Annotated in this window: 49 protein-coding genes, 1 tRNA gene, 2 pseudogenes and 1 riboswitch (1 of these 53 cut by a window edge); of the genes and pseudogenes, 20 read left to right on the forward strand and 32 right to left on the reverse strand. The window is 71.0% G+C overall.

Annotated elements, in window-relative coordinates:
* Positions 1-1,587: the 5' portion of a PAS domain-containing protein gene (locus tag FV226_RS04245; protein ID WP_147761938.1), read on the reverse strand. Its footprint begins 1,194 nt before the window's first position; 1,587 of the gene's 2,781 nt are visible here — the first part of the coding sequence; its start codon is at positions 1,585-1,587; the stop codon falls past the left edge of the window.
* Positions 1,588-1,735: 148 nt separating this feature from the next.
* Positions 1,736-3,169 carry an FAD-linked oxidase C-terminal domain-containing protein gene (locus FV226_RS04250; RefSeq protein ID WP_147761939.1) on the reverse strand — a complete coding sequence of 478 codons (1,434 nt, stop codon included), beginning with the start codon at positions 3,167-3,169 and terminating at the stop codon, positions 1,736-1,738.
* Between the two features lie 306 nt (positions 3,170-3,475).
* Between FV226_RS04250 and FV226_RS04255 the strand changes: the two genes are divergently transcribed.
* A complete protein-coding gene (locus FV226_RS04255; RefSeq protein WP_147751661.1) occupies positions 3,476-3,838 on the forward strand; it encodes a cytochrome c family protein in 363 nt (120 codons plus the stop codon).
* Positions 3,839-3,961: 123 nt separating this feature from the next.
* On the opposite strand, the gene FV226_RS04260 is transcribed toward FV226_RS04255, so the two are convergent.
* From FV226_RS04260 to FV226_RS04305, 10 genes are all read right to left on the reverse strand, one after another.
* On the reverse strand, positions 3,962-4,405 hold the full coding sequence (locus tag FV226_RS04260; RefSeq protein ID WP_238273086.1) for a MarR family transcriptional regulator: 444 nt from the start codon (positions 4,403-4,405) through the stop codon (positions 3,962-3,964).
* 219 nt (positions 4,406-4,624) lie between these two features.
* Positions 4,625-5,767, reverse strand: coding sequence for a dimethylmenaquinone methyltransferase (locus tag FV226_RS04265; protein WP_147761941.1), 1,143 nt, complete (start codon positions 5,765-5,767; stop codon positions 4,625-4,627).
* A gap of 76 nt (positions 5,768-5,843) precedes the next feature.
* A complete protein-coding gene (locus tag FV226_RS04270; protein ID WP_187278702.1) occupies positions 5,844-6,989 on the reverse strand; it encodes an ABC transporter permease in 1,146 nt (381 codons plus the stop codon).
* The gene (locus tag FV226_RS04275) at positions 6,989-8,002 is read right to left on the reverse strand and encodes an ABC transporter permease (protein WP_147751658.1); all 1,014 of its coding nucleotides are present in this window, start codon (positions 8,000-8,002) and stop codon (positions 6,989-6,991) included. The genes FV226_RS04270 and FV226_RS04275 overlap by 1 nt, the downstream gene beginning before the upstream one ends.
* Positions 7,999-9,891, reverse strand: coding sequence for an ABC transporter substrate-binding protein (locus FV226_RS04280; protein WP_147761977.1), 1,893 nt, complete (start codon positions 9,889-9,891; stop codon positions 7,999-8,001). Before FV226_RS04280 ends, FV226_RS04275 begins: the two co-directional genes overlap by 4 nt.
* A gap of 26 nt (positions 9,892-9,917) precedes the next feature.
* Positions 9,918-10,826 (reverse strand): hypothetical protein, encoded by a 909-nt coding sequence (locus tag FV226_RS04285; protein ID WP_147761942.1) that lies wholly within the window; start codon positions 10,824-10,826, stop codon positions 9,918-9,920.
* Positions 10,823-12,664: an ABC transporter ATP-binding protein gene (locus FV226_RS04290; RefSeq protein ID WP_147761943.1), complete on the reverse strand. Its 1,842-nt coding sequence runs from the start codon at positions 12,662-12,664 to the stop codon at positions 10,823-10,825. Before FV226_RS04290 ends, FV226_RS04285 begins: the two co-directional genes overlap by 4 nt.
* Positions 12,661-14,610, reverse strand: coding sequence for a glycosyltransferase (locus FV226_RS04295; protein WP_147761944.1), 1,950 nt, complete (start codon positions 14,608-14,610; stop codon positions 12,661-12,663). The genes FV226_RS04290 and FV226_RS04295 overlap by 4 nt, the downstream gene beginning before the upstream one ends.
* Positions 14,598-15,908 carry a glycosyltransferase family 4 protein gene (locus FV226_RS04300; RefSeq protein WP_147761945.1) on the reverse strand — a complete coding sequence of 437 codons (1,311 nt, stop codon included), beginning with the start codon at positions 15,906-15,908 and terminating at the stop codon, positions 14,598-14,600. The genes FV226_RS04295 and FV226_RS04300 overlap by 13 nt, the downstream gene beginning before the upstream one ends.
* Positions 15,905-17,107: a glycosyltransferase gene (locus tag FV226_RS04305; protein WP_147761946.1), complete on the reverse strand. Its 1,203-nt coding sequence runs from the start codon at positions 17,105-17,107 to the stop codon at positions 15,905-15,907. The genes FV226_RS04300 and FV226_RS04305 overlap by 4 nt, the downstream gene beginning before the upstream one ends.
* A 263-nt stretch (positions 17,108-17,370) precedes the next feature.
* Between FV226_RS04305 and FV226_RS04310 the strand changes: the two genes are divergently transcribed.
* On the forward strand, positions 17,371-20,184 hold the full coding sequence (locus FV226_RS04310) for an ABC transporter ATP-binding protein (RefSeq protein WP_210246496.1): 2,814 nt from the start codon (positions 17,371-17,373) through the stop codon (positions 20,182-20,184).
* Between the two features lie 151 nt (positions 20,185-20,335).
* Positions 20,336-20,911 carry a DNA-binding protein gene (locus FV226_RS04315; protein ID WP_147761947.1) on the forward strand — a complete coding sequence of 192 codons (576 nt, stop codon included), beginning with the start codon at positions 20,336-20,338 and terminating at the stop codon, positions 20,909-20,911.
* Between the two features lie 66 nt (positions 20,912-20,977).
* Here FV226_RS04315 and FV226_RS04320 read toward each other — a convergent pair whose 3' ends face one another.
* Positions 20,978-21,235: a hypothetical protein gene (locus FV226_RS04320; RefSeq protein WP_147761948.1), complete on the reverse strand. Its 258-nt coding sequence runs from the start codon at positions 21,233-21,235 to the stop codon at positions 20,978-20,980.
* A gap of 224 nt (positions 21,236-21,459) precedes the next feature.
* On the opposite strand from FV226_RS04320, the gene FV226_RS04325 reads away from it, so the two are divergent.
* Entirely contained in the window at positions 21,460-22,845 is a 1,386-nt protein-coding gene (locus tag FV226_RS04325; protein ID WP_147761949.1) for an FAD-binding oxidoreductase, read from the forward strand.
* A 20-nt stretch (positions 22,846-22,865) separates the two neighbouring features.
* Here the strand turns inward: FV226_RS04325 and FV226_RS04330 are convergent, their stop codons facing one another.
* From FV226_RS04330 to FV226_RS04355, 6 genes are all read right to left on the reverse strand, one after another.
* Complete coding sequence (locus FV226_RS04330) at positions 22,866-23,795, reverse strand: 3-keto-5-aminohexanoate cleavage protein (protein WP_147761950.1); 930 nt, start codon at positions 23,793-23,795, stop codon at positions 22,866-22,868.
* Between the two features lie 92 nt (positions 23,796-23,887).
* Positions 23,888-25,360: a PepSY domain-containing protein gene (locus FV226_RS04335; RefSeq protein WP_147761951.1), complete on the reverse strand. Its 1,473-nt coding sequence runs from the start codon at positions 25,358-25,360 to the stop codon at positions 23,888-23,890.
* Position 25,361: 1 nt separating this feature from the next.
* Entirely contained in the window at positions 25,362-27,575 is a 2,214-nt protein-coding gene (locus tag FV226_RS04340) for a TonB-dependent siderophore receptor (RefSeq protein ID WP_147761952.1), read from the reverse strand.
* Between the two features lie 294 nt (positions 27,576-27,869).
* Positions 27,870-28,079, reverse strand: a riboswitch (cobalamin riboswitch).
* A gap of 89 nt (positions 28,080-28,168) precedes the next feature.
* Positions 28,169-29,383, reverse strand: a complete 1,215-nt coding sequence (locus tag FV226_RS04345; RefSeq protein ID WP_246691490.1) for a phosphatase domain-containing protein — start codon at positions 29,381-29,383, stop codon at positions 28,169-28,171.
* A 113-nt stretch (positions 29,384-29,496) separates the two neighbouring features.
* Positions 29,497-30,483 carry a site-specific tyrosine recombinase XerD gene (locus FV226_RS04350; protein WP_281406019.1) on the reverse strand — a complete coding sequence of 329 codons (987 nt, stop codon included), beginning with the start codon at positions 30,481-30,483 and terminating at the stop codon, positions 29,497-29,499.
* Entirely contained in the window at positions 30,480-30,632 is a 153-nt protein-coding gene (locus FV226_RS04355; protein WP_147752334.1) for a histidine kinase, read from the reverse strand. Before FV226_RS04355 ends, FV226_RS04350 begins: the two co-directional genes overlap by 4 nt.
* Before the next feature lie 320 nt (positions 30,633-30,952).
* Here FV226_RS04355 and FV226_RS04360 point away from each other — a divergent pair, with 320 nt between their 5' ends.
* The 5 genes from FV226_RS04360 (at position 30,953) to FV226_RS04380 (ending at position 36,955) form a co-directional block, all read left to right on the forward strand.
* Positions 30,953-31,558: a shikimate kinase gene (locus FV226_RS04360; RefSeq protein ID WP_147752335.1), complete on the forward strand. Its 606-nt coding sequence runs from the start codon at positions 30,953-30,955 to the stop codon at positions 31,556-31,558.
* A gap of 7 nt (positions 31,559-31,565) precedes the next feature.
* Positions 31,566-32,684, forward strand: coding sequence for a 3-dehydroquinate synthase (aroB, locus tag FV226_RS04365; RefSeq protein ID WP_147761954.1), 1,119 nt, complete (start codon positions 31,566-31,568; stop codon positions 32,682-32,684).
* A 178-nt stretch (positions 32,685-32,862) separates the two neighbouring features.
* Positions 32,863-34,122 (forward strand): glycosyltransferase family 87 protein, encoded by a 1,260-nt coding sequence (locus tag FV226_RS04370; RefSeq protein ID WP_147761955.1) that lies wholly within the window; start codon positions 32,863-32,865, stop codon positions 34,120-34,122.
* Positions 34,123-34,235: 113 nt separating this feature from the next.
* Positions 34,236-35,534 (forward strand): HlyC/CorC family transporter, encoded by a 1,299-nt coding sequence (locus FV226_RS04375; RefSeq protein WP_147761956.1) that lies wholly within the window; start codon positions 34,236-34,238, stop codon positions 35,532-35,534.
* 227 nt (positions 35,535-35,761) lie between these two features.
* Complete coding sequence (locus FV226_RS04380) at positions 35,762-36,955, forward strand: GGDEF domain-containing protein (protein ID WP_147761957.1); 1,194 nt, start codon at positions 35,762-35,764, stop codon at positions 36,953-36,955.
* Here FV226_RS04380 and FV226_RS04385 read toward each other — a convergent pair.
* On the reverse strand, positions 36,940-37,932 hold the full coding sequence (locus FV226_RS04385) for a nitronate monooxygenase family protein (protein WP_147761958.1): 993 nt from the start codon (positions 37,930-37,932) through the stop codon (positions 36,940-36,942). The genes FV226_RS04380 and FV226_RS04385 overlap by 16 nt on opposite strands.
* A gap of 198 nt (positions 37,933-38,130) precedes the next feature.
* Here FV226_RS04385 and FV226_RS04390 point away from each other — a divergent pair, with 198 nt between their 5' ends.
* Positions 38,131-38,760 (forward strand): pyridoxamine 5'-phosphate oxidase family protein, encoded by a 630-nt coding sequence (locus tag FV226_RS04390; protein WP_281406020.1) that lies wholly within the window; start codon positions 38,131-38,133, stop codon positions 38,758-38,760.
* A gap of 42 nt (positions 38,761-38,802) precedes the next feature.
* Here FV226_RS04390 and bfr read toward each other — a convergent pair whose 3' ends face one another.
* From bfr to ruvA, 3 genes are all read right to left on the reverse strand, one after another.
* Positions 38,803-39,300 (reverse strand): bacterioferritin, encoded by a 498-nt coding sequence (bfr, locus tag FV226_RS04395; protein ID WP_147761960.1) that lies wholly within the window; start codon positions 39,298-39,300, stop codon positions 38,803-38,805.
* A gap of 49 nt (positions 39,301-39,349) precedes the next feature.
* On the reverse strand, positions 39,350-39,628 hold the full coding sequence (locus FV226_RS04400; protein ID WP_147752343.1) for a (2Fe-2S)-binding protein: 279 nt from the start codon (positions 39,626-39,628) through the stop codon (positions 39,350-39,352).
* Between the two features lie 242 nt (positions 39,629-39,870).
* The gene (gene ruvA, locus FV226_RS04405) at positions 39,871-40,488 is read right to left on the reverse strand and encodes a Holliday junction branch migration protein RuvA (protein WP_147752344.1); all 618 of its coding nucleotides are present in this window, start codon (positions 40,486-40,488) and stop codon (positions 39,871-39,873) included.
* Positions 40,489-40,654: 166 nt separating this feature from the next.
* Between ruvA and FV226_RS04410 the strand changes: the two genes are divergently transcribed.
* Positions 40,655-41,266: a YceI family protein gene (locus FV226_RS04410; RefSeq protein WP_147761961.1), complete on the forward strand. Its 612-nt coding sequence runs from the start codon at positions 40,655-40,657 to the stop codon at positions 41,264-41,266.
* Positions 41,267-41,271: 5 nt separating this feature from the next.
* On the opposite strand, the gene ruvC is transcribed toward FV226_RS04410, so the two are convergent.
* On the reverse strand, positions 41,272-41,835 hold the full coding sequence (ruvC, locus tag FV226_RS04415) for a crossover junction endodeoxyribonuclease RuvC (protein ID WP_147761962.1): 564 nt from the start codon (positions 41,833-41,835) through the stop codon (positions 41,272-41,274).
* Between the two features lie 181 nt (positions 41,836-42,016).
* Here ruvC and FV226_RS04420 point away from each other — a divergent pair, with 181 nt between their 5' ends.
* The gene (locus FV226_RS04420) at positions 42,017-42,307 is read left to right on the forward strand and encodes a hypothetical protein (RefSeq protein ID WP_147761963.1); all 291 of its coding nucleotides are present in this window, start codon (positions 42,017-42,019) and stop codon (positions 42,305-42,307) included.
* 10 nt (positions 42,308-42,317) lie between these two features.
* Here FV226_RS04420 and FV226_RS04425 read toward each other — a convergent pair whose 3' ends face one another.
* On the reverse strand, positions 42,318-43,064 hold the full coding sequence (locus FV226_RS04425; RefSeq protein WP_147752348.1) for a YebC/PmpR family DNA-binding transcriptional regulator: 747 nt from the start codon (positions 43,062-43,064) through the stop codon (positions 42,318-42,320).
* A gap of 177 nt (positions 43,065-43,241) precedes the next feature.
* On the opposite strand from FV226_RS04425, the gene FV226_RS28465 reads away from it, so the two are divergent.
* Complete coding sequence (locus FV226_RS28465) at positions 43,242-43,475, forward strand: hypothetical protein (RefSeq protein ID WP_246691491.1); 234 nt, start codon at positions 43,242-43,244, stop codon at positions 43,473-43,475.
* 4 nt (positions 43,476-43,479) lie between these two features.
* Here FV226_RS28465 and FV226_RS04435 read toward each other — a convergent pair whose 3' ends face one another.
* The 4 genes from FV226_RS04435 to FV226_RS04450 all read right to left on the reverse strand — a co-directional run bounded on the left by FV226_RS04435 (position 43,480) and on the right by FV226_RS04450 (position 46,973).
* Entirely contained in the window at positions 43,480-44,223 is a 744-nt protein-coding gene (locus FV226_RS04435; RefSeq protein WP_147761964.1) for an HAD-IA family hydrolase, read from the reverse strand.
* A 10-nt stretch (positions 44,224-44,233) separates the two neighbouring features.
* Positions 44,234-44,920, reverse strand: a complete 687-nt coding sequence (rpe, locus tag FV226_RS04440; protein ID WP_147761965.1) for a ribulose-phosphate 3-epimerase — start codon at positions 44,918-44,920, stop codon at positions 44,234-44,236.
* Positions 44,921-45,028: 108 nt separating this feature from the next.
* Positions 45,029-45,889, reverse strand: coding sequence for a phosphoribulokinase (locus FV226_RS04445; RefSeq protein ID WP_147752351.1), 861 nt, complete (start codon positions 45,887-45,889; stop codon positions 45,029-45,031).
* Positions 45,890-45,914: 25 nt separating this feature from the next.
* Positions 45,915-46,973 (reverse strand): class 1 fructose-bisphosphatase, encoded by a 1,059-nt coding sequence (locus tag FV226_RS04450; protein WP_147761966.1) that lies wholly within the window; start codon positions 46,971-46,973, stop codon positions 45,915-45,917.
* A gap of 188 nt (positions 46,974-47,161) precedes the next feature.
* On the opposite strand from FV226_RS04450, the gene FV226_RS04455 reads away from it, so the two are divergent.
* A complete protein-coding gene (locus FV226_RS04455) occupies positions 47,162-48,124 on the forward strand; it encodes a LysR family transcriptional regulator (protein ID WP_147761967.1) in 963 nt (320 codons plus the stop codon).
* Entirely contained in the window at positions 48,121-49,353 is a 1,233-nt protein-coding gene (locus FV226_RS04460; RefSeq protein WP_147761968.1) for an FAD-dependent oxidoreductase, read from the forward strand. Before FV226_RS04455 ends, FV226_RS04460 begins: the two co-directional genes overlap by 4 nt.
* Positions 49,354-49,455: 102 nt before the next feature.
* Here FV226_RS04460 and FV226_RS04465 read toward each other — a convergent pair whose 3' ends face one another.
* Positions 49,456-49,638 (reverse strand): hypothetical protein, encoded by a 183-nt coding sequence (locus FV226_RS04465; protein WP_147761969.1) that lies wholly within the window; start codon positions 49,636-49,638, stop codon positions 49,456-49,458.
* A gap of 190 nt (positions 49,639-49,828) precedes the next feature.
* Between FV226_RS04465 and FV226_RS04470 the strand changes: the two genes are divergently transcribed.
* Entirely contained in the window at positions 49,829-51,040 is a 1,212-nt protein-coding gene (locus tag FV226_RS04470; RefSeq protein ID WP_147761970.1) for an efflux RND transporter periplasmic adaptor subunit, read from the forward strand.
* A gap of 9 nt (positions 51,041-51,049) precedes the next feature.
* Positions 51,050-54,193: an efflux RND transporter permease subunit gene (locus FV226_RS04475; RefSeq protein WP_147761971.1), complete on the forward strand. Its 3,144-nt coding sequence runs from the start codon at positions 51,050-51,052 to the stop codon at positions 54,191-54,193.
* Positions 54,194-54,236: 43 nt separating this feature from the next.
* Here the strand turns inward: FV226_RS04475 and FV226_RS04480 are convergent, their stop codons facing one another.
* Positions 54,237-55,052 (reverse strand): ABC transporter substrate-binding protein, encoded by an 816-nt coding sequence (locus FV226_RS04480; protein WP_147761972.1) that lies wholly within the window; start codon positions 55,050-55,052, stop codon positions 54,237-54,239.
* Between the two features lie 228 nt (positions 55,053-55,280).
* On the opposite strand from FV226_RS04480, the gene FV226_RS04485 reads away from it, so the two are divergent.
* From FV226_RS04485 to FV226_RS29055, 3 genes and pseudogenes are all read left to right on the forward strand, one after another.
* Positions 55,281-56,027, forward strand: coding sequence for a TetR/AcrR family transcriptional regulator (locus FV226_RS04485; RefSeq protein ID WP_246691492.1), 747 nt, complete (start codon positions 55,281-55,283; stop codon positions 56,025-56,027).
* Between the two features lie 160 nt (positions 56,028-56,187).
* Positions 56,188-56,272: transfer RNA gene (locus FV226_RS04490), tRNA-Leu, on the forward strand.
* Between the two features lie 98 nt (positions 56,273-56,370).
* Positions 56,371-56,547: pseudogene (locus FV226_RS29055) on the forward strand (DUF6538 domain-containing protein); the annotation flags it as partial.
* Positions 56,548-56,869: 322 nt separating this feature from the next.
* Here the strand turns inward: FV226_RS29055 and FV226_RS04500 are convergent.
* Positions 56,870-56,980 (reverse strand): annotated as a pseudogene (locus FV226_RS04500) (IS630 family transposase); the annotation flags it as partial.

The raw sequence follows: 56,980 nt of genomic DNA on the forward strand, positions 1-56,980 counted from the left end.
GAACAGGTCGCCCTCCGGCACCGCGTTCCACGACACGGTCAGGCGTTCGCCGTCCTTGCGGATCACGTGGTCGACGAAGCCGTCGACGGTCTCGCCGCGGGCGAGCCGCGCGAGGATCTCGGCGGTCTCGGCGTGGTCGTCCGTGTCGATGATCGCGGCGAACGGCTCGGCGAGGAGTTCGTCCTGGCTCCAGCCGAGCGCCCGCGTCCAGGCCGGGTTGACCGCCTTGAGGTAGCCGTCGAGCCCGGCGGTGCCCATCAGGTCGGTCGTGGTCTCCCACAGCCGGTTGCGCTCGCGGGTGCGCGATTCGACCTCTCGCGTCAGCGCCGCCTCGATCCGCGTCCGGTCGGTGACGTCCTGCACGAAGGCGTAGAAGCCGTCGACGGCGCCGTCGCGATCCCGGCGCGGGATGTAGCGGATGTCGGCGACGCGCTCGCGCCCGTCCGCGTGCGGCCACGGCATCTCGAAGCGGATCTCTTCGCCAGCGAGCGCGGCGGCGAAGGCGGGCTGGCGTCGCGCGAAGCCGTCCTCGTCGATCAGGTCGCGGACGGTGCGGCCGATCACGTCCGAGAGCGGGCGCGAGAACCAGGTCTCGTAGGCGGCGTTCGCGAAGCGGTAGGTGAGGGTCGGGTCGATGAAGGCGATCAGGCTCGGAAGCGCGTCCGCCACCAGGCGCAGCTCCTGCGCGGCCGCGCGAAGCGCCTCCTCGGCGGTGCGGCGCTCGGTGATGTCGAAGGTCACCCCCGGGAACCGTCCGGGCCGGCCTTCGGCATCGAGCACGCACTGGCCTTGCGCCGCGACCCAGCGGACGCCGTCCTCGTGGATCAGGCGGTACTCGGCCGAGAACTCGCCGCCCGTCCGCATCGCCGTGGCAATCCGCTCCTGCATGCCGGGCAGGTCGTCGGGATGGATGCCGCCGAAGAACGCGGCGATCGGCGCCCCGGCGGCAGCCCGGTCCGGGTCGACGCCGTAGAGCCGCGCGAACCGGGCATCCGCCGTGACGCGGTCGGCCGCGACGTCCCAATCCCAGGTGCCGATGCCGTCGCCGGCCGAGAGCGCGAGCTCGAGTCGGTTCCGGCTCTCCTCCCGTGCCCGCTCGGCGAGGACCTGCGCCGTGGTCTCCCGGGTGATGCAGATCATCCCTGCGATCGCGCCGGAATCGTCGTGGACCGGCGAGTACGAGAACGTCCACCAGGTCTGCTCGGGCCGGCCCTGGCGGTACATCGTCAGGGGCAGGTCGTGCACCGACACGCTCTCGCCCGAAAGCGCCCGGTCGCAGAGTGGGCCGATGTCCTGCCACAGGTCCGCCCACAACTCCGGGAACCGGGTCCCGAGCGTCCGCGCCACGCGGTCGCCCAGCACCTCGCGGTAGGGGTCGTTGTAGAAGCTGAGGAGGTCCGGCCCCCAGGCCAGGAACATCGCCACCGGGCAGGCCAGCATCGTCGCGAGCGTGGTGCGCAGGGCCACCGGCCAGCCCGCGAGCGGGCCGAGCGACGAACCGCGCCAATCCTTGGCCAGGATCTCGCGGCCGGTCTCGCCGCCCTCGGCGAGGAAGCGGAACTTCGGGTCCTCGTGGGCGGACGTCATCGTGCCGGACCAGGCACGGTCCGGGTGCGCTCCGGAGTCCGGCCGAGGCGGCGCTCCGGGCGGGCGAGAACGTGCGAAGCGTCGGTCCGAGACATCGCAGCAGGGATGTCGGCAAGTCCCGTGGGTGTCAACGCGGCGTGGGCCGTCCTCAGGCTGCGACCCGGCCTTCGAGCGGGAAGACCTTCGCCGGGTTCATCATCCAGTGCGGGTCGAAGACGTTGCGCACCCGCATCTGCTGCTCCAGGTCGGCCTGGGTGTACTGGAAGCGCATCAGCTCGCGCTTCTCGATGCCGACTCCGTGCTCGCCGGTGAGGCATCCGCCGACCTCGACGCAGAGCTTGAGGATCTCGTCGCCCGCGGCCTCGGCCTTCTGCAATTCACCATGCTTGTTGATGTCGAACAGGATGAGCGGATGCAAGTTGCCGTCGCCGGCATGGAACACGTTGGCGACGCGCAGGCCCTGCGCCCTGCAGATCGCGCCGATCCGCTCCAGCACCACCGAGAGCTGGCCCGTCGGTATCGTGCCGTCCATGCAGATGTAATCGGAGATGCGCCCCGTAGCCCCAAAAGCCGACTTGCGGCCCTTCCAAATCGCGGCGGATTCGGCCTCGGACTTCGAGACCCGGATGCTGGTCGGGCGGAAATCCTGCGCGATCGCGACGATGCGGGCGAGCATCGCCTCGCACTCGGCGTCCGAGCCCTCGACCTCGATGATCAGCATCGCCTCGGCGTCGCGCGGGTAGCCGGCCTGCGCGAAGTCCTCGGTGATCAGGATCGCCTCGCGGTCCATGTACTCGATGGCCACCGGAATGATGCCGGCGGCGATGATCGCCGCAGTGCAGGCGCCGGCATCCTCGACCGAGGAAAAGCCGACGAGCGCGGGCCGCGCGCCCTCGGCCGCGCGCAGGATCCGCACGGTCGCCTCTGTGACGATGCCGAGCTGTCCTTCCGAGCCGCAGATCAAACCAAGCAGGTCGTAGCCGCCGGATTCGAGGTGGTTGCCGCCGATCTCGACCACCGTACCGTCGTTCATCACCAGCGTCACGCCGATCAGGTTGTTGGTGGTCACGCCGTACTTAAGGCAGTGCGCCCCGCCCGAGTTCATCGCGATGTTGCCGGCGATGGTGCAGGCGAGCTGGCTCGACGGGTCGGGCGCGTAGAAGAAGCCTTCGTGGCTGACCGCGCCCGAGATCGCGAGGTTGGTGATCCCGCTCTGGACGCGGGCGACGCGGTTCTGGAAATCGAGGTCGAGCACCTGGGTCATCTTGCCGACGCCGAGGATGATCGCATCCTCCTGAGCGATCGCGCCGCCGGCCAGCGACGTGCCGGCACCCCGCGGCACGACGCGGACGCCGTGCTCGTGGCAATAGGCCATCACCGCCGAGACCTCGGCCGTGGTCGAGGGCAGCACCACCGCCAGCGGCATCTTGCGGTAGGCGGTGAGCCCGTCGGTCTCGAAGGCGCGGCGCTCGTCCTCCGTGGTGACCAGGGCCTCGGGGCCGACCAGCGGCCGAAGGCCCGCCACGATCGCGTCGCGGCGCGCGACGACGCCGGCATCGGGCTCGGGGAAGCGGATGGACATGGCGTGGGCCTCCGAAATTCTCGAAGTCCCCTAAGCGACGCCGGCGATCCTTCAGCCCACGGTCAGGCGCGGGCGGTAAAGGTGTCGGACGGCGACGCGGGGACCTGTTGGTGGGCAGTCTAGCCCAACATGGGCGAGCCCGCACCGCCGTCGATCGGCCGGCTGGAACGAGGTGGAGGATGCTGCAACGTTTGGTCGCAGCGCCCGAACGGCACGAGCCGCGTTTGCACCTTCGACCTGTTCCAATCGACAAAGCTCTGCCATAAGCCTGACGGCCATAACCGTCACAACGGAGGAAATACCCCGATGCGTCATGTCATCCTCGGCGCCGCCTTTGCCCTGCTCCTGCCGGTCGCCGCCCAGGCGGAAGGCGACGCGGCCGCAGGCGAGAAGGCGTTCGCCCCCTGCAAGTCCTGCCACAACTTCGAGAAGAACGGCGTCGGCCCGAACCTCAAGGGCATCGTCGGCGAGAAAGCCGGCGAGGGCCGCGACGGCTACGCGTTCTCTGCGGCGCTGAAGAACTCGGGCATCACCTGGGACGAGGCCAACCTTAAGGAGTGGCTCGCCGACCCGAAGAAGAAGGTCCCCGGCACCAAGATGGTCTTCCCGGGCATCAAGGACGAAAAGAAGGTCGACGACATCATCGCCTACCTGAAGTCCAAGACCTGATCTGAGGACCTGATCGCCCGGCGATAAGCCTGAGGCAATCGACCACCCGGCCGGACAGGCTGAGGGCCGCCCCGCTCAAGCGGTGGCGGCCCTTTTCGTTTGCCCGGTATCAGACGACTTTGGTCAGGCGTCGGTGCCGTCGTGAAGGCCGGTGCGGAGGGTGACGAGGTGGTCGAGCAGGGCGCGACGCCCCTCGACGTCGAGGCCGGTCATGCCGCCGGCCTGGTCGGGGATGCAAGCCAGCGGCTCGCGCAAGGCCCGCCCGGCGTCGGTCAGGAAGATGCTCACCTGGCGCTCGTCCGCCCGGTCCCGGGCGCGGCGGACGCGGCCCGACGCCTCGAGGCGCTTGAGCAGCGGCGTGAGGGTGCCGGAATCGAGGAAGAGGCGCGTGCCGATCTCCTTCACCGACAAGCCTTCTTCCTCCCAGAGCACGAGCAGCACGAGGTATTGCGGATAGGTGAGGTCGTGCTCGCCCAGCAGCGCACGGTAGGCGCGGCCGAAGGCATGCGCGGCGGCGTAGACGGCGAAGCAGAGTTGGTTGTCGAGGCGCTGCGAATCCGCAGGCACGTCCGGGACGACCGCGGACTTCCTCGGCGCCCGCCGCTGCGGTCCTTGCCGAACGGACATGAGCTTCTCGACTCCGGTTGACGACGCTGGCACGATCCCAGCAAAAATTCGGTGTGTCCTACGGGCAGACTTCGAGCAATATCTCAGCCAGGCAATATCCTAGCCATCGCGAAGCGATTGCACAATCGATCCGATCTACCTGCGACTTTTGGAGACGAACTACCCTTTCCAATCCTTCAACGCCGCGAAGGGGCTTGCCGAACGGTCAGGCGGCGGCGGGTTGAGGATCGGCTCGACTTGGGCGATCGCGTCGGCAAGGGAGAAGGCGGAGCCGGCGGGAAGCTTGCCGCCGGCGGCATCCTTGTGGCCGCCGCCGCGGAACTTGCGCGCCCCGTCGAGCGCGGTTTCGTCGTTGGAGCGGAATGACAGCGAGCCGGTGCGCTGAACGTTGCACACGCGCTTGGCGCCGCCGCGGTCCATGATCAGGTCCGAGACGCGCTGGAACGTGCCGGAATCGAGGCCGAACGAGATCAGGGTCCCATCCGAGAGCGGCCGGAATAGCACGTCCGAGCGCGCCAGGACGCGGGCGATCCGCATCCGCGTGGTCAGGGTGCGATCGTCCTCCGTTTCGCCTTCGAGGAGCTTGTCGAGCACCTGCCGGCGCAAGGCGGCGACGCGGGTCTCGATCTCGGCAGGGGGGAGGCCTTCGTCGATCAGCCCGGACACCGCGCGCAGCAAGGCCACGACGAAGCGGTCGTGCCAGGGATGTCCGACCGGCACGAGGTTGGCGACGTTGTCCCAGAACACCTCGTCGAGCATCAGCCCGCCGGCGAAGGTTGGGCGCTCTTTCTTCCACAGGTCGAGGGCGTCCACCGCTTCGACCAGGGCGGTCAGGTCCTCGCCCTCGCGCGCGGCGTAGAGGGCGCGGTTGGCATGCGCCATCTTGGTGGCGCAGCAGGTCTCGTCGATCAGCACGACCACGCCCGGGTCTTCGAAGTCGAAGCGCTTCGGCGAGGCCGTCTCGTCCACCGGCTCGACGCCGTGCTGGCGAAGCTGGTCGATCGAGGAAGCATGGTGGTCGAGGACGATCAGGCGGTGGCGAGCATCCTCGGCCCGCTTGCGGTTCATCGTGGCGAAGCTCTTCAGGAACTTCACCGCCACCGGTTCGAGCCCGAGATCGGTCATGATCAGCGTCTCGGAGGCGTCCGTCTTCGAGAGCCGCTTCAACTCCTCTTCGACCACCGGGCCGACGTCGGAATAGCGCGGAACGTGGACGACCCGCGCCACGTCGACATGGTTGCCGACGATCGCCACGGCGCCGTAGCCGTCGAGGTCGTGATGGGTGATCTGGGTGACGGTCACGGAACTGTCCTCGCGGGCGATCTCGCCGCCTTATGCGGCAGGGCGCGCCGCGGGGCGAGCCCCGCCCTCGCACGTCTCAATGATACGGGTCGGCGGCGTCGCGAAGCCCGTCGCCCAGGAAGTTGAACGCCAGCACCGTAACCAGCACGGGCATCACCGGCAGCAGCAGCCAGGGGTAGAGCTGGACTGCCGCGAGGTTCTGGGCGTCGTTGAGGAGTACGCCCCAGCTCGTCACCGGCGGCCGCAGGCCCAGGCCGAGGAACGAGAGCGCGGTCTCGCCCAGGATCATCGTCGGGATCGACAGCGTCGCCGAGGCGATGAGGTGGCTCATGAAGTTCGGGATCAGGTGGCGGCCGATGACGCGGGCGGGTGAGGCACCCATCAGCTCGGCGGCCTGCACGAAGTCCTCCTCGCGCAAAGCCAGCAATTTTCCGCGCACCGCGCGCGCAAGGCCCGGCCAGTCGAGCAGCCCGAGGATGATGGTGATGCCGAAGAACACCCAGAGCGGGCTCCAGTTCGGCGGCAGTGCCGCCGACAGCGCGAGCCAGAGCGGCAGCTCGGGCAGCGACCGCACCACCTCGATCAGCCGCTGCACCGCCGCGTCGACGAGGCCGCCGAAATACCCGGCGACGCCGCCGAACAGCAGCCCGAGGGCGAACGAGATCGCGACGCCGACGAGGCCGATCACCAGCGAAATCCGCGCGCCGTAGATCATGCGCGAGAGCAGGTCGCGGCCGAGGCGGTCGGTACCCAACAGGTAGAGCGTCCCGCCCTCGGACGGGCAGACCAGATGCCAGTCGCCCCGGCCGAGCGCTGGGACGGCGTATGCGTCGCCGTGGCAAAGGAATCGCAGCGGCTGCGGCGCGGCGGTGTCGGTGACGTAGCCGCGCCGGAATGTCTCCATGTCGAGCTCGGCGCGGTAGGCATAGACGAAGGGCCCGACGAACCGGCCCTCGTGGAACAGGTGCAGGCCCTGCGGCGGCGCGAACAGGTAGTCGCCGTTGCGCTTGGCCTGCTCGTAGGGGGCCAGGAACTCGACGAATGGTACGGCTGCGTAGAACGCAAGCAACACGATCGCCGAGGCGACGGCGATGCGGTGGCCCAGGAACTTGCGGAAGATCAGCCGCCAAGCCGAGGCGTAGGCCGTGCCGGAATCGCGGCCGCCACCGGCCTCTGGGTCGAACGGCGCCGGATCGACGAAGTGAGGCGCCATGGGCACCATCAGCGCGCCCCCATGCGGATGCGCGGATCGAGCCAGACGAGGACGAGGTCCGAGATCAGCATGCCGACAAGCGTCAGCAGCGCCACGAACATCAGGATGAAGCCGGCCATGAACTGGTCCTGGCTCTTCAGCGCGTCGAGCAGCAGCGGGCCGACCGTCGGCAGGCTTAGCACGAGCGAGACCAGCACCGAGCCGGAGACGAGGTGCGGCAGCAGGTTGCCGACGTCGGCCACGAATGGGTTCAGCGACATCCGGAACGGGTATTTCAGCAGCGCCCGCAACGGCGGCATCCCCTTGGCCCGCGCCGTCACCGTGTAGGGCTTGGCCAGCTCGTCGAGCAGGTTCGCCCGCATCCGCCGGATCATCGCCGCCGTGCCGCCGAGCCCGATCACCAGCGTCGGCACGGCGAGGTGGGCTACTAGCGACTTGATCTTGGGCCAGTCCCAGTGCTTGCCCGTGAACGAGGCGTCGTAGAGGCCGCCGATCGACAGGCCGAACCAGATGTTGGCGTAGAACAGCAGGATCAGTGCCAGCAGGAACCCAGGCACCGCCAATCCCACATAGCCGAGCACGGTGACGATCGCGTCGCCCGCCGTATGGCGATGGGTTGCGGAGTAGATCGCGATCGGAATCGCCACCAGGTGGACGAAGACCAGAGCCGCGAGGTTGACCACCAGCGTCAGCCAAAGTGCGTCGCCGACCACCTCGGAGACGGGGCGATCGTACTCGAACGACCAGCCCCAATCGCCCTGGAGAAGCCCTGAAAAGCCCGCCGGCCCCGGCATCAGGCCGACCCAGATCAGGTATTGTTCGGTGACCGGGCGATCGAGGCCGTATTGCCGGATCAGCAACTCGGCCTTGGCGACCGAGGCCGCCTCACCCATGGAGCGCAGCTCCATGATCCGATTTGTCAGGAAGTCGCCCGGCGGCAGCTTGATGATCGCGAAGACCAGGGCGGAGATCACCAGCAGCGTCACCGCCATGGTGAGGACGCGGCGAAGGACGGCGATCATCGCATCAACGCCTGGCGTTCGTCCGGGCGATCCCAGAACACCTCGTCGAGGCGCTGGACGCCGATCATCGCCGTCGGCTCGAACGAGTACAGCGCTTTGACTGGCAGGTTGGCGAGGTGCTCTGCCGCGACCACCGGCTGCAGCGCGCCGCCGACCGTGCCGATCACCCAGGTGTTCTCGGCGTGGTTCATCAGCATCTCGCGCCAGATCTCGGCCTGCTTGCCGACGTCGTCGGTGTCGCGCCACTGCCGGTCGAGGTCGATCAGGCGGTGGACGGCCTCGACGTCGCACGGCTCGCCGCTCGCCCCATGCGTCTCGGCGTGGAGGCTCCAGCGCGGCCAGGAATAGTGGTCGCTCTGCGCCGGGCTCAGCTCGGTCGGCGGCATGATCGCCGTCGGCACAGCGAGGTCGAGGCCCTGCGCCGCCACCATCACCGTCATCCCGGCGATCGACCGCCGGCGCAGGTTCGTCCGCTCCTGCGGCTTGACCACCAGCTTGATCCCGACCTCGCGCCAGAATTCGCCGATCAGCAGCAGCCCGTCGAGGACCATCGAGGCCTCGCCGTCGCTCTCGACCACAAGCTCGAGCAGCCGCCCGTCCGGCAGGAGGCGGATGCCGGAGGCGTCGCGCTTGTCGAGGCCGGCCGCATTGAGGAGCTTTTCCGCCGCCGCAGGGTCGTAGCCGGCATTCAGGGTGCGAAGCTCCGGGGAATACAGCTTGCTCGCCGGGATCGCCGTGTCGTTGCCCTCGGTGCCGAGGCCGAACAGCAGCGTGTTGTTGAGCGTTCGCCGGTCGATGGCGAGCGACAGGGCGTGCCGCCAGCGGACGTCGCGGTTGAGCGCGCGCCAGCCGGGATCAAGGGTCGTCAGGTTCGGATAGAGCGCGATCTCCGAGCCGCGCGCTATCGGCCACAGGTTGGTGCGGTAGCCGTGCGCCCGCTCGCCCTCCTTGAGGCTCGGGATGTCGGGCATCGTCAAGCCGCGAAACATCAAGTCGGCCTCGCCCGCATTGGTCTTGGCGACGAGCAGCCCGGTCGAAGCCACGTCCATGACGATGCGGTCGAGGTAGGGCAGCTGCGTGCCCGCGGTGTCGACGCGATGGTAATGCGGGTTGCGCTCGAACACGAAGCGCGTCGCCGGCGCGCGAGTCCGCGGGCGCCAGCCCTGCAGCGTCGGCGCATCGGGATTGTTGAGCTCGTAGTTGTCGTCCATCCGGTTGTGCAGCGCCGCCCAGCCGCGAAGCTTCTGAGACTTGGCCGCCGCCTCGGCCTTGTCGCGGCCGACGTATCGCGGGTGGACCATCTTGAGGTAATGCGCCGGACGGTAGATCAGAGGGTCGCGTGGTGCGGCCAGCGCCGGCAGGAAACGTGGGTTCGGCCGCTCCCAGACGTAGCGCACGGACATCGGATCGACGATCTCGACCACGGGCGGACGGCCGTCGACCAGCAGGAAGTCGGGCGGCCCGCCCGGACTCAGGTCACGATCGTTCGCGACGTCCTCCCAGTAGTAGCGGAAGTCCTCGGTGGTGAAGGGTTCGCCGTCGGACCAGCGGTGGCCCTTGCGCAGGGTGAAGGTGAACCGTCCGCCCTCGACCGCGACAGCGGCGAGCACGTCGGGCTGCAGTACGAGGTCGGCATCGTACCCGACGAGGCGGGTGTAGCCGTAGACCGAGAGGTAGCGAACGTCCCGCGCCTTCGCGATCAGCGTGCGGATCGTCCCGCCGCGCGTGCCGAGCTTCCGCCCGGCGGTGAGGGGATCGACGACCAGCGGGGTTTCGGGTGGCCTTGGCGCTGGGGTATCCGCGCGGGCGAAACGTGGGACGAGGAAGGCCACCGGGGCGACCGCGACGCCGACCAGAAACGCGCGGCGGGATAGGCCGCCATCCGACATGTGCACGTCGTGCCTGTCCCGATCGTTCACGCCGCCCTCCCGCTCGCGGTTGGCACCGGGGGATGCACCGACACGTAGGTGAGCCGCGCCGGCGAGTAGCCGGTCGCGCGGTGCAGGTCGTCGAAAGCGTGGGCGTGGGCGATGCCGGCGGCGGCTTCGCGGGCGAGCGGGTCGTCGATCGCCTGTTCGAAGCTGCGGCCGTTGCGCTGCCAGCGGATCGGTTCGGCTGCAGCGTGCCGAGACGCATCGCGAAGGGTCTCGATCATCGCGATGGTCGGGTGCGCCGGGCCGCCGTGGGCGTGGATGCGATGGCCGGCGGCGTCGTCGTCGAACAGCAGGCGATTGAGCCCTAAGCACCGAGCCTCGACCACGCGGCGCGCCTGCGAGACGTGGTCGTCGAAGAACGCGACCGTCTTCGCCGGATCGAGCCGCGACCAGTCTGCCGTCGACCAGTCGGCGGTGCTGTAATGCGCCCGCGGGTCGCGATAGTGCAGGTTCGACAGGTCCGGATCGTGGCAATGGACCGTCGCATCCGGGCAGGCCTGCCGGATCACCCAGGTCGTCAGCCCGCGGAATACGCCGGATTCGATCACCGTGGCCGGCGCTAGCGCCCGCATCGCGACATAGAGCTGGAGCGCGCCGTTGAAGCCGCTGCCGCCGCGCCGCTGGCGTACCGGCGCCGTCGGGATCAACGCCCAGAACTGTCGCGTCGCCGCGTGCACGTCGAGCGCGGTCGCGATCCCCGACGAGGCGAGGTCGCGCTCCAGACTTTCGGCTGCGAAGCGGAGGAGTAGCTCGACCTCGCGCGGCGAGGTCGGCCGGTGCGACCAGTCGGGGGCGGCGGGCACGAGGTCGTAGCCGAGCCGGTCGAAGAATGGCGCGAGCACCCGGCGGCGAAGGCGTTCCAGGGTGCGCGACGGGTGGGGCGCGCTCATGCGGCGCGCCGCGCGTCGGCCGCGCCTTGCCGGACGAAGTAGCCCGGCTCGATCTCGACCATGTGCCCGGCCTCGTCCGGCGCCAGCCGGTACGGTTCCGGCCAGCGGACCGGGTCGGAATGGTCGCCGGTGATCGCAGAGAAATCGAGCGGGTGGTCGAGGCTCGGGTCGGGCACCGCGGCGAGCAGGGCACGGGTGTAGGGGTGAATCGGGTTGCGGAACAGGGCGGCCTTCGGGGCCTGCCCCACGATCCGCCCACGGCACATCACCGCAATGGTATCCGCCATGTAGTCGATCACTGCGAGGTTGTGGGAGACGATGAGGTAGGACAGGCCGAGCGCGGCCTGCAAGTCTTTCAGCAGGTTCAGGATCTGCGCCTGCACCGAGACGTCCAGCGCCGAGACCGGCTCGTCGAGTACCAGCACCTTCGGATCGAGGGCGAGTGCGCGGGCGATGCCGATGCGCTGGCGCTGGCCGCCCGAGAAAGCGTGCGGATAGCGCCCGAGCGCGCCGGCCTCAAGGCCGACCATGGCCATCAGCGCCTCGGCCCGCGCCCGGCGCTCGCGGGTGCCGATTCTGTGGATCTCCATCGGCTCGGTCAGGATCTGGCGCACGGTCATGCGCGGATCGAGGGAGGCGTAGGGGTCCTGGAACACGAACTGCACGGCGCGGCGGTAGGCGAACAGGTCGGCGCCGGCCAGGGCGTGGATGTCACGCGGGCCGCTGCCGTCGTTAAACAGCACCCGGCCGGAATCGGGGGTGAGCGCACGCATCACCATCTTCGACACGGTGGTCTTGCCCGAGCCGGATTCGCCGACGAGGCCGAGCGTCGTGCCGGGGGCGAGGTCGAGCGACACGTCGGAGACCGCCCGCACCACCCGCGGCGGGCCGCCGAACCGCCCGGAGCGTAGAGTGAAGGTCTTGGAGACGCCGGCGACGCGCAGGATCGGGCCGTCGATCGCGACGGGCTTGCGCGCCGGCGGGATGACCGCCTTCGCCGGGCGGATCGGGGTCAGGCGCTCGCCCGGCGCCATGTCGAAGCGCGGTACGGCGTGGAGCAGCGCTTTGAGGTAGGCGTGGCCGGGCTTTCGCATCACCGTGTCGCGCGGGCCGGCCTCGACGAGGCGGCCGCGATACAGCACCGCCACGTCGTGGGCCACGTTGGCGACGACCCCGAGGTCGTGGGTGATCAGCAGGATCGCCATGCCGGTCTCGTCCTGTAGCCGGGTCAGCAGCGCGAGGATCTGGGCCTGGGTCGTCACGTCGAGCGCCGTCGTCGGCTCGTCGGCCACCAACAGGGCGGGCTTGAGGATCAGCGCCATCGCGATCATCGCGCGCTGGCGCAGGCCCCCCGAGAGCTCGAACGGGTAGGTGTGGAGCGCGCGCTCCGGGTCGGGGAAGCCGACGCGGGCGAAGGCATCCTTCGCCCGCGCGTCGGCTTCGGCGCGGCTGGCGTTCGCGTGGATGCGCAGCGCCTCACCGACCTGGTCGCCGATGGTATGGAGCGGCGACAGGCAGGTCATCGGCTCCTGGAAGATCATCGCGATGCCGGCTCCGCGGATCGCGCGTATCTCCGGTCCGTCTGGGGGAAGCGCGGCGATGTCGGTCGCGCCGCGGCCGGTGTCGAACAGGATGCGGCCGCCGCTGATCGTGGCCGCCCGCGGCAGGATGCGCAGGATCGCCTGCGCGGTCACCGACTTGCCCGAGCCGGATTCCCCGACCAGCGCCAGCGTCCGCCCGCGCGTCACGTCGAGAGAAAGGCCGTGCAGAGCGCGGAACGGCGCACCTTGGCCGCCGAAGTCGACCTGCAGGTTCTGGATGGACAGGAGCGGGCTCAAGCGATCCTCGCGGGCGCGTCGGCGGCCTGAGTCCAGCACGCCGACGCCACCTCGTCCACCGCCGACGGCTGGAACAGTTGCCGCGGGTCGCGGATCGCTACCGCCTCGTGCCGGGCCAGAAGTGCCATCAGCGCATCGAGGAAGTCCCAGATCGCTGCGTCGTGGGCCAGATGATGGGTGAGCAGACCGATCGGGCCGCTAGCTTCCTCCGTGATCGCCCTACACAAGGTATCGACCAGCCGCTCTGGATCGACGAGCGAGCGCGTGCCGCGCCAGTCGATCGGATCGAGCATTACGTCGGCGCGCACGAGGCCGGGTACCGCCGACGCTGGTACGGACGACAGGCCGCGATAACCGAGCGCTGGCAGAGCGGCGGCGAGGTCGGGCGCGAGGCGATTCCACGGTGGCACGAAAACCGGCAGCAGCCGATCCGCTGGAAGCCGGTCACGGGCGAGGCGCAGCCCCTCCGCGGCGTCGGCGATGACGACCGGCAGCGAGCGGTCGGCGCCGAATTCGGACGGCTTGCCGCCGGGCGCCGCATGGTTCGCATGCGCGAGGCCGTGCACCGCGAGGCTGACGCGCTCCGTATCGGCCAGCCGCGCGCCGAGGGACGGCGCGACGCCCGCCGGGATCGCCGCGACGAGGAGCGGTGCCGCTACCGATTCAGCGAGTGCAAGCAGCCGGTCGAGTGCCGGGGTCGCGGCGACGGCGTCGTCGTCGCGCCACCAGATCGAAACCGCGCGGCCGTTCTCACCTCCGTCGTCGAGGATGGCGCGTAGGTAGTCGAAGGGACTTTTCTTCGCCCTTGTGACCCGACCGCGCGCAACGAAGAGCGCTTCCACGATGGCAACGGTACGCTTCGCTCCGCCGAGATCGATGCCTTGCGCGGTGGGGGATGGCGCCCCGCCGACCGCTTCCACTGCGTCGATGAGGGCGGCCGCGGAGAGCGCACTCTCGGGCACGACTCGGGCAATGGCGCGGGTAGCGAGGTGCGCGGCACGCAGGCTCTGCTCGGTCTCGGCACCGGCCGCGAACGGCACCAGCACGGAGGGCGTCCGGGTGGCGAGGAGGTCCACAGCGGTGTTGTAGCCACAGGCGCTCACTGACACAGCCGCCCGCGCCAGCAGCGGCCGGTAATTTGGTACCGCCCGCGTCAGCACCCCGTCTGCGAGCTCCGCCCCCACGGCGTCGAACGCGGCCTGCGCGATGCCGTTGCCGGCGAGGATGCGCCAGCCGAGGTCCGGGCGTTGCCGTGCAGCGTCGGCCGCTGCGCGGCAGAGGTCGAGCCCGGCTGCGCTCGATCCGGCCGAGACCAGGATGCCCGAGCGGGTCCTGCCTGCCTCGACCGGCTCCGCAGCCTCGTCGACGTAGCCGGTGTAGCGCAGTTTCGGCCTCAGCCCAGCGTCTACCGGCCAGGAGGCGTCTAGGGGGAGAAGAGCGGGATCGCCGTGCACCAGCACCGCGTCGTACAGGGCGGCGATCTGAGCATGGGCCGTTCGGACCTTCTCGGGCTTGGCCGGCGCCACGAGCACGTCGCGGATCGAGGCGAGGATAAGCGGGCGCGGGCGCCGCGCCGCGGCGGCCTCGACGAGGTCGAGGTATTCGGCGGCGAGCGCCCGGCGACCGAAGGGGAATAGCTCGGTGACGACCACGTCGGGCGCAGCCTCGTCCAGCGCTTGCCGGAGCCGTGCCCGGCGCGCCGCAAGCAGGTCGACACCCGCTTCCTGCCCGTCCGGGCCGAGGAGTTTTGTAAAGGCGGTGCCGTTGACGTGCAGCGGCGGCAGTTGGACGTGGCGAAGGCCGTCGAGCCGCACTATCGGCGCCGGGTCGCCGCCCGACGCCAGCGTCACCGCATGGCCGGCGGCGGCGAAGGCGCGCCCGATTGCGGCGGCTCGCGTCAGGTGCCCGGCGCCGAGGAGGTGCGTGACGGCGATCAGCACCCGCATGCGCAGGCCCCCGTCGCCGGCGAACTCTCAGGCGCCGCGCGCCGCGGCAGTTCGATCCCGGCCGAGGCGGCGAGCCGCCCGGCGATCAGATCGATGCCCGCGTCGAGGGAGAAATCCTGCAGCAGGCGCGTATGGGCGGCGTCCGCGAGGCGCCGCCGCTGGGCCGGATCGCCGGCCAATGCGAGAATCGCCGCCGCCAGCGCCGCCGGATCGCCGGGCGGGACCAGGCATCCTTCGACCCCGTCGGTGATGAACTCCGGCGTCCCGGCGAAGGCCGTGGCGAGGATTGGCAGCCCCTGCGATGCGGCCTCCATCAGCACGTTCGGCAGGCCGTCGCGGTCGCCGGAGGGCGCAGGCTTGGTCGGCAGCACGAACAGGTCGGCCGCCCGCATCGCCGCAACGACCGCCGGCTGGGCCAGCGCACCGTGGAAGGTGATGCGAGATGCGAGCCCACGTTCGGTGACGCGAGCCTTCAGAGCGTCCCGCAACTCGCCGCCGCCGACGAGGTCGAGGCGCCAGTTCAAGGTCGGCGGCAGGCTCGCCAGCGCCTCGATCAGGTCGTCGTGCCCTTTTTTGGGGACGAGGCGGCCGACACAAAGCAGGCGGATCGGGTCGCCAGCATCCGTGCCGTCCCGCGGCGGGCGGGCAGCCGGCTCGGGAAACCGCGCGAGGTCGAGGCCGTGATAGGCGAGCGCGACGTGGCCGGGTTCCGGGTCAACGCGTCCGGACACCGCCCGCAGGCGCCCGAGCCCGTCGCGGGTGCAGGTCACCCCCCAGGCCGCGTCGGCGAGCTTGTCGGCGAGTTCCCGGTCAGGCGTCGTCCAGATGTCCTTGGCGTGGGCCGAGAAGCTCCAGCTTCGCCCGGTCAGCAGCGCGGCGTAGCAGGCGACGCTGGCCGGCGTGTGCAGGAAGTGCGCGTGCAGGTGATCGACCGCGTCGGGCAGCTCCCGGGCCAGCACCAGGGCCTGCCCGAGGCGGCGCACGCGCGAGGCGGTCGGATCGCGCAGCAGATCACCCGTGAATTGTCGGACCAGGGCGCCGAAGCGCCGGCGCCGAAGGCCCGAGGCCAGCGCCCGCAGCACCCGCAGCGGCGCCTCGTGCAGGTATTCGGGCAAATAGAAGACCGGCGCCGCGATCGCGCCGTGCATCGGATGGCGGCTCGCGTTGGTCGGGCGGCGCAGCGACCAGATCGCCAGCGTGAGGCCGCGCCCTTCGAGCGCCAGGATCTCCTGGGCGATGAAGGTCTCCGACAGCCGTGGATAGCCCTTCAGCACGATCGCGATGCCGGCTTCGCTCACGCCCGGTCCCCGAGCGCGAGAGCCGGGGCGGCGGCGTTCAGCGCGCGGACGCGCTCGGCGATCCGGTCGAGGCCGCCGAGCAGGTCCGGGATGTTCGCGCGCGAGGGGCGCGCCTGGTCGGGGAGGGCGCGGAGCGCAGCCGCCATGCGCGCAGGATCGCGCCCGTCCGCCTCCAGCACGGTGCGGGCGAGACCGAGGCTCTCGGCGGCCGTCGCGCGAATTTCCTGCTCCCGACGTGGGGTCGTGCGCGGCACCAGCACCGCGCGCTTGTCGAAGGATAGGATCTCGCAGAACGTGTTGTAGCCGCCCATGGCTACTACGCCGCTGGCTTTCTCCATCAACAACTCTATCTCGCTGTCGAAGGTGATCGCCGAGACGTTCCGTCCGATCCGCGCGATCCGCCCGAGGAACGCCGCACGGCTCTCGGGCGCCAGGAAAGGGCCGAAGGCGACCAGCGCCGGCAGCGGGATGCCGGGGTCGGCCTCGTAGGCCGAGATCACCCAGTCGATCAGCCCGTCGCCGTCGCCGCCGCCGCCGGCGGTCACCAGGATGAACGGCTCGGCCGCGACGCCGGGCTCGGCCCGGTCGGGGCGGGGCGGGGGCGCAGCGCGGCGGAGGTAGCCGGTATAGGTCGTGCGGTCGGCGAAGTCGGCGCCGACGGGGAGCGCGGCCAGCGGCCGGTGGATGCGCGACAGCCCGTAGACCCAGATCTCGTCGTAGAAGCTGCGGACCGCCTCGGAGGACCCCTTGCGCTCCCATTCCGGCGCGAGCAGCTCGGGCGCGTCGAGGACGTCGCGCAGGCCCAGCACCACGCGGCAGTCGCGGGCGCGCAGATGCTCCAGCGTCGCCAGCATCTCGCCGTGGAAGCCCGTCGGCTCCTTGTCGACGATCAGCAGGTCTGGCCGGAAGTCCCGCGCGGTGCGCAGGACGATGTCGGCGCGCCGGGCCACCGTCTCCGGCAGCGGCACCTGCGGGTCGAGGCCGGCATAGCTGCCGTCGGGCCGCTTGGTCACGCCCGGCACCCGCACCGCGGAGACGCCGCGGGCGAAGGCGAACCGATCCACCACCGCGGAGCCGGAGACGATCACCGCCTCGACCTCGCCGGTGCCGGCGAGCGCGTTCGCGATCGTGCGCGAGCGGCGCAGGTGCCCGAGCCCGAAGGTGTCGTGGCTATAGATCAGGACGCGGCTCGCGCGCATCACGGTCTCATCCTCGAACGCCCCCTTGCCGCATCGCGATCCGCCTCTCGGCCGCGCCGCCGCACTCGCAGCGTCGCAGCCGGCCTGCGGTCGCACAAGCCGGGCCGCCGTGACAATGCCCGCGGGAGGACGGCCGTGACGGTCGGCGGCACCTGTGAGTTGTCGCACGCCCGCACTTCGCCTTTCCGTCGCAGGGTGACATGCGTGTGACGCGCGGGCCTACGAGGCTGTATGGGGAGCGTGGCGGAGGCCGGGGAGGGGTGATGCGCGATCTGGAGCCGACGCTCTTCGGCTATATCTGGCGGCATTCGCGGCGCGACCAGCTCGCGATCTGCGCCGTCGTGCTCGCGTCGCTGCCGTTCTACTTCGCCTCGCTCGACCTGCCCAAGCGCATCGTCAACGACGCCATCTCCGGCAAGGCGTTCAAGAACGGGCACGACACGGTCGACTTCCTCGACCTGATCATCCACTGGCCCGGCTGGCTCGGCGGCGACGAGGACGTGCTGTTCTCCGGCTTCCAGGTCGACCGCACCGGGTTGCTGTTCGGGCTGTCCGGGCTGTTCCTGACGCTCGTGCTGATCAACGGCGCGTTCAAATTCTGGATCAACCTGAGCAAGGGCGTCCTCGGCGAGCGCATGCTGCGGCGCCTGCGCTTCGAGCTGTTCTCGCTGATGCTCCGCTTCACGCCGGAGACCACCCGCGAGGTGAAGTCGTCGGAGACCGCGACCATCATCCGCGACGAAGTCGAGCCGATCGGCGCCTTCATCGGCGACGCGCTCGTGGTGCCGTGCTTCCTTGGGACTCAGGCGGCGACGGCGCTGATTTTCATCCTGATGCAGAATTTGTGGCTCGGCCTCGTCGCCGGGTCGATCGTGATGGTGCAGATCATCGTGATCCCGCGCCTGCGCCGCGAGATCATCCGTCTGAGCCGGCGGCGGCAGATCGCGTCGCGCAGCTTCGCAGGCCGGGTCGGCGAGGTGCTGGACGGGCTCGAGGCGGTCACCGTCAACGACACCGGCCGCTGGGAGCGCGCCGAGATCGGCGGGCGATTGTTCAGCCTCTACGATTTGCGATTGCGCATCTATCGACGCAAGTTTCTCGTCAAGTACCTGAACAACCTTCTCGCACAGATCACGCCATTCCTGTTCTACGCGATCGGCGGCTTGTTCGCGCTGCGCGGCCAGCTCGACATCGGCCAGCTCGTGGCGGTGCTGGCCGCCTACCGAGACCTGCCGCCGCCGCTGAAGGAGCTGATCGACTGGGACCAGCAGCGCCTCGACGTCGAGGTGAAGTACGAGACCGTCGCCGCCCACTTCGCGCCGCACCGCCTCCGGCCGTCCGAGCCCGAGGGCGAGGGCCTGGTTCGGCCGCTCGGCGGCCCGCTCGAGCTGGACGGCGTCAGCCTCAAGGACCCCCTCGGCGGCCCCGCGCTCGAACTCGGCGGCGTCAGCCTCGCGATGCCGGTGCAGGCGGCGATCCTGGCGCCGGCCGGCGGCCTCGGCCACGTCGTCGCGCGCCTGGTCGCCGGGCTGCAGGTGCCGCAGGGCGGGACGGTGCGGGTCGGCGGCGTGGACGTCACCACCCTGCCGCAGGCCCGGCGCGCCCGCGCGATCGCCTATGCCGGGCCGGAGCCGGTGCTGTTCCCCGGCACGATCCGCGACAACCTCGCCTACGGCCTGCGCCGGCGCCCGGTGATCCGCGACGACGCGGCCACCCCCGAGCGCGCGCGGCGCCGCCGCGCCGAGGCCCGGCGCACGGGAAACCCGATCGAGGACGCGGGCGATCCGTGGATCGACTACGCCGCCCTCGGCGTCGCGGACGCCGCCGCCCTCGACGCCCGCATGCTCGACCTGCTGAACCGCCTCGGCATGGGCGACGACCTCTACCGCTTCGGCCTTGGCGCCTACAGCCTCGTGCGCCACGATTCCGACCCGGGGCGCCGGGTCGTCGCCGCGCGCCGGAAGCTGCAGCAGCACTTCGCCGCCGCGGGCATGGGCGACCTCCTGATCCCCTTCGATCCGCGGCGCTACAACGAGCAGGCGACGATCGCCGAGAACCTCCTGTTCGGCGTCCCCACCGTGCCGGAGCTGACCGGGCGCGACCTCGCCGCCGAGCCGCGCTTCCGCGCCGCGCTGGACAAGCTGTTCCTGCTCGACGACCTCGCCCGGATGGGCGTGGCGATCGCCCGCAACCTCGTCGAGATCTTCCGCGACGTGCCTCCGGGCCATCCGCTGTTCCGACGGTTCTCGCTGATCGCGCCGGACGAGCTGCCGGTCTTCGAGCAGCGGCTCTCGGCGTTGGACGCCGACGAGACGCCCCCGGCCGCCGACAACGAGGCGTTCCTCGCCCTGGCGCTGGCCTACGTCGAGCCGCGCCAGCGCCTCGGCCTCCTCGACGGGCCCTATCAGGCCCGCCTCGTGGCGGCGCGCTACGCGATCCGCGAGGCCCTGCGGCGCGAGGACGGCGAAGAGGACGGCGAAGAGGACGTGGAGCCCTACGATCCCGAGCGGATCAACCGGCACAGCTCGGTGCTCGACGCGCTGCTCTTCGGCCGGATCAACACCGCGCGCATGCACGGCGAGGCCGAGATCCAGCGCCAGGTCCGCCTCGTCGTGAAGGAGTTCGACCTCGAACGCGGCATCCGCCTGCGCGGGCTGGAGTTCAACGTGGGCAACCGCGGCCGCCTGCTCACGCCGCGCCAGCAGGCCATCGTGGATCTCGCCCGCGCGATCCTGCGGCGCCCGGAGATCCTCGTCGTTGACGGCACGATTCCGCATCTGGACGGCGGCGCCGACGCCCTGATGGCGGCCGTGACCAGCGGCGGCCCGCGGATCAGCCTCCTGGCTGTCGCCGCGACCGACGCCGAGGCGGCGCCGTTCCCGGTGCGGCTGCGTTTCGACAAGACCGGCGCCGTGACCGTCGACGCAGAGCGGAAGCCGGAGACCCCGGCACCGGAAAACGCGACTCCGGAAAACTTGGAACCGGAGACCCCGGCACCGGAGGCCTCGGCACCGAAGACCTCGGCACCGGAAAACGCGACACCCGAAGTCATGGAGCCGGCGGCACGCACGGCCTGATGCGGGCGACGAAACCCGTCTTGTCCGCTCAAGATCGCGGTATCGGAAACCGATTTCTCACCTTCGCCTCGACAAGATGCGGAAGAACCGTCATGGAATACGGTACGCGCTCGCGCGTTCCTGCCCCAAATCGAAGAGAATCATACGCCGCATGTTGCGCAGCCGTGTGCGACGGTCCTTTACCGTCGAGGTCAAGTCGAAGAACCGCCATACCCCGTCCTGGCCGGAAGACCCCACCCCGTCGCCCGTGAACTGGGCCGCGCTGGATCCGGCGCCCGAGACCCCGTCGCCCTTCGACGCGTTCTGGCCCGACGAGGCCGCCGCCCCGGCGCCCGCGACGCCGGCGGAGAAGCCGCGGCGCATCCTGCCGAGCCTGATCGTGGCCGAGCCGGAGCCCGAGCCCGAGACGGTCGAGCCGGCCTCCGCGCGCGAGCCTCGACTGCCGCGGGTCCGGCGGGTGAAGCCGCCGCAAGAGCGCCCTGAGCAATCACACGCCGAGGCTGCGCGGCCCGAGGTGGCGCGGCCAGCGGCGATCTGGTCGTTCGCCGACATCGCCGACGCCGCCTCCGAGCCGGCCGTCGCCGCGATGCCGCCGGTCCAGGCTCGCCCGACGCCGGTCGCCCCGGCGCCCACGGCGTCGCGCAAGGTCGTGACGCCCCGCACGGCCAAGCCCGCGCTCGCACCGGGCGAACGTTGGAAGCGGCGCCTGCCGCGCTCCTGCCGCTAGGACGGTCTGCACCGCGGGGGAGGCCGCCTCGCGGCCCGTGATCCAAGGATCATGGGCGCTTCTCCGTCAGGCCGCCCGGCGCACGGCGTAGCGATAGCGGCGGCCATCCGCGTCGAGCAGTTCGCTGTCCGAGGTCTCGCGCCAGACCACGTCGTCCTCCGGGCGCGCCGCATCGGTCAGCTCGGTGCCGCGCACGATGCTGAGGGCGAGGCCGGCGCCGTAATTGGTCGCGGCGGCCTCCGCGATGGCCGAGCCGATGTCGGCCTCGTCCGGCAGGCAGGCGAACAGGACGCCGTCGGCGATGGCGAGCGTGTAGGTTCCCATGGCGCGCTCCGCGGTTTTCGAAGCGCCGGACCGTATGACCTGGGTTTCCCCGCGGAAGCCCGGCCGGTGGGATGCTGCAATGCGGTAGGCGACGGACCAGGGCGCCGACGGGGCCGCTCCCCCGAGCGCAGGTGCGCGATGTCACGCGCCGGCCGGCTTCGGCCTCTGACGCGATCGTGTAGACATCACGAACCTTTCCCCGCCGCCGAACCCGCCGCACACCCATGACGGACCCGTTTCTCGATCGGCTCGCCGACCTCCTCGGCCCCGGAGGCCTCGTCGTCGGCGACGAGTTGGCGAGCCGGCCCGCGAGCTGGACCCGCGCCGCGGAGCCCTGCGCCGCGGCGGCGCTCGTGCGGCCCCGCAGCACCGATGAGGTCTCGGCGGTGCTGGCGGCCTGCCACGCGGCGGGGCGCGTCGTCGTCCCGCGCGGGGGCGCCACGGGCCTCGTCGATGGTATCCTCTGCGCACCCGGCGACATCGCCCTGTCGCTGGAGCGCATGACCGGGATCGAAGCGCTCGATCCCCTGGCGATGACGATGGTGGTCCGCACCGGCAACACCCTCGAGGCGGTGCAGGCGGCGGCGGAAGCCGCGGACCTGTTCTTCCCCCTCGACCTCGGCGCCCGCGGCTCGGCGACGGTCGGCGGCACGATCAGCACCAATGCCGGCGGCCTGCGGGTGCTGCGCTACGGCATGATGCGCGAGATGGTGCTCGGCCTCGAAGCGGTGCTCGCCGACGGCACCGTGGTCTCGTCGATGCGGCCGCTGATCAAGAACAACACCGGGCTAGATCTCAAGCAGCTCTTCGTCGGCACGGAAGGGACGCTCGGCGTGGTCACCCGCGCGGTGCTGCGCCTGCGCCCGGCGCCGGTCGGCTACGCCACCGCCCTCGTCGCCTGCGCCGACGTCGACGCCGCCGCCGCCATCCTTTCCCGCGCGCAACGGGCGTTCCAGGGCCGGGTCTCGTCCTTCGAGGGGATGTGGCCGGACTTCTACCGCGCGATGACCGCGCCGGGCCGCTTCGCCCCGCCGCTGCACCGGGAGCACCCGTACTACGCGCTGATCGAGGTCGAGTGCGTGCCCGAGGAGGAGCCGCGCTTCCTGAGCCTGCTCGAAACCCTGATGACGGAGGAGATCGTGCGCGACGCCGTGATCTCGGCCTCCGAGGAGCAGCGCCGCGCGCTCTGGCGCATCCGCGACCGGGTCGAGCTGCTGGGAGAGGCCGGGCTGGCCCGCCCGTTCGACGTCAGCGTGCCGCTCTCGGCCATGGCCGGCTACGTCGCCGAGGCGAGCGCCCGGATCGCCGCGATCCACCCGGATGCGGGCAGCGTCGCCTACGGCCATGTCGGCGACAACAACATCCATTGGAACACCGCGCGGCTGCCCGACCCCGCCCTCGAAGCCCAGGTGGAGGCGGCGATCTACGAGCCGCTCGCCGCGCTCCAAGGGTCGGTTTCGGCCGAGCACGGCATCGGCCTGGAGAAGCGCGGCAAGCTCGGGCTGTCGCGCTCCGCGGCCGAGATCGCGACGATGCGGGCGGTGAAGCGCGCGCTCGATCCCAAGGGCATCCTCAATCCGGGCAAGATCTTTTCGGATCCCGTGGACTGATCCGCCTCCGTTCTTCCGGATCAGAAGCCGACGCGGTCGCCGCCCTTCAGGGACAGCATCGCGCGGGCGTCGTCCGGCGTGGCGACCTCCAGGCCCAGCCCTTCGATAATGCGGCGGACCTGGGCGACCTGCTCGGCGTTCGATTGCGCCAGCCGCCCCGGGCCGCCCCACAGGCTGTCCTCCAGCCCGACGCGGACGTTGCCGCCCATCGCCGCCGCCATCGCGGCGATGTTCATCTGGTTGCGCCCGGCACCGAGCACCGACCAGCGGTACTGGTCGCCGAACAGCCGGTCGGCGGTGCGCTTCATGTGCATCACGTCGTCCGGGTGCGAGCCGATGCCGCCCTGCAGCCCGAACACCGTCTGGATGAACAGCGGCGCCTTCACCAGCCCGCGGTCGAAGAAGTACTTCAGATTGTAGAGGTGGGCGGTGTCGTAGCACTCGAACTCGAACCGGGTGTCGTTGCCGGCGCAGGTGGTGAGGATGTGCTCGATCTGACCGAACGAGTTGCGGAAGATGATGTCCTTGTTTCCGAGGTACGTCCGCTCCCACGCGTGCTTCAGGTCCGTGAAGCGGTCGAGCATTCCGAACAGCCCGAAGTTCATCGAGCCGAGGTTGAGCGAGGCGACCTCCGGCTTGAAGGTCGCGGCCGGGCGCACCCGCTCCTCGATGGTCATCGTCGGCGCGCCGCCGGTGGTGATGTTCACCACGCAGTTCGAGCGCTGCTTGATGACGGGCAGGAACTTGGCGAAGGCCTCGGGCGTCTGGTCCGGCTCGCCGGTCACCGGGTTGCGGGCGTGCAGGTGGACGATGGCCGCGCCGGCCTCCGCCGCGCCGATCGCCGCGTCGGCGATCTCCTCCGGCGTCACCGGCAGGTACGGCGACATGCTCGGCGTGTGGATCGCGCCGGTGACGGCACAGGTGATGATGACTTTTCGCGCGCTCGCCATGGTCGCTCCGTCCCTGCCTGTCCGCTCGCTCCGGGTCGTTCGGTCCGGATTTAGGGCTGCCGGGTGCCGCGGGCAAAGCCCTGGCCGCAGGCTCAGGCCGGGCGCGAACCGGCCGCCGGCCGTCTCAGGCGGCGCCAGCCCATCGCCACGCCGGAGGCCGCGACCACCGAGCCGGCCGCGAGCAGCAGGAGCATGAACCCGTCCCAGGCCGGGCGGTGGCGCACCAGCAGGCCGAAGTCCAAGGTGTGCAGCAGCTCGAAACCCCAGCGCTCGGCCCGGCCCGACCGGTCGAGCCGGCTCAGGATCTCGCCGGTGGCGGGGTCGATGTGGAACCACGTCGCCGCCGGGTCGTCGAAGACCACGCGGAGCACCGGCAGGCGACGTCGGCGGTGGTGCGAGGTCCAGTAGAAGTCCTCGCGGTCGAGCCGGATCGCGTCCATCGATCCGGCCTCCGGGACCAGACGTCGGGCAGCCGCCGCGACCCGCCCGGGCGCGACCGTCGGCGTGCCGCAGCAGGGCACCTCCCGGCCGTCGCGGCAGGCGATCGGCGCGAGCGGCGCGCCGCCGAGCCAGGTGAAGCGCACCTCCGCCGCCGCCGCGCAGGCTTGGCCGCGGATCGATGCGAGGTCGAGCCCGGTGCGGGCGCCGGGCGCGTCGGCGTAGCGCTCCAGCATCGCCTGCGTCGGCGCAGACGGGGAGAACCAGCGGTTCGGGTTCATCGAGAGCCAGCCGCTGACGACGAAGCTCAGCAGCGCCAAGCCGCCGACCAGCCCGCCGACATGGTGCCACCGCGCCAGGCCGCGATAGGGCGTCGCCGCGCCGGAGGGATAGCGGCGGGCGAGCCGCAGCCGCACCAGCCCGAGCGCGAACCCGGTGACGCCCGAGACCACCGCGATCCCGGACACCCACAGGATCACCATGCGCCACAGATCGGCCTTCGCCCGCAGCGGCGTGACGTAGAGCCAGTGCGGGACCGCGCCGAACCAGTTCCAGAACCGCTCGTGCCGCGTGGTGTCGAGGACGACGGCGCCGGTCGGCTCCGAGACGTAGAGCTCGGTGCCCTCCGGGTCGCCGAGCGCGATGCGGTGGAGCGGGCGCGCGGCGTCGTAGCGCTGGTGCACCGTCCACAGGTCGTAGACGACGGTCTCGCGGAACGCCGGGTGCCGGCTGCGCGGATCGTGCCCCGCGACGGCGAGCGCCTCGTCGGGCGTCGCCGGGCCGATCGGGCGCCCGTCGACCGCCGAGACGGCGCGGCGTGCGCCGTCCCATCCGACGACGCGGTAGACCGGCTCGGCGCCCCGCATCGACAGGCTTAAGCCCCGGGGAAAGCGCGCTTCGCCGGCGAGCGCCGCGTCGGGCTCCACCCGGACCGCGTCCCAGGCGATCGCGGGCAGGCCGGCGCGGCGCTCGGGCTCGGTGAGCGTGGGGTAGGCGACGTACATCATCACCGCGCCGCTCGCGAACCACATCGCGAAGAACAGGCCGGTGGCGATGCCGAGCCAGCGGTGGCCGAGATGCAGCCAGCGCTTGCCGGCCTTCGCCAACGCGCGTGCGGAGGACGCCATCTCAGAACGCCGTCGTGAAGGCGACTTCGACCGAGCGCGGGCGCCCGAGCAGCCAGTTCGTGCCGACGCCGTCCACCGCGTTGCCGCTGATCGCGTAGACCTTGTCGAACAGGTTGAAGACGCGGAACGACAGGCGCGAGGCCGGCGTGACCTGATGGTCGAGGCCGAGGTTGACCAGGCCGTAGGCCGGGCGCCGCGCGGTGTTGCCGAAGTCGCTGAACACCTCGCCGACATACTGGAACCCGACCCGCGCCTCCCAGCGCGGCGCGAAGGCGTAGTTGACCCAGAGGTTGGCCACGCGCTCGGGCACGTCGATCGGCTGCTTGCCGGCGTAGGAGACGGTCGCGCCGTCCACCGTCTGGTCGAAGGCGTCGTACTGAGCCCGCAGCAGGGCGAGGTTGGCGTCGAGCCGCCAGAGCGGCGTCACCTGCAGCGAGAACGCGGCCTCGACGCCGGTGGAGGATTGCCGCCCGACCTGGGTCGCGACGTTCGGCTGGCCCGGCACCGCCGAGATCAGGTTGTCCTTGACGATGCGGTAGCCGGCGAGCGTCCACTCGCCCCGGCCGTCCCAGAACACGCCCTTGGCGCCGACCTCGACCTGCTCGCCGGTGGAGAGCTTGAAGCCGGACAGCGACTGCGACAGCGTGATCAGGCTGTTGACCGGGTCGGTGGCGGTGGCGACCTGCGCGTAGAGCGCGGTGTCCGGCGTCGGGTTGAACACCAGCCCGAAGCGGTAGCCGAGCCCCTGGTAGGCCTTCTCGAACTGCGCGGTGCTCACGAGGTTCTCGCGTTGCAGGTTCGAGGCGTCGAAGCGGACGCCGCTGAGGAACGACAGCCGGTCCGAGAGGATCAGCCGGTTCTCGGCGAAGACCGAGGCCTGGTCGGTGCTGGTGGCGTAGGCCGGGCTCGCGCGGCCGTTCACCGGAAACAGCCCCGGATCGTAGCCGACCAGCGGCACGCTGGTGACGAGCCCGGACCCCACGGTCGAGAAGTTGTTGGTGTGGCGGAAGTCGACGTGGTTCACGTCGAAGCCGGCCAGGAAGTCGTTGCGGAAGCCGAGCAGCGTGCCCTTGAACGCGGCGTCGAACCGGTTCCCGACCTGCTCCTGTTGATGGTAGATCTCGGTGTAGTCGCTCCGGTCGACCAGGCCGGTGGTGCGGTTGAAGGCGTAGGTCTCGACGTCGAGCCAGTGGCGCCGGCTCTGCAGCCGGTAGGCGGTGTTGCGGATTGTGACGTCGGCGCTCGGCGTCCACTCGGTCTTGAACTGGGTCCAGTTGTCCGCCCAGGTGATCTTGGAGTCGCGGACGTTGTAGTTGCTGAACCGGATGCGGTCCAAGATGCGCCCCTCGACGAGCGGCGTCCCCCAGTAGCGCGCCGGCTCCTGGTAGCCGAGGTCGTGACTCAGGGTGAAGGCGAGGTCGGGCGTCGCCTGCAGCAGGAGCGCGCCCGAGATCGCGAGGTTGCGGAAGTCGCCCTCCGGGCTCATCCAGCCGCCGGCGCGGTTCCCGCTGACGTTGAGGCGGTAGGCGACCGCGTCGCCGATCGGGCCGCCGGAATCGAGCGCGAGCCGCGCGATGCCGTCCGAGCCGACCCCGGCCCGCACCACGTTGACGGGCGTGAAGGTCGGCTTCTTCGTCACGACGTTGATCACGCCGCCGATCGCCCCGTCGCCGTAGAGCACCGAGGCCGGCCCGCGCAGCACCTCGATGCGCTCGACGTTCCAGGTGTCGAACGGGAAGGTCACGGTGTTGGCGCCGACGAACAGTCGCGTGCCGTCGTAGAGCTGCTGGATCGAGTTCGGCCCCGAGAACCCGCGACTGGTGAAGGCGCCGTTGCCGTTGCCGGGCGCGGCGATGGTGGTGATGCCGGTGGCGTTCTGCGTCACGGCCTCGGCGATCGTGTCCTGCCCGCGCAAGCGCGCGGTCTCGCCGGAGATGATGTCGACGCTGCCGGGGGTCTCCAGCGGCGTGAGGCCGAGGCGGCTCGCGCCGCGATCGGGCGTGCGCAGGTTGAGGCCGACCGGCGCCGCGCGGGTCGGGCCGACGCCGTCGCCGGACACCGTCAGGGTGTCGAGCAGGACGCTCGACGGCTCCCCCGCGGCCGGCTGTGCGCTGGCCTCAAGTGGAGGGCCGGACGCGGCGAACGCCGTCGCGGCCAGCAGCAGGCGACGGGTCGTGCGCCCGCGGGATCGTGGGGATTTCCGGAAAACGAACATGGATCGGTTGCGGCTCTGACGGCGCGGCGCGACGGCCTGCCTGCCCAAACCCCTAAAGCGAATGTAACAATGTTACAATCGCGCGGTCGCCGCAACCCGAGGCGGCCGTCGGCGCACGCGGGCCGGGCGGCTGCGTGGGGGTCGGTCGGCGCGGGTCTCGCGGCTGGCAAGGGCATGGACGGGGCGTGCGGACGCGTGTGGTGGCACGTCACCGCGAACGAGGCCGCCCCGCGTCCGCCCGATCGGGCGCACGCGTCTCGACACCCGCCGAGGCACCCCGCCCGACGCGTTTCGCGTGTGACCACGACTGACGGCAGGTCTCCTGGCTCGCGGGTCGCTGCCCCTCATCGTCTTCCCAGGTGCCGTGACCCAGTGACGTGTTGATGGAGGGCTCGCCGCTTACAGTTGCGGGGGCAGCCGCGGCATCAGGCAAGCGCTTTCGCGCCCGGTCCTCACCGCGTTCCCTTTTGATCCCCGAAGGGAACCGTCCCGGCCAAGTGGCCGTGGCGGAGGCGCCGAGTCAACGCCTCGAATCACGACACTGTGAGTTGTGGCCCGGCGGCGACACGTGAAGCGCCTCCCGCCAAGCGCCCTCAGCCGTGCGATCCATCCCGCGCCGGCGCCTCGACGACGACGCTCGGCGGCAGCGTCCCGCCGGCGCCGCCCAGCACCGCGCCGAGGTTGCCGGGCGGGGCGGTCTCGGCGTCCGGCGTCGGCTCGCCGCCGGACGCGTGCTCGTCCGCCACCTCCGCCACCGCGGCCGTTGCGATCAGGCCGAGGCCGGCCGCGTGCCGGGCGATGGCGGTGCTGTCGGCGGCGATGACGAGGTGGCTGCCCGCTTCCGCCACCACCTGGGCCAACGCCTCGATCTCGCGGATGCGGTCGGCGTCGCGCGAGACGTTGCGGATGTAGACCGCCTTCACCCGGCCGGGATGGTCGGCGACGATCCGCCCGTACACCTCGGGGTCGTGCTGGCCGCTGTCGCCGATCAGCACGAAGGGCAGGTCGCGATAGAGCGACAGCATGTGGACGATCAGCGCGCGCTTGTGGTCCTCGGCCCGGCGGGGGAGGGGGTGCTTCCACGACAGGCCCCATTCGCGCAGGAACAGGATCGGGCCGACCGGGATGCCGTGGATCTTGAAGAACTCCGACAGCATCTCGTAGAGGCCCCACGGCGCCCGCGAGACGTAGAGCATCGGGTTGGCCTGGGTGCCGTCCGGGCCGACGTAGAGCGCCCGGTAGAGCGCGGCGACGCCGGGGAAGGCGACGCGGTTCTCGGCATCCTCCACGAACAGGCGCCACAGCATCTTTACCTTGTTCGCGACGCCGGTGCGCATCACCGTGTCGTCGATGTCGCTGACGACGACGCAGCCGGTGGCGCCCGGCGGCACGAACACCTGCGCCCGCGCCTGCACGGGCGGCTCGACCTCCAACGTCAGCGCGACCTCGTGCCAGCCCTGGTCGCCCGCGGGCAGGGATCGCGGGTTGAGGTGGACGCGGAAGTAGCCGTCGCGGTCGGTCTCCACCCGCGTCTGCGCGCCGCCGAAGCGCGCGGTGACGGCGGCGCCCTTCAGGGCCCGCCGGGCGATCCGCCGGGCGATGTCGCGCAGTTCCGTGCGCAGGCTCTCGTCGCCCGGCGCGGTGTCGGGGTGCGACTGGCGGAAGATGCGGCCGATCAGGAAGATCTCGTCGGGCGAGCCGTAGCCGCGATAGGGCTCGATCACGATGCCGCCGCGCCCCTGCGCGCGGCGCACCGGCCGGGCGACGAGCTTCAGCGCCCGGATCGCGCCCTTCCTCCAACGCCGCACGCCTGCCCCCATCGCTTCCCGTCCGCCTCTGCCGTCCGCCTTTGCGGCCGCGACGGTCAACGCCGCAACCGTCGCATCGGCACCCTCGCGCCGGCCCGTTCACGCGGGCGACCTTAAGGCTGCACCTCGGGCGAGCCTTCGGGGCCAGCTGGCTCGTCCATCAGCGGATGGAGGTCGCGCACCATGGACTTGAGGCGGTCGTCGAGGACGTGCGTGTAGATCTGCGTCGTCGAGATGTCGGCGTGGCCGAGCAGCTCCTGCACGATCCTGAGGTCGGCGCCGTTGTGCAGCAGGTGGCTCGCGAAGGCGTGGCGGAGCACGTGCGGGCTGACCTTGTCGGCGCGAAGGCCTGCCGCCTCCGCCGCCGCCTTCAGGTCGCGGGCGAAGGCCTGGCGGGTGAGGTGGCCGCTCTCGCTGTCGGCGGGAAACAGCCACGGCGACTCGCCCGGCGAGGCGGCGAGATGCCCGCGCATCGCGTCGCGCGCCAGCTCGGTCAGCGGCACCAGGCGCTCGCGCCCGCCCTTGCCGCGGACCACGAGGTAGCGCTCGCGGGTGGACGCCGCCGAGCGCGGCAGCGCGATCAGCTCGGAGACGCGCAGGCCCGTGGCGTAGAGCAGTTCGAGCAGGCACAGCATCCGCCGCGCCCGGCGGGCCTGGCCTTTCGCCTCGGCCGCATCCGCCGCGTCGGCCTGCGCGCGCGCCACCGCGAGCAGCCGGTCGACCTCGGCCACCGAGAGCACCTTCGGCAGCGTGCGGCCCCGGCGCGGGCCGGCGAGCGGCGCGCTCGGGTCGGATTCGGCCATGCCCTCGGCGTAGAGGAACTTGTGGAAGCCGCGGATGCAGGACAGCCGGCGCGCGGCCGACGCCGGCTTCAGGCCCCGCGGCTCGAGGGAGGCCACGTAGGCGCGAAGGCCCGCCGCCTCGATCTCGGCGAGGTCGAGACCTTCGTCGGCCAGGTAGCCGAAATAGTCGTCGAGGTCGCGCCGGTAGGCCTCGAGGGTGTTCTTCGCGGCCCCGCGCTCGGCGGCCAGCATGTCCAGGTAGGCCGCGATCTCGGGAGGCGTGGGCGGTTTGGGCTCGGGCGGGCGCGCCCGCTTCACCGAGCGCCCGGCTGGAGCTTCGAGGCGGGGATGGCGACGCTCATCTCCCGCGGCGTCGGCGTCACGAAGGTCGCGAGCGCGAACATGCCGGCGAAGACGAGGCCTGCCAGGATCGCGAGGGTGGCGAAGAAACGAAACAGGGTCGGCACAGGGGGCGAACCTCGGGGCACGCGGACGCAAGGGTACGTGGGGCGCAGCGGGAACGGTGCGTGTTTTGCGCTGCGGCACCTCGGGTTGCACCACGCCGCCGCGACGCTGGCAAGGCCCGCGGAGACACAGCGCGCGCGCGATTCGCCGAGACCACGCGGCGAACGCGCCTGCCCCGAGATACCGGGGGGCAGGGGGACAGGGAGGCGGGCCGCATGGGTGATAACCCCTCGGACTTGGTATATGACCCGGGGCTTCGCCGCCTGCGCGCCCGCACCCGCCGATCCGCCCGTCCGTTGCCAGCTATGCCGAGCCCCTTCAGATGACCACGCCCGAGCCGACGGGCGATCCGATCGAAGCGCGCCTGCGCCGGGCCCTCGGCTCGCGCTCGATCGTGCTCGTCGGCCTGATGGGGGCGGGCAAGAGCACCGTCGGCCGACGCCTGGCGAGTCGCCTGGGCCTGATCTTCAAGGACGCCGACATCGAGATCGAGGCGGCCGCCGGGCTGACCATCCCCGACATCTTCGCGATCTACGGCGAGCCGAGTTTTCGCGACGGCGAGGAGCGGGTGATCTCGCGCCTGCTGCGGGCGGGGCCGCTGGTGCTGGCCACCGGCGGCGGCGCGTTCATGCGCGAGACGACCCGGGCGCGGATCGCGGAATCGGGCGTCTCGGTCTGGCTGAAGGCCGAGCTCGACGTCTTGATGCGGCGCGTGCGCAAGCGCGGCAACCGCCCGCTGCTCCAGACCGAGGACCCGGAGCGGACCATGCGCGACCTGATGGACCTGCGCCATCCGGTCTACGCCGGCTCCGACGTGACCGCGCTGTCCCGCGACGTCGCCCACGACCGCGTCGTGCAGGACGTGCTCGACGCCCTCGACGCCTACCTCAACCCGCCCGACGAGAGCCGCGCGGTCGCCGCGCAGTGAACCCCGCATGACCGACCCGCTCACCGTCCACGTCCCCCTCGACCAGGGGCGCGACTACGACATCCTGATCGGCCGCGGCCTGATCGCCGGCGCCGGCGCCCGCGTCGCGGCTTTGGGCGGCAAGGCGGCGGTGATCGTCAGCGACGAGACCGTGGCGTCGCTCTACGGCGACGCCTTGCGCGCGAGCCTGGAAGATGCGGGCCTGCGCTCGGGCCTCGTCGCGGTGGCGCCGGGCGAGGCCTCGAAATCCTACGCGACCTATGCCGCGGTCTGCGACGGCCTGCTGACGCACAAGGTCGAGCGCGGCGACCTCGTGGTGGCGCTCGGCGGCGGGGTGGTCGGCGACCTCGCGGGCTTCGCCGCGGCGACCCTGCGGCGCGGCGTGCGCTTCGTGCAGGTGCCGACGAGCCTGCTCGCCCAGGTCGATTCCTCGGTCGGCGGCAAGACCGGGATCAACGCGCCGCTCGGCAAGAACCTGATCGGCGCGTTCCACCAGCCCCGCCTCGTGCTGGCCGACACGGCCACCCTCGACACGCTCTCGGAGCGCGAGATGCGGGCGGGCTACGCCGAGGTCGCCAAGTACGGCCTCATCGCCGACGCCGGCTTCTTCGACTGGTGCGAGGCCAACTGGCGCGGAATCTTCTCCGGCGGCCCGGAGCGCGACGAGGCGGTGGCGATCTGCTGCCGCGCCAAGGCCGGCGTCGTGGTCCGCGACGAGCGCGAGGACGGCGAGCGCGCGCTCTTGAACCTCGGCCACACCTTCGGCCACGCGCTGGAGCGCCTCACGGGCTACGAATCCGCCCGCCTCGTCCACGGCGAGGGTGTCGCGATCGGCTTGGCGCTGGCCTTCCGCTTCTCGGCCCGCCTCGGCCTGTGCCCCGGCCAGGATGCCGGCCGCGTCGCCAACCACCTCGCGCTCGCCGGCCTGCCGACCACGCTCCAGGCCGTGCCCGGGGGCTGCGGCGACGCCGACGCGCTGCTCGACGCCATGGCCCAGGACAAGAAGGTGAAGGACGGCGCGCTGACCTTCATCCTCGCCCGCGGCATCGGGCAGAGCTTCATCGCCCCGGGGATCGAGACGAACGCGGTGCGGGCGTTCCTGCAGGACGAGCTGGGGGGGGCGTGACGCGGCCACGGTTGAGCCGGTAGGAGGAAGCATCGATCCTCCCACCCTCCACCTCCGGATGAGGCTGTGAGAGGGAGCGGCGGCCGCAGCCTCGAATCATCCGCACCGCCGTTAACGGCCGCGGAACGCGCCACGCCTATTCTCGCGGCTCTAAGGCTCGCGCAGGTTTGGTCCACCCATGTACCCGTCACGGCTGGTCGCCGCCCGCATCGCGCGGATCGGGGACGATTTGCGCGCGCGGCTCGCCGACGAAGCCGGGCTGCTGCGCTTCGCGCGGCTGGCTGCCGCGTTTCTCGTGCCGACGGTTCTGGCGATCGCCTACCTCGCCTGCGGCACCGGCCCCGATCCGCGCCACAACTGGCTCGGAGACGTGATGGGCAGCGACCTCGCCCAGGTCTGGGTCGTCGGCCGGACGGCGCTGAGCGGGCGTGCGACCGAAGCCTACGAGCTGCCGACGCACCTGCAGAACCTCGCCGCCGCGTTCGGGCCGGACTGCCGGTTCGCGTGGCATTATCCGCCGGTGTTCCTGCTGGTGGCCTCGCCGCTCGCGCTGCTGTCGCCGCAGGGCGCGTTCCTCGCCTGGATCACCCTCTCGCTGGCGGTCTTCTCAGGCGCGCTCCTGGTGGCGACCGGGCGGCGCGACGCGGTGCTGCTCGGGCTCGCCCACCCGCTCTTGCTCTGCAACCTCACCTACGGCCAGAACGGTCTCGTCACCGCCGGACTGCTGACACTCGGCGCCGTGCTGGTCGACCGGCGGCCGTGGCTCGCCGGATGCTGCTTCGGTTTGGTCGCCTACAAGCCTCAGCTCGCGGCGCTGGCGCCGTTCCTCCTGCTGGTGACGGGCCGCCGGCACGCCCTCGCAGCCTGCCTCGCCACTGCGTTGGCGCTCTGCCTCGCATCCGTGGCCTTGTTCGGGGTCGCGCCCTGGCAGAGCTTCCTCGCGACCCTGTCGGAGACCAACCGCATCATCCTGCGCGAGGCCGGCGCCGGGCTCGACATCAACGCCAGCGCCTTCGGCGCGGTCCGGCTGGCCGGCGGCTCCTTCGCGGCGGCCTGGGCGGTGCAGGTCGCCGCCGGCCTCGCGGCGCTGGGCTTGGCCTGGCGTATATGGGCCGCCGACGGCGCCGTGGGCTTACGCGCGGCGACGCTGCTCGCCGCGGCGCCGATGGTCTCGCCCTACGTGCCCGTCTACGACCTCGCCCCGCTGGTCCCGGCGACGATCCTCCTCGCGCTCGCCGCCCACCGCGCGGGCGGGCTGCGCCGCCACGAGTGGGCGCTGATGCTCGCCGTGCCGCTGACCGCCTTGCTGCGTCTGGCGATGGCCTCGACGGGCATCTCGTTCGGCTTCCTCCTCGGCGTCGCGACCTTCGCCTGCATCGCCGCGCGGGCGCTGCCGCAGCGCACGACGCGCCTTGCGACCGCGGCGGCCCATCCCTGACCGTGTGCTTCCGAGGATAGGGAAATCCGGCGCCGAATCCCCTATGAGGGATGTCGCCGTCGCGCCTCGATCCCGAGCCTGCCGCCACGGCACAGGCTTGAAAACACGGCCCCATGGAAACCCACACCGACCTCTGGCTGGCCGCGAGCATCGTCGTGATCTCGCTGCTGCTCTCGGCCTTCTTCGCCGGCGCGGAGACCGCCTTCACCGCCGCCTCCCGCGCGCGGATGCACACGCTGGAGGAGGCGGGCGACGCCCGGGCCGGCATCGTCAACCGCATCCTGGCGATCCGCGAGCGCTTCATCGGCGCGATGCTGATCGGCTACAACATCGTCGCCATCGGCGCCTCGGCCTTCATGACGAGCGTGCTGACCGCGATCTTCGGCAAGAGCGGCGTGATCTACGCCACCGTCGGCATGTCGGTGCTGGTCATCGTCTTCGCCGAGGTGCTGCCGAAGACCCTCGCCATCTCGAAGCCGGACAAGGCCGCCCTGCTGATGGCCCGCCCCGTCGCCTTCGCGGTGGCGGTGATGGGGCCGCCCGCGATCGCGATCGAGAGCCTGGTGCGGCTGATGCTGCGTCCGTTCGGCGTCACCATCGGCGACCACCAGTCGATCCTTTCGGCGACCGAGGAGATCCGCGGGCAGGTGGCGCTGCTGCACCGGGAAGGCGGCGTGGCCAAGGCCGAGCGCGACATGCTCGGCGGCCTGCTCGACCTCTCCGACCTCTCCGTCTCCGAGGTGATGGTCCACCGCACCAAGATGCGGATCATCAACGCCGACCTGCCCTCCGAGGAGATCGTGCGCGAGGTGCTGGCCTCGCCCTACACCCGGATGCCGCTGTGGCGCGGCACCACCGAGAACGTCGTCGGCGTGCTGCACGCCAAGGACCTGCTCCGGGCGCTGGACGCCGCCGGCGGCGACGCCTCCGGCCTCAAGGTCGAGGCGCTGGCGCTCGAGACCTGGTTCGTGCCCGACACCACGAGCCTGCGCGACCAGCTCAAGGCCTTCCTCTCGAAGAAGACCCACTTCGCCCTCGTCGTCGACGAGTACGGCGAGGTGATGGGCCTGATCACCCTGGAGGACATCCTCGAGGAGATCGTCGGCGACATCGCCGACGAGCACGACGTCACGGTCTCGGGCGTGCGGCCGCAGGGCGACGGCTCGGTCAACGCCGACGGCGGCGTCCCCATCCGCGACCTCAACCGGGCGATGGACTGGCACCTGCCGGACGAGGAGGCGACCACCATCGCCGGCCTCGTCATCCACGAGGCGCGCGCCATTCCCGACCAGGGAACCGCGTTCAACTTCCACGGCTTCCGCTTCCAGGTCCTGCGCAAGTCCAAGAACCGCATCACCGCGTTGCGGATCACGCCGTTGGAGGCCGCCGGCAACAAGCGCGGCGACGGGTAAGGTATCAAAGCCTGGGCTGTCGCGAGGATGCGCGACCGAGAGAGCCGAGCAAGAGGTTGAAGACAAAAATGCCTAACCTATGATAAGTCCACTAGGTTTTATGTCGTCGTGGCAGAAGCTTTAGGCATTATTTATCACCTCGAATAACAATGTTGAAAATCTCGGGACGTAGGGGTGCAGAGGCAGTCCCGACCTCGGAGTGATCTGCGGGATACAGCAAGCCGTCCATGCGTCTCGACATCCCGACCCTCCTGTTGGTGACGTTCGTCCTCACGTTCCTCGTGGGCGTGCTGTTCCTGCTGTCCTGGGTGCAGGCGCGCGGGACGCGCGCGCTTGCGATCTGGGGCGTCGCGCACCTCGGCGGCGCCGTCGCGTCCGGCGGGCTGGCGTTGCGCGGCATGATCCCCGATTGGGTCTCGATCGGCGTCGCCAACGCCGTCATGATCGCGGTGTACGGGCTGATCTGGAGCGGCGTGCGGGCTTTCGAGGGGCGGACGCTGCGCCTCGCCCTCCCGGTACTTGGCGGCGGTGTCTTCGCGGTGGCCTGCCTCGTGCCGGGCTTCTACGAGTCGATCGCGGCGCGGGTCGTCCTGGCCTCGTCCATCGCCGCCGGCTTCTGCGGGGCGAGCGCCTACGAAATCTGGCGCGGGCGCGCGGAACGGCTGGTGTCGCGCTATCCGGCGATGGTCCTGCTCTGCGCCTACGGGCTCTGCTACGCCATCCGGATTCCCGCGGCGCTGATCGCTCCGCTTCCGACGGGACCTGACGCCCTGCAATCGCCCTGGGTGGCGATCCTGTGCTTTGCCGCGATGCTGTTCACGATCGCCATCGCCTTCACGTTCATGGCGCTGACGAAGGAGCGGGCCGAGCGGTCGCAACGGCTCGCCGCGTCGATCGATCCGCTCACCGGCATCGCCAACCGCCGCGCCTTCGTGCAGGAGGCCGAGGCGCTGCTGGCGCGGCCATCGCCGGCTGCGCTGCTGCTGTTCGACCTCGACCACTTCAAGCGCGTGAACGACACCTACGGCCATGCGGTCGGCGACGGGGTGCTGGTGGCGTTCTGCGCCCTGGGACGGGCCCTGCTGCCAACGGAGCGGGTGTTCGGGCGCCTCGGCGGCGAGGAGTTCGCCTGCCTGATCCCGGTGGACGGTCCGGAGGAGGCGCGCCGGGTCGCGGTGCGGTTCGGCCGCGCCTTCGCCGCCCTGCGCCTGCCGACGCTGCCGAACCTTCGGGTCGGCGTCAGCATCGGCCTCGCGGTGAGCCGGCCCGGAGACGCGGATTTCGACGCCCTGATGCGCCGGGCCGACCTCGCGCTCTACCGCGCCAAGCACAACGGCCGCAGCCGCACGGAACTTGCCGACGTGGCGCTGCCGGACGCGTGCCCCGACCGGTCCAAGGCCTGGGCTCAGGCGGCCGAGTAGGCCGCGGCGCCGAGGCGCGTTCGTGCGGCGGCGTATTCGCGTTTGAGCCGTTCGACCAGTTCGGCCACGGGCGGCGCGTCTTCGATGGTCCCGACGCCCTGGCCGGCGCCCCAAACGTCGCGCCACGCCTTCACCCGGCTGCTGCCGAAGTTCATCGCGCTCTTGTCGACCTGCGGAAGGCTGTCGGGATCGAGCCCGGCGGCGCGGATGCTCGGGCTGAGGTAGTTGCCGGGCACGCCCGTGAAGAACGGCGTGTAGAGGATGTCGGCCGCCGCGCTCCCGGCGATCATCGTCTTGTAGGTGTCGGCGGCGTTGGCCTCCGCCGTCGCGATGAAGCGGGTGCCCATGTAGGCGAGGTCGGCGCCCATCGCTTGCGCCGCGAGGATCGCGCCGCCCGTGGTGATCGCACCCGACAGGATGATCGGCCCGTCGTAGAACCGCCGCACCTCGCCGAGGAGGGCGAACGGGCTCAGGGTGCCGGCATGGCCGCCTGCGCCGGCGCAGACCAGGATCAATCCGTCCACCCCCGCCTCCAGCGCCTTCTCGGCGTGGCGGACGGTGGTCACGTCGTGGAACACGACGCCGCCATAGCCATGGATCGGCCGCACGACGTCGTCTGGCGCCCTGAGCGAGGTGATCACGATCGGAACCTGATGGTTGACGCAGGCGGCGACGTCCCGGGCGAGGCGGTCGTTCGAGGCGTGCACGATCTGGTTGACCGCGAACGGCGCGATCGTCCGGGTCGGCTCCGCCGCCCGCGCCACGGCGAGCGTCGTGGTGATGCGCGTCAGCCAGGTATCGAGCAGTTCGGCCGGGCGGGCGTTCAGCGCCGGGAACGACCCGACGATGCCGGACAGGCATTGGGCGATCACGAGGTCGGGGCCGGACACGATGAACAGCGGCGCGGCGATCACCGGCAGCGCGAGCGTGCCGCGCAAAGCCGCCGGCAGGCGGTCGTTCGGTGCGAGAGCCGTCATGCGCCTGGTGCCTGTCGATGTCCGATGCCGGATCAAGCGCCGAGGAGACGGCCCGTCAAGACCTCCGATTTCGCCGGTGTGACGGCGCGTACCGCGGGAGCCCGGAACCGGGGCGCGATCATGCTATCCGCGATCACGCAGGGCATGGTCCGATTCCTGCTGACCGGACCGCAACCAGCCGAACCAGAGGATGCCGACGTGAGCGGGACGACCGACGACACGATCCTCGACGGGCCCGAGGCCTTGCGCGCGCATGTGGGCGCGATCCGGCCGATGGCCGAGCACAAGGTTCTGCCCAGGCTCGATCACTTCGCCCGCGACTTCATCGCGCTTTCGCCCTTCCTCGTCCTCGCCTCGATGGACGTGGAGGGACGGGCCGACGCGAGCCCACGGGGCGACGCGCCGGGCTTCGTCCAGGTTCTGGACGACGCGACGCTGCTGATCCCGGACCGCCGCGGCAACAATCGCGTCGACAGCTTCGGCAACGTGCTCGGCAATCCGGGCGTGGGACTGATCTTCTTCGTGCCGGGCATCGACGAGACCCTGCGGGTCAACGGCCGCGCGACGCTGGTCACCGCGCCGGATCTGCTCGCGCCGATGGTCGCCCAGGGCAAGGTCCCGACGACGGGTCTGCGCGTGACGGTGGAGGAGATGTTCTTCCACTGCGGCAAGGCGCTGATGCGCGCCAAGCTGTGGTCGCCGGCGGTGCAGGTCGAGCGCGCGAGCTTCCCGAGCCTCGGCCGCATCCTCGCCGAGCAGGGCGGCACCGTCAGCGTCGCCGACGCCGAGCGCGCCACCGAGGAGGCGTACCGCACGCGGCTCTATTGAGAGGCGGGACCACCGGGGAAAGCCGGCGATCCCGCGACGGTCTCATTCGGCTTCGGGGGCGATCGGCTCCAGGCCGCCGATGTGGCGCTGGGCGTAGAGCGGCAGGCCGATCTGGCGGATCAGCTCCTGCTGGGTCTCGAGGAAGTCGATATGGCCTTCCTCATCCTCGGCCAAATCCTCGAACAGGCGCTTCGACACCCGGTCGTTGATCGAGTCGCAGTACTTGGCGGCCTCGAGGTAGAGCGCCCGCGCCTCGCACTCGGCGGCGAGATCGCAGGCGATGATCTCTTCGACGTTCTGGCCGATCCGCAGGGGATCGAGCTCCTGAAGGTTGGGGAAGCCGTCGAGGAACAGGATCCGGTCGACGAACCGGTCCGCGTGGTTCATCTCCTCGATCGATTCCTTGCGCCAGAACTTGGCGAGGTCGATGTAGCCCCAGTCGTTGAGCATCCGGAAGTGGAGCCAGTACTGGCTCACCGCCGTCAACTCGCTGCGCAAGCCGCGGTTGAGATACTCGATGACCTTGATGTCGCCCTTCATGAAACCCGTTCTCCCCTTGACGCGTGCGAGGGAAAAGCCGGGCCACGCCTCAGGCGGCGATCCCCTCCTCTGCAGGCTGGACCTTTCCCAAACTGCAGCCGGTTGCGCAACCCGTCGCGCAGGCATGGGCCTCGTGTCCCGCTTCGATCGCGGCGCCGGCCAGCGCGTTCTGCATGATCGCGCGGATGGTGCGGGCGCATCGGCCGCATTTCGGGCTGCAGCCGAGGCAGGCGTAGACCTGGGCCGGCGTGCGCGGACAGCCGGGCCCGTCGCCGAGGCACCCGCGCACGGCGCCGTCCGAGAGGACGTTGCAGGAACAGACGATCATACGATCCAAAACCCGATGGTTGGAGGCTCGTTACCTTCGTCGACCTCGACGCCTGCGAGGCCGGTCACCGTACGCCGTCCCGGCCCTGTCGGACCGCCTTCCAGTTTAGAATTCTTGAAAACTATGCGTTTTCAAGACCTTAGCTTGCGGGCCACATGCCATCCGGCGCCGCGCCGGTCAAGGCTCCGGCGATCACGAGCGCACGATCCCATCGCGCGCCAGCGTCTACGCGGCCCGTCGGCCTACTGCGCCAACTCCTTCAACCCGAGGCGGATGAGCACCTTGGTCTCGGCGCCTTCGCCGGCCGAGCGCAGGGCGGCGGCGATCGCGGCCGAGGCCTGGAGCTGGGCGTAGCCGAGGTTGACCAGCGCCGAGATCGCGTCCGCGACGGGCTGGGGCGCGGAGCGGTTTTCCACCGCGCCGGCCAGCGCGACCAAAGCCGGGTCGAGGGGCGCGAAGGACGGCGCCTTGTCCTTCAGCTCCGCGACGAGGCGGGCGGCGAGCCGCGGGCCGACGCCGGGCGCGCGGGCGATCGCGGTCTTGTCGCCGAGCGCGATCGCCGAGGCGAGCTGCGGCGGCTCCAGCACCGAGAGCAGCCCGAGCGCCACCTTCGAGCCGACGCCCTGCACCGTCTGGAGCAGGCGGAACCACTCGCGCTCGGCGTCCGAGCGGAAGCCGTAGAGCCGGATCATGTCCTCGCGCACATGCGTCTCGATCGAGAGGTCGGCCGGCTCGCCGGCCTTGGGCATGCGCTGCAGCGTGCGCGCCGAGCAATGCACCACGTAGCCGACGCCCTGCACGTCGAGGATGACGAAGTCCTCGCCGAAGGAGTCGACCACGCCCTTGAGCTTCCCGATCATGAGATTCCGATCATCCGCGCCGCGCGTCCCGCCCGATCTGCGCTGCCTACAGAATGCCGCCCCGCGCCGCCATCCACGGCGTCGGCCGCGGCGCGAGCCTTGAGGGCGGCCAAGCTTCGTGAGATCACGGCCCGGAAACCTTCGGTCACAGACACAGGCGATCCCGATGCGCGGACCTCTGCTCCTCCTGGCGTTCGCGCTCGCCCTCGCGCCGGCGCGGGCCGCCGAGACCGCGGCCTCGAGCGCCGACCCGACGCAGGTGCGGCCCGGCGCCTACCGCCTCGATCCCGACCACGCCAAGATCACGTGGTCGCTGAGCCATCTCGGCTTCTCGACCTATTACGGACAGATCACCGACGTGACCGGCGACGCGGTGCTCGACCCGAAGGACCCGGCCAAGATCCGACTCAAGGTCACGATCGGCACCGACAGCGTCACCGGCGTGAACCCGAAGCTCGACGCGCACCTCAAGGCGCCGGACTTCTTCGACACCGCGAAGTTCCCAAGCGCGACCTTCGTCGCCACCGCGGTCGAGGCGACGAGCCCGACCACGGCGCGGGTCACCGGCGACCTGACGCTGCGCGGCGTCACCAAGCCGGTCGCCTTCGACGCGACCTTCAACCAAGCCGGCATCCACCCGGTGGACAAGGCCTACACCGTGGGCTTCGACGGCCGCGCCGTGCTCAAGCGCTCGGATTTCGGCATCGACGCCTACCTGCCGGTGCTCGGCGACGAGGTGGTCCTGCGGCTCGAAGGCGAGTTCAAGGCGGTGAACTGACGGGCTCAGCCGAGCTTGGCCAGGGCCGCCGCGATCCGCGCGGAGCCGGGGCCCGCCGCGCCGGGGGGCGGGTTGGCGCGCTTCAGCGCATGCGCGCCGCGATGGTTGACGTGGGTGATGGCGATGGCCAGCGCGTCGGCCGCATCCGCGACCTTGAACTCGGCCTTCGGCAGCAGGAACCGCACCATCGCCTGGATCTGCACCTTCTCGGCGTGCCCCGACCCGCAGACCGACTTCTTGATCAGGTTCGCCGCGTATTCGAACACCGGCACGCCGGCGAGCGCCGGAACCAGCAGGGCGATGGCGCGGGCGTGGCCGAGCTTCAGCGTCGCCTGCGCGTCCTTGTTGACGAAGGTCTCCTCCACCGAGACCTCGTCGGGCGAAAAATCCCGTACGATCCGGGTGATGCCCTCGTGCAGCTCGCGCAGGCGCAGCGCCAGCGGCAGGTCGCCGTCCGAGGTGACGACGCCGCAATCGACGTAGGCGAGCTTGGCGCCGGTCAACGTCACCATGCCCCAGCCGGTGCGGCGCAGGCCCGGGTCGATGCCGAGGATGCGGATGGGCGTCATGGGCGAGACCTCGGGCGCGGGGCCGGACCGCCACGCCTGCCCTTTGTGAGCACATAGCGTGAACGATCGGTTTCGCCAAACGGTCGCGGGCCGGCACCTTTCGCATTCGGCGCGGCCGAACTACCGTCCGTCCCGTGGCGCGTGACCGGAACCGCACCGGAGCGATCGAGGGGGCAGGCGGATGAACACCTTCGACTGGCTGGTGCCGACCCTGGCCTTCCTCGCCCCGATGGCGCCGATGCGGCCGGAGCCGCCCAAGCCCTTGCGCGGCAGCGCCTGGGCGGCGGGCATGGTCATCGGCAGCGTCTGCCTGATGATGGTGCTGCCGATGTTCACGATCTGGAGCTTCTGGGGGCCGCACGACTCGTTCCAGACCCGCTGCGAGGCCTCCGGCGGACGCGTGCTGCAGGACCCGGCGGTGGGCGTCGCGCCCTATCGCTGCGACCGCAGCGGGACGGTCTCGCTCCGCTGAGGCCTGAGCCTTACGCCTCGAGCTTGGCCACCAGCGCGTCGGACAGGGCGAAGTTGACGTAGACGTTCTGCACGTCGTCCTGGTCCTCGATCACCTCGACGAGGCGGATCAGCTTCTCGCCGGTCTCGTCGTCGACGTCGATCGTGTTCTGGGCCTTCCAGACGAGGCCCGTGCGGGTCGGCTCGCCGAAGCGGGCTTCGAGCGCCTTCGAGACCTCGCCGAAGGAGTCCTGCGCGCAGGTGATCTCGTGGCCGGCCTCGTCCGAGCGCACGTCGTCGGCGCCGGCCTCGATCGCGGCCTCGATCATCGTGTCGGCGTCGGCCACCGAGGCCGGGAACGCGATGACGCCGACGCGGTCGAACATGAAGGCGACGGCGCCGGTCTCGGCGAGGCTCCCGCCCGATTTGGTGAAGGCCGAGCGCACGTCGGAAGCCGTGCGGTTGCGGTTGTCGGTCTGCGCCTCGACGATCAGCGCGGCGCCGCCCGGGCCGTAGCCCTCGTAGCGGATCTCCTCGTAGGTCTCGCCGTCGGCGCCGGACGCCTTCTTGATCGCGCGCTCGATGTTGTCCTTGGGCACGTTTTCGGCGCGCGCCGCGATGATCGCCGCGCGCAGGCGTGCGTTCATCGCCGGATCGGGCAGGCCGAGCTTGGCCGCCACGGTGATCTCGCGGGCGAGCTTGCCGAAGAGCTTCGAGCGGACGGCGTCCACCCGGCCCTTGCGGTGCATGATGTTCTTGAACTGGGAATGGCCGGCCATGGCGTCGCGCGTTTCTTGGGTGTCGTGGGGATGCTGCGGTTTATACGCGGGCGGAACGCGACGAGGCAACGCGGGCCGCAGGTGGGCTGGACGATCCGGAAAGAACCATCGCCTCGCACGTTGGCCCCCCACGATCGCCGTGCATCGCGACGGCCATGGCGAAGGAACGACACGGACGTGACGACCCACCCGACCACCGAACGAAGGCACCGCGCCGAAATGGCCGACGCCTGGGCGAAACGCGAGGATCGCCGCGGCGACGGCACGCGCGATCTCCGGCGTACTGAGAGCCGCCGGTGGCCGAAGCTCGGCTTGGCCGCGGTTCTCGGGCTGGTGGCCGGCGCGACGCTGTTCGCCACGGAAGCGAAAGGTCGAGGCGCCCCGCGCTCCCGGCCCACGCGTCGCGACTGACGGCTCAGGCGCTCGCGTGCCAGGCCCGCAGGCCCGCGAGCGTCACCACCCCGTCGGCCCAGGCGACCCCGAACACGTGCCGGTGCGGATGCCCCGGCTCGCCGAGGTCGGACACCGCCGAGAAGGCGCCGTCGAGGCGGTGGCTCTCGGTGTAGCGGCTACGCGTCGCCAGCACCGGCAGGCCGGCGTCGAGCGCCGAGCGGATGCCGGCGGCGGAATCCTCGAACGCGATCGCCTCCGACGGCGCGATGCCGAGGCGATGGACCGCGAGGTCGAAGATGTCGGAGGCCGGCTTCTTGCGGGCCGCCTCGTCGCCGGAGGCGATCACGTCGAAGGGCCGGTCGCCGGCGGGGAAGTTGACCGCGAGCAGCGTGTCGACGTTGGCGCGGGTCGTCGTGGTGGCGATCGCGAGGCGGACGTCGCCCGCCCGCGCCTCGGCGATGAGCCTGGCCACGCCGGGGCGCAGCGCCAGCGCGCCCTCCGAGACGAGGCCGCCGTAGATCGCGGTCTTGCGGGTGTGGATCTCCGGCATGCGGGCGCGGAGGTCCGCGGCGTCCCCGTGCCGGGTCGCGACGTAGTGGGCGAGCCGTTCCTTTCCGCCCATCACGGTCAGCAGGTCGGCGTAGCAGGCGGGGTCCCAATGCCAGGACAGGCCGAGTTCGGAAAAGGCGTGGTTGAAGGCCTGGCGATGCAGGTCCTCGGTCTCGGCCAACGTTCCGTCGACGTCGAAGATCAGCGCCTTCAGCATGACGACGGCATCAGCATGCGATCGATCCGCCGCCCGCGGCCTCGGCGCCGGCCCGGATCGCGGCGATGCGGTCGGCGTAGCGGTCCGGACCGTCCTTGAACACCGCGTTGCCGGCCACGAACACGTTGGCGCCGGCCGCCGCCGCGCGGCCGACCGTGTCGGCGTCCACCCCGCCGTCGACCTGGATGTCGATGGCGCGGCCAGCACACATCGCCTTCACGCGCGCCACCGTCTCGAGCGCGCTGCCGATGAAGCTCTGGCCGCCGAAGCCCGGGTTCACCGTCATCACCAGCACCATGTCGACGAGGTCGAGGAGCGGCTCGACCATCGCGGCGGGCGTGCCGGGGTTCAGCGCGATGCCGGCGCGCTTGCCCAAGCCCCGGATGGTCTGGAGCGAGCGGTGGCTGTGCGGCCCGGCCTCGACATGCACGGTGATGCCGTCGGCGCCGGCGTCGGCGAAGGCCGCGAGATAGGGGTCGGCCGGCGCGATCATCAGGTGGACGTCGAAGAACTTCTTGGAGTGCGGGCGCAGCGCCTTCACCACCGGCGGCCCGAAGGTGATGTTGGGCACGAAGTGCCCGTCCATCACGTCGAGGTGGATCCAGTCGCCGCCTGCCGCGTCCACGGCACGGGTCTCCTCGGCCAGCCGCGCGAAGTCGGCCGACAGGATCGAGGGGGCGATGATGGCCTTCGGCATGGCACGGGTTCCGAATCGCGACGGGGACGTGACCCCTCGCGCAGGCTGATGATGGGTCGGGAAGGCCGGCCTGACCAGCCGGACTTCCGTCTGCGACGATCCGTTCGTTCAGGCGAGTCGCCGCTTGCGCTCGACGAGTTGCATGATGATCGGCGTGAGGATGAGCTGCATCGCCAGGTCGAGCTTCCCGCCCGGGATGACGATCGAGTTCGCCCGGCTCATGAAGCTGCCCTCCAGCATCGAGCGCAGGTACGAGAAGTCGATGCCCTTCGGGTCCTTGAAGCGGATCACCACCATCGATTCGTCGGCCGTCGGAATCCAGCGGGCGATGAACGGGTTCGAGGTGTCGACGGTGGGCACCCGCTGGAAGTTGATGTCGGTCCACGAGAATTGCGGGCAGATCGTCTGCACGTAATCCGGCATCCGCCGCAGGATCACGTCGGTCACCGCATCGGTCGAGTAGCCGCGGAACGAGCGGTCCCGGTGCAGCTTCTGGATCCATTCGAGGTTGATCACCGGCACGACGCCGATCTTCAGGTCGGGGTACCTGGCCAGGTCCAGGCTCTGGTCGACGACGCAGCCGTGCAGGCCCTCGTAGAACAGCAGATCTGAGCCGGGCTCGAAATCCTCCCACTCCGTGAAGCTGCCCTGCGGCCGCCCGTAGCGCGCGGCGTCCTCGACGTCGTGCACGTAGTGCCGGGTCCGGCCGCGCCCGGATTCGCCGTAGGTGCGGAACACGTCCTCCAACTCGGGCAGGAGGTTGGCGCGCGGCGCGAAGTGCGAGAGCGTCGGCTCCGCCGCCATCATCGCGTGCATGGTCTCGCGGTCGAACGCGTGGAAGCCGTCGCCCTCGATGTAGACCGCGGAGACGTCCTCGCGCCGGAAGATCTGCTCGAAGGTGTTGCGCACGGAGGTCGTGCCGGCGCCCGAGGAGCCGGTGACCGAGATGATGGGATGCCGCGCCGACATGGAGGCTACCGCGCGATCCGGTCGATCACGAGCGCATCAGCCCGCGCTGGCCGAACAGTGGGGAGCGCCCGGCGGCGTGGTTGCGCCCGTCGTAGTACTTGGCGACGCTGGCGACCTCCTCGACCGAGCCGAAGACCAGCGGCACGCGCTCGTGGATGCCGGTGGCGGCGATGTCGAGGATGCGGCGCTCGCCGTCGGTGGCGCCGGCGCCGGCCTGCTCCATCAGCATGGCGATCGGGGCGGCCTCGTAGAGCAGGCGCAGACGCCCCTGCGCGTAGCCCTTGCGGCCGTCGCCCGGGTACAGGAACACGCCGCCGCGCATCAGCACGCGCTGCGCGTCGGCCACCAGCGAGCCGAGCCAGCGCATGTTGTAGTCCTTGTCGTGCGGCCCTTCGGCGCCGCGCAGGCAATCCTCGACGAAGGCCTTGATCGGGCCGTCCCAGTGCCGGGCGTTCGAGGCGTTGATCGCGTATTCCTTGGCGGCCGCCGGCACTTCCAGCGCGGCATGCGTCAGCCGGAAGGCCCGCTGGTCACGGTCGAGCACGTAGACCTGGGTGCCGTGGCCGAGCGTCAGGATCAGCGCCGTCGCCGGGCCGTAGGTGACGAAGCCCGCCGCTGTCTGCGCCGTACCGGGCGTGGTGAAGGAGGCGATCGGGTCGCCCTCGGCCGTCACCGCCGGGCGGATGCCGAAGATGGTGCCGACCGCCATGTTCACGCCGATGTTCGACGAGCCGTCGAGCGGGTCGATCGCGACCGCGAGCGGCGCCCCGGCGTTGAGGTGCATCACGCCCTCGGCCTCCTCGGAGGCGACCTCGGCGACCGGCGCGGCCTGCAGCGCCTCGGTGACGCGCTGGTGGGCGATCACGTCGAGCGCCTTCTGCACGTCGCCGTCGCTGTTGTGCTCGCCCGCCGCCGCAAGGTCGCCGCCGAGCGCCCCGCGCCCGATGACCTCGCTGATGTCGATCGACGCGGCCGCGATCGCGGCGATCACGGCGGCGGTGTCGGCCAAGTGCGGCTCCGCCGCGACGGCGGCGGCGAGGCATGCGTCGAGCCGCGATCCGAGTGCCGGTGAACCTGTCGACATCCGCTTGCCCTTCCGCCCAGAATCTCGTTGCGCCCGCCATCCGGAGCCGGCGCCCGCCGCACGCTTTACCCGCCGGTCGGTCGGCAGGATACCGCACGGACCCGGCCGTTCACCAGGGAGCGGTGCAGGGCGGGGCCAAGAAATCTAAAACTTCTTGCGGCCGATTACAAAAAAACTAAAAACAGCGCATGCGCAACCTGTCTCTCAAGCAACTTCAGGCGGTCGCCGCGGTGGCCAGGCTCGGCACCATGACGCGGGCCGCCCAAGAGCTGAACGTGACCTCGGCGGCTCTGTACGCCCGCATCCGACAATTGGAGGAGGAGGCGGGCCTGCTGCTGTTCGACCGGACGCCGACCGGCCTGAAGCCGACCGATGCGGGGCGCGAGATGCTCTGGGCGATCGACAGCATCAACACCGTGCTCGAGACCTGCGCCGACAAGCTCCGCATCCTCAAGGGCGGCGCCGGCGGCCGGGTGACGCTGGGCGTGGTCTCCACCGCCAAGTACTTCGCGCCGCAGGTGATCGCCGGATTCGTCAAGAGCCACACCGGCGTCGAGATCAACCTCTCGGTGCGCAACCGCGGCAACACGGTCGAGGCCCTGCGCAACTACGAGATCGACTTCGCGATCATGGGCCGGCCGCCGCGCGACTTCGCGATCGAGGCCGAGATCTTCGGGCCGCACCCGCTGGTGCTGATCGCCGACCCGAACCACCCGCTCGCCGGCCGCCGCGGGCTGACCAAGGCCGACATCGCCGAGGAGGCCTACCTCGTGCGCGAGGACGGCTCGGGCACCCGCACGGTGTTCGAGGAGTTCATGAACGGCATCATCATCAAGCGGGCGAAGCTCGGGATCGATTCCGGTTCGAACGAGACGATCAAGCAGGCGGTGATGGCCGGCCTCGGGATCGCGCTGCTCTCCGCCCACACGGTCGCCGCCGAAGTCGAGGCCGGCCGCCTCGTGCTCCTCGACGTGCAGGGCCTGCCGATCCGGCGCGACTGGTACGCGGTTCGCCGGGCCGACAAGGTCCTGGGGCCGGCCGCCGCCGCGTTCTGGGAGTACCTGATGCAGGACGGCGCCCGCTGGCTCCCGGGCGTCGACCTGCTCGGCGCGGGCGCGCTCGCCTCGGTCGGCGCCGGAGCTCGGGCGTGAGCGCCGGCCTCGTCGTCGTCGGGGGCGGGCAGGCGGGCTTCCAGGTCGCCGCGTCCCTGCGGGAGGCCGGGTTCGCCGACCCCGTCACGATCGTCGGCGACGAGCCGGGCCTGCCGTATCAGCGGCCGCCGCTGTCGAAGGCCTACCTCGCCGGCAAGGCCGACGCCGAGGGTCTGAGATTGCGGCCCGACGCCTACTTCGCCGAGCACCGCATCGCGGTCCGTTCGGGGACCCGCGCCGTCGCGATCGACCGGGAGGCGCGGACGCTGCGGCTCGGCGACGGAAGCGACCTCGCCTACGGCCACCTCGTCCTCGCCACCGGCGCGCGCAACCGCCCGCTGCCGGTGCCGGGCGCCGACCTGCCGGGCGTGCGCCAGCTGCGCGACCTCGCCGACGCGGACGCCCTGCGCGCCGCCCTCGAGACCGCGCGACGCGTCGTCGTGGTCGGCGCCGGCTTCATCGGCCTCGAATTCGCGGCCGTCGCCGCGACCCGCGGCCTCGACGTGACCGTGATCGAAGCCGCAGACCGGCCGATGGCGCGTGCAGTTTCAGTGGAAACCGGGGCGTTCTTTCGCGCTGCGCACGAAAACCTCGGCGTCCGCTTCGCCTTCGGCGCCGGCGTCGTCGCGATCACGGGGGAGGGGGGCCGCGCCGGCGCCATCCGCCTCTCGGACGGGCGGGAAATGCCGGCCGACCTCGTCGTGGTCGGCATCGGCGTGCTGCCGAACCAGGAGCTCGCCGCGGAGGCCGGCCTTCCTGTGGCCGACGGCATCCGCGTCGACGCCTTCCTCGGCACGGACGACCCCGCCATCTCGGCCGTCGGCGATTGCACCCGCCACCCGAGCGTCTTCGCCGCCGGTCTGTCCGCCGACGGCACCGTGCGGATCGAATCGGTGCAGAACGCGATCGACCAGGGCCGGTGCCTCGCCGCCCGCCTCACGGGGCGGCCCGCGGCCTACGCGGCGCTGCCGTGGTTCTGGAGCGACCAGGGCCGCTTCAAGCTCCAGATCGCCGGCTTGTCCGGCCCGTCGGACCAGTCCGTCCGGCGCGGGGAGGGCGAGGCGTTCTCGGTCTTCCGCTACCGCGGCGAGCGCTTGGTCGCAGTCGAGTCGATCAACCGCGCCGGCGACCACATGATCGCCCGCCGCATCCTCGGCGCCGGCCGCACGCCGACACCGGCTCAGGCCGCCGACCCGACGTTCGACCTCAAGCTTTTCGCGATGGCTTGAAACGCGTCGACCCCGCGCGGCCGGGCCGGGCGAGGTCGAACGTTTTTGGCTGAGGCGGCGTGAGCCGCCAGGGACAGGTCTACCGTCGCAGGCGCGGCGTCTTCAGGAAATCAGGTCGAGCCGGGCCGCTTCGAGCCCGTTGCTGCGCACCGATTCCGGCAGCGCGAGGAAGTCGCGATAGCCGGCCTCGCGCGCCATCGCGTCGAGGGCGGTGGCCTCGTTCTCGGCCGAACCGGTCCACAGGACGACGCCGTTCTTGATCTGACGAATCTGGAAGATGCTCATGGCAGCCCCGCGGGTGTGGTTATGAAAGCTTAACGTGCTGAATGCGACCCGGTTGCCGGTATTCCGCGCTCTATTTTCAAGCCTCCACTTCGCGGGTGGGCCGACCGGTCCGTGCCATCAAAACGCCGGGCTGCGCTGCGACACGACCGGCTCGGGCGTGCCCGCGCCTGCCAGCTGGACCACCTCCGTGATGCCATCCTTCGTTGCCGCCCTGCGTGTCGCTGGCCTCGCGGCGGTCCTGTGCGCGGGCGCCGCGCCCGCCGACGCGGTCGAGACCGCCGCCGTGCCCGAGGCGCAGGCCATCGCGCCGGCGATCAGCGTCGTGCCGGCCGAGACCCGCGAGATCGTCGAGCGCGCGGTGATCACCGGCACGCTAGTGCCCCGCGACGAGATTTTGGTGTCGCCCGAGATCGAGGGCTTCCGCATCATCCAGCTTCTGGTGGAGGAGGGCGACCGCGTCGCCGCCGGCCAGGTGCTCGCGCGGCTCTCGACCGAGATGATCGCGACGCAGGAGGCCTCGAACGTCGCGGCCATAGCCCGCGCCGAGGCCGCGATCGTCCAGGCGAAGAGCCAGATCGTCCAGGCGGAAGCCGCGCAGACCGAGGCGCGGCTGTCGCTCGAACGCGCCCAGACCCTGATCAAGACCGGGAACGGCACCGCCGCGATCCTTGAGCAGCGCGTCTCCGCCGCCCAGGGCGCCGACGGCCGGCTCGCCTCCGCCCGCGGTGGCTTGCAAGCCTCCGAGGCCGACCTTGCCACCGCGAAGGCCGCCGGGACCGAGATCGCGCTGAGGCGTGCGCGCACGGCGATCCGTGCACCCGAGGCCGGCATCGTCAACCGCCGCACCGCCCGCGTCGGCGGCGCCGCGACCGCCGTCGGCGAGCCGCTGTTCCGCCTGATCGCCCGGGGTGAGATCGAGCTCGAAGGCGAGGTGCCGGAGACCTGGCTGCCGCGGATCAAGGTCGGCGACCCCGCCCGCCTCGATCTGGAGGACGGACGCCAGATCGTCGGCAAGGTCCGCCGGGTCTACCCGGAGGTCGACCGGACGACGCGCCTCGGCAAGGTCCGCATCGCGCTCGGCGACGACCCGGCCCTGCGCATCGGCGCCTTCGGCCGCGGCACCGTCGAGGTCGCCCGCCGCACCGGCGTCGCGGTGCCGGTCTCAAGCCTGCTGTTTTCGGCCGACGGCAGCGCCGGCGTCCTCGTGGCGAAGGACGGGCGGGTCGAGGCCCGCAAGGTGATGCCCGGCCTGTCCGCCGCGGGCTTCTCGGAAATCCGCAGCGGCCTGTCCGCCGGGGAGGCCGTCGTCGCCCGCGCCGGAAGCTTCCTGCGCGACGGCGACCGGGTGCGGGCCGTGCCGCCCGAGGCCGTGACGCCGCTCGCCGACGCGACGGCGCGGTAGGGCCGCCCCATGCGCCTCAACATCTCCGCCTGGTCGATCCGCAGGCCGCTGCCGTCGATCGTGCTGTTCCTCGTGCTGATGCTGCTCGGCTTCGTCAGCTTCCGCTCGCTGCCGATCACGCGCTTCCCGAACATCGACATCCCGATCGTCTCGGTGACGATCACCCAGTCGGGCGCCGCCCCGTCCGAGCTTCAGACCCAGGTCACGAAGTGGGTCGAGGATTCGGTGGCCGGCGTGAAGGGCGTCAAGCACATCCTCTCGACCATCACCGAGGGCTCGTCGGTCACCACCATCGAGTTCCGGCTCGAGGTGAACACCGACCGCGCGGTCAACGACGTCAAGGATGCGGTCTCGAAGGTCCGCCTCAACCTGCCGCGGACCATCGATGAGCCGATCATCAACCGCGTCGAGATCGCCGGTTTGCCGATCATGGTCTACGGCGCCTCGGCGCCGGCGATGACGCCCGAGGACCTGTCGTGGTTCGTGGACGACGTGGTCGCCCGGTCGATCCAGGGCGTCCGCGGCGTCGGCGGCGTCGAACGCCTCGGCGGCGTCGCCCGCGAGGTCCGCGTGACGCTGAAGCCCGACCGGCTGCTGGCGCTCGGCATCACCGCGGCCGACGTGAACCGGCAATTGCGCCTGACCTCGGCCGACATGGCGGGCGGGCGCGGCGAGGTCGGCGGGCAGGAGCAGTCGATCCGCACGCTGGCGGCGTCGGCCACCCTCGACACCCTCGGCGCCACGTCGATCGTCGTCACCGGCAACCGCAAGGTGCGGCTCGACGAGCTCGCGACGCTGACCGACACCGCCGAGGAGCCGCGCACCTTCGCCCGCTTCAACGGCGAGCCGGTGGTCGCCTTCGCGATCTCGCGCTCGGCGGGCGCGAGCGACGCCGACGTCTCGGTCGGCGTCGCCGACCGGATCGCGGCCCTGCATGCCGCCAACCCGGGCGTGCGCTTCGACCTGATCGACACCTCCGTCACCAACACCGTCGGCAACTACCATTCGGCGATGCTGGGGCTGCTCGAAGGCTCGGCGCTCGCGGTCATCGTCGTGCTGCTGTTCCTGAAGGATTGGCGCGCGACGCTGATCGCTGCGGTGGCGCTGCCGCTCTCCGTGCTGCCGACGTTCTGGGTGATGAGCACGCTGGGCTTCTCGCTCAACGCCGTGAGCCTTCTGGCGATCACGCTGGTCACCGGCATCCTGGTCGACGACGCCATCGTCGAGATCGAGAACATCGTCCGCCACATGCGGATGGGGAAGTCGCCCTACCGCGCGGCCCTGGAGGCGGCCGACGAGATCGGGCTTGCCGTCATCGCCATCACCGCGACGATCATCGCGATCTTCGCTCCCGTCTCGTTCATGGGCGGCATCGCCGGGCAGTACTTCAAGCAGTTCGGCCTGACGATCGCGGCGGCCGTGTTCATGTCGCTGCTGGTCGCGCGCCTGATCACCCCGCTGCTCGCCGCCTACTTCCTGCGCGACCACGGGCCGGAGGACACGCGCGAAGGCGTGATCATGCGCGGCTACACCCGCCTGGTTGCGTGGTCGGTCCGGCACAAGTTCGTCACCCTCGTGGCGGGGCTGGCGTGCTTTGCCGCCTCGATCATGTCGACCGGCCTGCTGCCCTCCGGCTTCCTGCCGGCCGAGGACGCCGCCCGCACCCTGTTCGTGGTCGAGCTGCCGCCCGGCGCCCGGCTCGCCGAGACGACGCGGGTGACCGACGCCCTCGTGGACAAGATCCGCACGCTGCCCGAGGTGCGCAGCGTGTTCGTGGATGGCGGCCGGCAGCTGCCGGGCAAGAAGGAGGTCCGGCTCGCCTCGCTGACCATCAACCTGACGCCGAAGAACACCCGCCACCGCACGCAGAAGGAGGTCGACGTCGCCGTCGGCGCGATCCTGCGGCAGCAGCCCGACATCCGGTTCTGGGCGTTGCGCGAGGGCGGCCAGCGCGACCTCGCGCTGATCATCGCCGGGCCGGACAAGGCGGTGGTCGCCGACGTGTCCCAGCGTCTCCAGCGCGAGGCGGCCGGTGTGCCCCACCTCGTCAACGTGATCTCGACCGCACCGCTCGACCGCACCGAGATCCGCATCCGCCCCAAGGCCGGGGTCGCCGCCGACCTCGGCGTCTCGACCGACCTCATCGCCGAGACGGTGCGCGTCGGCACCATCGGCGACATCGGCGCCAACCTCGCCAAGTTCAACGCCCGGGACCGGCAGGTGCCGATCCGGGTGCAGCTGCCCGACCGCCTGCGCGGCGACCTCGCCCAGCTCGAGACCCTCAAGGTCCCGGTCAAGGGCGGCGCCGCGGTGCCGCTCTCGACGGTGGCCGACCTCTCCCTCGGCCAGGGTCCGACGGCGATCGACCGCTACGACCGGGCGATCCGCGTGGCGTTGGAGGGCGACATGCAGGGCTCCGACGCGCTGGGCTCCCTGATCGACCAGGTCATGCAGCTGCCCACCGCCAAGAGCCTGCCGCCCGGCGTGACCATCAGCCAGACCGGCGATGCCGAGGTGATGGGCGAGGTGTTCTCCGGCTTCGCCCTGGCCATGGGCGCCGGGTTGATGATGGTGTTCGGCGTGCTGATCCTGCTGTTCGGCTCGTTCCTGCAGCCGATGACGATCCTGTTCTCGTTGCCGCTCTCGATCGGCGGCGCGATCCTCGGGCTGCTGGTGTTCCACAAGCCGATCTCGATGCCCGTCGTCATCGGCATCCTGATGCTGATGGGCGTGGTGACGAAGAACGCGATCATGCTCGTCGACTTCGCCGTCGAGGAGATGAGCCGCGGCGTCGACCGCGCCACCGCGATCATCGATGCGGGCCGCAAGCGCGCCCGGCCGATCGTGATGACCACCATCGCCATGGCCGCCGGCATGGTGCCCTCGGCGATGGCTTTGGGCATCGGCGGCGAGTTCCGCGCGCCGATGGCGATCGCGGTGATCGGCGGCCTCATCGTCTCCACCGGCCTCTCGCTGGTCTTTGTGCCGGCGATCTTCGTGCTGATGGACGACCTTTCCCGCCTGATCGTGCGCCTGTTCGTGCGCTTCGTCGGCGAGCGCGACGACCCGGAAGACGCAGGGCTCACATCCCCGGCGAGACCCGCCAACGACGGGCGGACCTACCCGTCGCCGCCGCGGGTGGCGGCGGAGTAGGCGCGGGGCCGCAGGCGCGCCTCCCCGGCCGAGACCCTGATGCTCACTCGGCCGGCGCCACCGTCGCCGCCTGGCCGTTGGCGTCCAACGCTTTCGCCACGAAGCCGTCGGCCTTCATCGCCTCGACGAACCGGCGCAGGTAGGCCGCGCCCGCGTCCCGGCCCTTCGGCACGCCCATCGCCTGGGCGATTTCCATGAAGCGGCCGGGCAGCATGCGCACTTGGGGATGCGCGGCGGCGTAGGCCTCCAGCGGCTGGCGGACGTTGGCCGCCACCTCGAGCCCGGATTCGGCGAAGAGGGCGATCGCCGCCGGCGAGGTGGGCGCGCGCACCAGGGTGGCGTGGCGGATGGTGCGGCTCAGGTACAGGTCGTAGGCGCTGCCCCGGCCGACCGCGATGCGCACGCCGTCCCGGTCGACCGCATCCAGCGCGCGGATCGGCGAGGCGGCGGGCACGAGGTAGCCGCCCTCGATCACGAGGTAGGGCGCGGTGAAGACGATACCCTCGGCGCGCGTCGGGTCGCGTGCGAGGAAGCAGACGTCCCAGGCGCCGCTCGCCGCCGCCTCCGAGACCGCGCCGGCGCTGTCGTAGGGCACGAGGACCAGCGGCACGCCGATCCGCTCCGACAGAGCGCGCGCGAGGTCGACCGCGACGCCGGACAGCGCGCCGTCCGCCCCCTTGCGCGCCAGCACCGCGTTGCCGAGGTTGATCGCCGCCCGGAGCGTGCCGGTCGGCGCGAGATCCCGGGCGAGATCCCGGGCGAGATCCCGGGCGAGATCCCGGGCGATCGCGGCATCCTCGGCCTGCGCCGCCGGCGCGAGGAAGGCGGCGAGGAGGAACATGGCCCAGACGATCCGCATGTAACCCCCCGATCCCGGCGTATCTGAAGGATACCGCGTCTCGCCCGTCCCCGTCATATCCGTCGTTCCCGGGCCGTCATGCGGCAAGCGCGCACAAAGGCACTGCCCTCGTCCGCCCGCATCCCTACATAGGACGGGAAGCAGGATCGGGTGCCAGCGCATCGATCGCCCTTACGCGGCGCGCGTCCCATCGGGCGTCGCGCCCACGACAAGCCAGGAGCAGGCCGCATGACCGAGACAGCAGGCTCGCCGAAGAAGGGCCGCAAGCCGGCCCAGCTGAGCGCTCACTCCGAGGCGCCGACGCTGCCCCCGCGCGAGGCGGCGGTGGAGGCTTTGATGCGGCTCGCGGCCGAGCAGCCCTGGAACGACATCGAGGTCGGCGACATCGCCCGAGAGGCCGGTCTGAGCCTCGCGGAGCTGCGCGACCTGTTCTCCTCGAAGGGCGCCGTCCTCGGCGGGCTCGCCCGGATCATCGACCGCAAGGTTCTGGAGGACGACGGTTCGGACCTCGCCGAGGAGCCGACGCGCGAGCGCCTGTTCGACGTGCTGATGCGCCGCCTCGACGCGATGACGCCGTACAAGCCGGCGCTGCGGCGCATCGCCTACGCCCTCCGCGGCGATCCGCTGTCGATGCTGGCGCTGAACGGCGTGGCGCTGAACTCGCACCGCTACATGCTGGCGGCGGCCGGGATCGACACGGAAGGCCCCCTCGGCCGGCTCAAGCTCCAGGGCGTGGTGATCGCCTTCGCCCGCGTCACCGAGATCTGGCTCGACGACGACGACCCGGCGCTGGCCCGGACGATGGCCCGCCTCGACAAGGAGATCCGCAGCGGCGAACGCTTCATGGAGCGCGCCGAGGACGCCCGCCGCCTCGCCGCCCCGTTCCGTGCCCTCGGACGCTCCCTGCTCGACCGCCGATCGAACCGAGCCCGGGTGCCGGACGCGGAGGACGCCGAGCCGGCCGCACAAATCTGAGATGCCGGCACCCGGCGCAGCGGACCACGACCCGACCGGCGCCTCGCCGGAACGGGCCGTGGTGGTATCGGACCGACGAGTGCCCGCGATGCGGAATCCCGATTGACGCCACCGACGCCACCCCCTAAACGAGCCTTCGTCGGCGCCGAGCGCCCGACGAGCCCAGGTGGCGGAATTGGTAGACGCGCTGGTTTCAGGTACCAGTCTTGCAAGAGGTGAAGGTTCGAGTCCTTTCCTGGGCACCATCAGTCGGCTAAGCCGCTGAACCGCAAAGAAGTTCAGTGAGATCATGTAGTTAGACGAGCCCGCGTGCTACACAGCGGTGCTACACATGGTTCTCTCGATGTCCCGGCCTCAGCTTCACCCCCGCTCCGGTGTCTACTGGCTGCGCAAGCGCGTGCCGGCCGAGCTCGTCAGCATGGTAGGGCGGCGTGAGGAGTACTTTAGCCTCCAGACCCGCGACCCGGCCGAGGCGAAGCGTCGCCATGCTAAAGAACTTCTGAAGCTTGAGCAGCGCTGGGCTGGGCTGCGCGCCGGACCTCGCACATTAACCGAACGCGAGGCGCATGAACTTGCCGCCGACGTTCACGATCGCTGGTTCGCACAGCACCAAGATGAGCCGAGCGCTCAGACCTTCTGGCCTATCGCCCTCGGCCCCAAGGTGTTCGCCCCTGCTACGCCCCTCGACCCGGCCACCATCGGAACGCCGGCGTTCTGGCAGCTCGACCCGGACCACTTCCTCGTGCAAGCGCTGGAGGATTGGTGCCGGGGCTATGCTGACCATGAGTGCGCCGCGCGTGGTCTCGTCGTCGACGCCGAAGGCCAACTAGAGCGGCATCCGATCAGGTTGGATCATAAGCGTCGTATCCCGCGGCGGCGAGGTAGTTCCGGCATTCGTCTGGTTTGAAGGCGGCGAAGGCGTTTCGGATGGCATCCCAGAGGTCGGCAACGGT

This window comes from Methylobacterium sp. WL12, from assembly GCF_008039475.1.
In the GTDB taxonomy this organism is placed as follows: domain Bacteria; phylum Pseudomonadota; class Alphaproteobacteria; order Rhizobiales; family Beijerinckiaceae; genus Methylobacterium; species Methylobacterium cerastii.

Coding starts and splice junctions, on each gene's coding strand:
- FV226_RS04470 (WP_147761970.1), top strand. CDS start 49,829: ATGCCATCCTTCGTTGCCGCCCTGCGTGTCGCTGGCCTCGCGGCGGTC.
- FV226_RS04285 (WP_147761942.1), bottom strand. CDS start 10,826: ATGAGCGCGCCCCACCCGTCGCGCACCCTGGAACGCCTTCGCCGCCGG.
- FV226_RS04255 (WP_147751661.1), top strand. CDS start 3,476: ATGCGTCATGTCATCCTCGGCGCCGCCTTTGCCCTGCTCCTGCCGGTC.
- aroB (WP_147761954.1), top strand. CDS start 31,566: ATGACCGACCCGCTCACCGTCCACGTCCCCCTCGACCAGGGGCGCGAC.
- FV226_RS04445 (WP_147752351.1), bottom strand. CDS start 45,889: ATGTCGGCGCGGCATCCCATCATCTCGGTCACCGGCTCCTCGGGCGCC.
- FV226_RS04435 (WP_147761964.1), bottom strand. CDS start 44,223: ATGCTGAAGGCGCTGATCTTCGACGTCGACGGAACGTTGGCCGAGACC.
- FV226_RS04325 (WP_147761949.1), top strand. CDS start 21,460: ATGACGGACCCGTTTCTCGATCGGCTCGCCGACCTCCTCGGCCCCGGA.
- FV226_RS04340 (WP_147761952.1), bottom strand. CDS start 27,575: ATGTTCGTTTTCCGGAAATCCCCACGATCCCGCGGGCGCACGACCCGT.
- FV226_RS04485 (WP_246691492.1), top strand. CDS start 55,281: ATGACCGAGACAGCAGGCTCGCCGAAGAAGGGCCGCAAGCCGGCCCAG.
- FV226_RS04270 (WP_187278702.1), bottom strand. CDS start 6,989: ATGGTGCCCATGGCGCCTCACTTCGTCGATCCGGCGCCGTTCGACCCA.
- FV226_RS04330 (WP_147761950.1), bottom strand. CDS start 23,795: ATGGCGAGCGCGCGAAAAGTCATCATCACCTGTGCCGTCACCGGCGCG.
- FV226_RS04370 (WP_147761955.1), top strand. CDS start 32,863: ATGTACCCGTCACGGCTGGTCGCCGCCCGCATCGCGCGGATCGGGGAC.
- FV226_RS04400 (WP_147752343.1), bottom strand. CDS start 39,628: ATGATCGTCTGTTCCTGCAACGTCCTCTCGGACGGCGCCGTGCGCGGG.
- FV226_RS04480 (WP_147761972.1), bottom strand. CDS start 55,052: ATGCGGATCGTCTGGGCCATGTTCCTCCTCGCCGCCTTCCTCGCGCCG.
- bfr (WP_147761960.1), bottom strand. CDS start 39,300: ATGAAGGGCGACATCAAGGTCATCGAGTATCTCAACCGCGGCTTGCGC.
- FV226_RS04410 (WP_147761961.1), top strand. CDS start 40,655: ATGCGCGGACCTCTGCTCCTCCTGGCGTTCGCGCTCGCCCTCGCGCCG.
- FV226_RS04310 (WP_210246496.1), top strand. CDS start 17,371: ATGCGCGATCTGGAGCCGACGCTCTTCGGCTATATCTGGCGGCATTCG.
- FV226_RS04465 (WP_147761969.1), bottom strand. CDS start 49,638: ATGAGCATCTTCCAGATTCGTCAGATCAAGAACGGCGTCGTCCTGTGG.
- FV226_RS04380 (WP_147761957.1), top strand. CDS start 35,762: ATGCGTCTCGACATCCCGACCCTCCTGTTGGTGACGTTCGTCCTCACG.
- FV226_RS04250 (WP_147761939.1), bottom strand. CDS start 3,169: ATGTCCATCCGCTTCCCCGAGCCCGATGCCGGCGTCGTCGCGCGCCGC.
- FV226_RS04275 (WP_147751658.1), bottom strand. CDS start 8,002: ATGATCGCCGTCCTTCGCCGCGTCCTCACCATGGCGGTGACGCTGCTG.
- FV226_RS04280 (WP_147761977.1), bottom strand. CDS start 9,891: ATGTCGGATGGCGGCCTATCCCGCCGCGCGTTTCTGGTCGGCGTCGCG.
- FV226_RS04450 (WP_147761966.1), bottom strand. CDS start 46,973: ATGTCGACAGGTTCACCGGCACTCGGATCGCGGCTCGACGCATGCCTC.
- FV226_RS04455 (WP_147761967.1), top strand. CDS start 47,162: ATGCGCAACCTGTCTCTCAAGCAACTTCAGGCGGTCGCCGCGGTGGCC.
- FV226_RS04315 (WP_147761947.1), top strand. CDS start 20,336: ATGTTGCGCAGCCGTGTGCGACGGTCCTTTACCGTCGAGGTCAAGTCG.
- FV226_RS04360 (WP_147752335.1), top strand. CDS start 30,953: ATGACCACGCCCGAGCCGACGGGCGATCCGATCGAAGCGCGCCTGCGC.
- FV226_RS04305 (WP_147761946.1), bottom strand. CDS start 17,107: ATGCGCGCGAGCCGCGTCCTGATCTATAGCCACGACACCTTCGGGCTC.
- FV226_RS04320 (WP_147761948.1), bottom strand. CDS start 21,235: ATGGGAACCTACACGCTCGCCATCGCCGACGGCGTCCTGTTCGCCTGC.
- FV226_RS04375 (WP_147761956.1), top strand. CDS start 34,236: ATGGAAACCCACACCGACCTCTGGCTGGCCGCGAGCATCGTCGTGATC.
- FV226_RS04475 (WP_147761971.1), top strand. CDS start 51,050: ATGCGCCTCAACATCTCCGCCTGGTCGATCCGCAGGCCGCTGCCGTCG.
- ruvA (WP_147752344.1), bottom strand. CDS start 40,488: ATGATCGGGAAGCTCAAGGGCGTGGTCGACTCCTTCGGCGAGGACTTC.
- FV226_RS04385 (WP_147761958.1), bottom strand. CDS start 37,932: ATGACGGCTCTCGCACCGAACGACCGCCTGCCGGCGGCTTTGCGCGGC.
- ruvC (WP_147761962.1), bottom strand. CDS start 41,835: ATGACGCCCATCCGCATCCTCGGCATCGACCCGGGCCTGCGCCGCACC.
- FV226_RS04420 (WP_147761963.1), top strand. CDS start 42,017: ATGAACACCTTCGACTGGCTGGTGCCGACCCTGGCCTTCCTCGCCCCG.
- FV226_RS04425 (WP_147752348.1), bottom strand. CDS start 43,064: ATGGCCGGCCATTCCCAGTTCAAGAACATCATGCACCGCAAGGGCCGG.
- FV226_RS04335 (WP_147761951.1), bottom strand. CDS start 25,360: ATGGCGTCCTCCGCACGCGCGTTGGCGAAGGCCGGCAAGCGCTGGCTG.
- FV226_RS04295 (WP_147761944.1), bottom strand. CDS start 14,610: ATGCGGGTGCTGATCGCCGTCACGCACCTCCTCGGCGCCGGGCACCTG.
- rpe (WP_147761965.1), bottom strand. CDS start 44,920: ATGCCGAAGGCCATCATCGCCCCCTCGATCCTGTCGGCCGACTTCGCG.